The sequence below is a fragment of the Micromonospora sp. NPDC051196 genome (genome assembly GCF_040682415.1).
In the GTDB taxonomy this organism is placed as follows: Bacteria; Actinomycetota; Actinomycetes; order Mycobacteriales; family Micromonosporaceae; genus Micromonospora.
In genome coordinates, this window is the sequence record NZ_JBFBAY010000001.1 from 514,116 (window position 1) to 571,786 (window position 57,671).

At 68.5% G+C, this 57,671-nt stretch carries 48 protein-coding genes (2 of these 48 cut by a window edge); 31 read left to right on the forward strand and 17 right to left on the reverse strand.

Features of this window, described 5'->3' with window-relative positions:
* The 7 genes from AB0M35_RS02355 to AB0M35_RS02385 all read left to right on the forward strand — a co-directional run.
* Nucleotides 1-4,608, forward strand: partial view of an amino acid adenylation domain-containing protein gene (locus AB0M35_RS02355; RefSeq protein WP_363741848.1) — the 3' portion only. 1,146 nt of this gene lie to the left of the window's left edge; only the last 4,608 of its 5,754 coding nucleotides appear in the window; its start codon lies beyond the left edge, outside the window; its stop codon occupies nt 4,606-4,608.
* Nucleotides 4,609-4,716: 108 nt separating this feature from the next.
* Nucleotides 4,717-7,032 carry a non-ribosomal peptide synthetase gene (locus AB0M35_RS02360; protein WP_363740495.1) on the forward strand — a complete coding sequence of 772 codons (2,316 nt, stop codon included), beginning with the start codon at nt 4,717-4,719 and terminating at the stop codon, nt 7,030-7,032.
* Complete coding sequence (locus AB0M35_RS02365) at nt 7,032-8,291, forward strand: condensation domain-containing protein (protein ID WP_363740497.1); 1,260 nt, start codon at nt 7,032-7,034, stop codon at nt 8,289-8,291. The genes AB0M35_RS02360 and AB0M35_RS02365 overlap by 1 nt, the downstream gene beginning before the upstream one ends.
* Before the next feature lie 113 nt (nt 8,292-8,404).
* On the forward strand, nt 8,405-9,463 hold the full coding sequence (locus tag AB0M35_RS02370; RefSeq protein WP_363740499.1) for an aminotransferase class I/II-fold pyridoxal phosphate-dependent enzyme: 1,059 nt from the start codon (nt 8,405-8,407) through the stop codon (nt 9,461-9,463).
* A 278-nt stretch (nt 9,464-9,741) separates the two neighbouring features.
* Nucleotides 9,742-10,149 (forward strand): type IV toxin-antitoxin system AbiEi family antitoxin domain-containing protein, encoded by a 408-nt coding sequence (locus AB0M35_RS02375; protein WP_363740501.1) that lies wholly within the window; start codon nt 9,742-9,744, stop codon nt 10,147-10,149.
* A gap of 90 nt (nt 10,150-10,239) precedes the next feature.
* Nucleotides 10,240-11,097, forward strand: coding sequence for a Wadjet anti-phage system protein JetD domain-containing protein (locus tag AB0M35_RS02380; protein WP_363741851.1), 858 nt, complete (start codon nt 10,240-10,242; stop codon nt 11,095-11,097).
* 469 nt (nt 11,098-11,566) lie between these two features.
* Entirely contained in the window at nt 11,567-12,535 is a 969-nt protein-coding gene (locus tag AB0M35_RS02385; protein ID WP_363740503.1) for an aldo/keto reductase, read from the forward strand.
* Between the two features lie 120 nt (nt 12,536-12,655).
* Here AB0M35_RS02385 and AB0M35_RS02390 read toward each other — a convergent pair whose 3' ends face one another.
* Entirely contained in the window at nt 12,656-13,111 is a 456-nt protein-coding gene (locus AB0M35_RS02390; protein WP_363740505.1) for a GNAT family N-acetyltransferase, read from the reverse strand.
* Between the two features lie 87 nt (nt 13,112-13,198).
* Between AB0M35_RS02390 and AB0M35_RS02395 the strand changes: the two genes are divergently transcribed.
* The 4 genes from AB0M35_RS02395 (at nt 13,199) to AB0M35_RS02410 (ending at nt 17,335) form a co-directional block, all read left to right on the forward strand.
* The gene (locus AB0M35_RS02395) at nt 13,199-13,789 is read left to right on the forward strand and encodes a TetR family transcriptional regulator C-terminal domain-containing protein (RefSeq protein WP_363740506.1); all 591 of its coding nucleotides are present in this window, start codon (nt 13,199-13,201) and stop codon (nt 13,787-13,789) included.
* Between the two features lie 315 nt (nt 13,790-14,104).
* Nucleotides 14,105-14,275 carry an FxSxx-COOH cyclophane-containing RiPP peptide gene (fxsA, locus tag AB0M35_RS02400; RefSeq protein ID WP_363740508.1) on the forward strand — a complete coding sequence of 57 codons (171 nt, stop codon included), beginning with the start codon at nt 14,105-14,107 and terminating at the stop codon, nt 14,273-14,275.
* A 31-nt stretch (nt 14,276-14,306) separates the two neighbouring features.
* Entirely contained in the window at nt 14,307-15,455 is a 1,149-nt protein-coding gene (locus AB0M35_RS02405; protein ID WP_363740510.1) for an FxsB family cyclophane-forming radical SAM/SPASM peptide maturase, read from the forward strand.
* The gene (locus AB0M35_RS02410; protein WP_363740512.1) at nt 15,452-17,335 is read left to right on the forward strand and encodes an HEXXH motif domain-containing protein; all 1,884 of its coding nucleotides are present in this window, start codon (nt 15,452-15,454) and stop codon (nt 17,333-17,335) included. Before AB0M35_RS02405 ends, AB0M35_RS02410 begins: the two co-directional genes overlap by 4 nt.
* Here AB0M35_RS02410 and fxsT read toward each other — a convergent pair.
* Nucleotides 17,304-21,344 (reverse strand): FxSxx-COOH system tetratricopeptide repeat protein, encoded by a 4,041-nt coding sequence (gene fxsT / locus AB0M35_RS02415; RefSeq protein ID WP_363740514.1) that lies wholly within the window; start codon nt 21,342-21,344, stop codon nt 17,304-17,306. The genes AB0M35_RS02410 and fxsT overlap by 32 nt on opposite strands.
* Complete coding sequence (locus AB0M35_RS02420; protein WP_363740517.1) at nt 21,341-22,615, reverse strand: TIR-like protein FxsC; 1,275 nt, start codon at nt 22,613-22,615, stop codon at nt 21,341-21,343. Before AB0M35_RS02420 ends, fxsT begins: the two co-directional genes overlap by 4 nt.
* Nucleotides 22,616-22,922: 307 nt before the next feature.
* On the opposite strand from AB0M35_RS02420, the gene AB0M35_RS02425 reads away from it, so the two are divergent.
* Together AB0M35_RS02425 and AB0M35_RS02430 are read left to right on the forward strand one after the other, a co-directional pair.
* Entirely contained in the window at nt 22,923-24,428 is a 1,506-nt protein-coding gene (locus AB0M35_RS02425) for a sigma 54-interacting transcriptional regulator (RefSeq protein ID WP_363740519.1), read from the forward strand.
* Nucleotides 24,429-24,430: 2 nt separating this feature from the next.
* Nucleotides 24,431-26,383 (forward strand): VWA domain-containing protein, encoded by a 1,953-nt coding sequence (locus AB0M35_RS02430; RefSeq protein WP_363740522.1) that lies wholly within the window; start codon nt 24,431-24,433, stop codon nt 26,381-26,383.
* Between the two features lie 52 nt (nt 26,384-26,435).
* Here AB0M35_RS02430 and AB0M35_RS02435 read toward each other — a convergent pair whose 3' ends face one another.
* Nucleotides 26,436-27,410: a DJ-1/PfpI family protein gene (locus AB0M35_RS02435; protein ID WP_363740524.1), complete on the reverse strand. Its 975-nt coding sequence runs from the start codon at nt 27,408-27,410 to the stop codon at nt 26,436-26,438.
* A 70-nt stretch (nt 27,411-27,480) separates the two neighbouring features.
* Here AB0M35_RS02435 and AB0M35_RS02440 point away from each other — a divergent pair, with 70 nt between their 5' ends.
* The gene (locus tag AB0M35_RS02440) at nt 27,481-28,782 is read left to right on the forward strand and encodes an MFS transporter (protein WP_363740526.1); all 1,302 of its coding nucleotides are present in this window, start codon (nt 27,481-27,483) and stop codon (nt 28,780-28,782) included.
* Nucleotides 28,783-28,794: 12 nt separating this feature from the next.
* On the opposite strand, the gene AB0M35_RS02445 is transcribed toward AB0M35_RS02440, so the two are convergent.
* Both AB0M35_RS02445 and AB0M35_RS02450 read right to left on the reverse strand, forming a co-directional pair.
* Entirely contained in the window at nt 28,795-29,496 is a 702-nt protein-coding gene (locus AB0M35_RS02445; RefSeq protein ID WP_363740528.1) for an RICIN domain-containing protein, read from the reverse strand.
* A 57-nt stretch (nt 29,497-29,553) separates the two neighbouring features.
* Nucleotides 29,554-29,838, reverse strand: coding sequence for a DUF427 domain-containing protein (locus AB0M35_RS02450; protein WP_363740530.1), 285 nt, complete (start codon nt 29,836-29,838; stop codon nt 29,554-29,556).
* Between the two features lie 108 nt (nt 29,839-29,946).
* On the opposite strand from AB0M35_RS02450, the gene AB0M35_RS02455 reads away from it, so the two are divergent.
* The 9 genes from AB0M35_RS02455 (at nt 29,947) to AB0M35_RS02495 (ending at nt 41,018) form a co-directional block, all read left to right on the forward strand.
* Entirely contained in the window at nt 29,947-31,329 is a 1,383-nt protein-coding gene (locus AB0M35_RS02455; protein WP_363740533.1) for an FAD-binding oxidoreductase, read from the forward strand.
* Nucleotides 31,330-31,485: 156 nt separating this feature from the next.
* Nucleotides 31,486-32,829, forward strand: a complete 1,344-nt coding sequence (locus AB0M35_RS02460; RefSeq protein ID WP_363740535.1) for a class I SAM-dependent methyltransferase — start codon at nt 31,486-31,488, stop codon at nt 32,827-32,829.
* A gap of 111 nt (nt 32,830-32,940) precedes the next feature.
* Entirely contained in the window at nt 32,941-33,498 is a 558-nt protein-coding gene (locus AB0M35_RS02465) for a helix-turn-helix domain-containing protein (RefSeq protein WP_363740537.1), read from the forward strand.
* Entirely contained in the window at nt 33,491-34,333 is an 843-nt protein-coding gene (locus AB0M35_RS02470) for an SRPBCC domain-containing protein (protein ID WP_363740539.1), read from the forward strand. The genes AB0M35_RS02465 and AB0M35_RS02470 overlap by 8 nt, the downstream gene beginning before the upstream one ends.
* A gap of 121 nt (nt 34,334-34,454) precedes the next feature.
* Nucleotides 34,455-35,756, forward strand: a complete 1,302-nt coding sequence (locus AB0M35_RS02475; protein ID WP_363740541.1) for a hypothetical protein — start codon at nt 34,455-34,457, stop codon at nt 35,754-35,756.
* Complete coding sequence (locus tag AB0M35_RS02480) at nt 35,753-37,294, forward strand: hypothetical protein (protein ID WP_363740543.1); 1,542 nt, start codon at nt 35,753-35,755, stop codon at nt 37,292-37,294. Before AB0M35_RS02475 ends, AB0M35_RS02480 begins: the two co-directional genes overlap by 4 nt.
* A 225-nt stretch (nt 37,295-37,519) precedes the next feature.
* Complete coding sequence (locus tag AB0M35_RS02485) at nt 37,520-39,844, forward strand: EAL domain-containing protein (RefSeq protein ID WP_363740544.1); 2,325 nt, start codon at nt 37,520-37,522, stop codon at nt 39,842-39,844.
* Between the two features lie 38 nt (nt 39,845-39,882).
* Nucleotides 39,883-40,641, forward strand: a complete 759-nt coding sequence (locus AB0M35_RS02490) for a MerR family transcriptional regulator (protein WP_363740546.1) — start codon at nt 39,883-39,885, stop codon at nt 40,639-40,641.
* A 92-nt stretch (nt 40,642-40,733) separates the two neighbouring features.
* On the forward strand, nt 40,734-41,018 hold the full coding sequence (locus AB0M35_RS02495) for an antibiotic biosynthesis monooxygenase family protein (RefSeq protein ID WP_363740547.1): 285 nt from the start codon (nt 40,734-40,736) through the stop codon (nt 41,016-41,018).
* 80 nt (nt 41,019-41,098) lie between these two features.
* Here the strand turns inward: AB0M35_RS02495 and AB0M35_RS02500 are convergent, their stop codons facing one another.
* Nucleotides 41,099-41,296, reverse strand: coding sequence for a hypothetical protein (locus tag AB0M35_RS02500; protein WP_363740549.1), 198 nt, complete (start codon nt 41,294-41,296; stop codon nt 41,099-41,101).
* A gap of 299 nt (nt 41,297-41,595) precedes the next feature.
* Between AB0M35_RS02500 and AB0M35_RS02505 the strand changes: the two genes are divergently transcribed.
* Nucleotides 41,596-42,708 carry a hypothetical protein gene (locus AB0M35_RS02505; protein WP_363740551.1) on the forward strand — a complete coding sequence of 371 codons (1,113 nt, stop codon included), beginning with the start codon at nt 41,596-41,598 and terminating at the stop codon, nt 42,706-42,708.
* Nucleotides 42,709-42,750: 42 nt separating this feature from the next.
* Here the strand turns inward: AB0M35_RS02505 and AB0M35_RS02510 are convergent, their stop codons facing one another.
* On the reverse strand, nt 42,751-43,119 hold the full coding sequence (locus AB0M35_RS02510; protein ID WP_363740553.1) for a VOC family protein: 369 nt from the start codon (nt 43,117-43,119) through the stop codon (nt 42,751-42,753).
* Nucleotides 43,120-43,254: 135 nt separating this feature from the next.
* Between AB0M35_RS02510 and AB0M35_RS02515 the strand changes: the two genes are divergently transcribed.
* From AB0M35_RS02515 to AB0M35_RS02525, 3 genes are read left to right on the forward strand one after another with little or no spacing between them, the layout of a single operon-like run.
* Nucleotides 43,255-44,529: an RNA polymerase sigma factor gene (locus AB0M35_RS02515; protein ID WP_363740555.1), complete on the forward strand. Its 1,275-nt coding sequence runs from the start codon at nt 43,255-43,257 to the stop codon at nt 44,527-44,529.
* Between the two features lie 31 nt (nt 44,530-44,560).
* The gene (locus AB0M35_RS02520) at nt 44,561-45,334 is read left to right on the forward strand and encodes a DUF998 domain-containing protein (protein WP_363740556.1); all 774 of its coding nucleotides are present in this window, start codon (nt 44,561-44,563) and stop codon (nt 45,332-45,334) included.
* Between the two features lie 27 nt (nt 45,335-45,361).
* Complete coding sequence (locus AB0M35_RS02525) at nt 45,362-45,742, forward strand: YciI family protein (protein ID WP_363740558.1); 381 nt, start codon at nt 45,362-45,364, stop codon at nt 45,740-45,742.
* A 121-nt stretch (nt 45,743-45,863) separates the two neighbouring features.
* On the opposite strand, the gene AB0M35_RS02530 is transcribed toward AB0M35_RS02525, so the two are convergent.
* Nucleotides 45,864-46,307: a MarR family transcriptional regulator gene (locus tag AB0M35_RS02530; RefSeq protein ID WP_363740560.1), complete on the reverse strand. Its 444-nt coding sequence runs from the start codon at nt 46,305-46,307 to the stop codon at nt 45,864-45,866.
* Nucleotides 46,308-46,361: 54 nt separating this feature from the next.
* On the opposite strand from AB0M35_RS02530, the gene AB0M35_RS02535 reads away from it, so the two are divergent.
* Nucleotides 46,362-47,585, forward strand: a complete 1,224-nt coding sequence (locus AB0M35_RS02535) for a multidrug effflux MFS transporter (RefSeq protein ID WP_363740563.1) — start codon at nt 46,362-46,364, stop codon at nt 47,583-47,585.
* Nucleotides 47,586-47,700: 115 nt separating this feature from the next.
* On the opposite strand, the gene AB0M35_RS02540 is transcribed toward AB0M35_RS02535, so the two are convergent.
* From AB0M35_RS02540 to AB0M35_RS02550, 3 genes are all read right to left on the reverse strand, one after another.
* Nucleotides 47,701-48,054, reverse strand: a complete 354-nt coding sequence (locus tag AB0M35_RS02540; RefSeq protein WP_363740566.1) for a nitroreductase/quinone reductase family protein — start codon at nt 48,052-48,054, stop codon at nt 47,701-47,703.
* A gap of 285 nt (nt 48,055-48,339) precedes the next feature.
* Nucleotides 48,340-49,020 (reverse strand): lytic polysaccharide monooxygenase, encoded by a 681-nt coding sequence (locus AB0M35_RS02545; protein ID WP_363740568.1) that lies wholly within the window; start codon nt 49,018-49,020, stop codon nt 48,340-48,342.
* Nucleotides 49,021-49,240: 220 nt separating this feature from the next.
* Nucleotides 49,241-52,309 (reverse strand): DUF3427 domain-containing protein, encoded by a 3,069-nt coding sequence (locus tag AB0M35_RS02550; protein WP_363740571.1) that lies wholly within the window; start codon nt 52,307-52,309, stop codon nt 49,241-49,243.
* Between the two features lie 148 nt (nt 52,310-52,457).
* On the opposite strand from AB0M35_RS02550, the gene AB0M35_RS02555 reads away from it, so the two are divergent.
* Both AB0M35_RS02555 and AB0M35_RS02560 read left to right on the forward strand, forming a co-directional pair.
* Nucleotides 52,458-52,766: a type II toxin-antitoxin system RelE/ParE family toxin gene (locus AB0M35_RS02555; protein ID WP_363741854.1), complete on the forward strand. Its 309-nt coding sequence runs from the start codon at nt 52,458-52,460 to the stop codon at nt 52,764-52,766.
* A 38-nt stretch (nt 52,767-52,804) separates the two neighbouring features.
* A complete protein-coding gene (locus AB0M35_RS02560) occupies nt 52,805-53,062 on the forward strand; it encodes a helix-turn-helix transcriptional regulator (protein ID WP_363741857.1) in 258 nt (85 codons plus the stop codon).
* Between the two features lie 179 nt (nt 53,063-53,241).
* Here AB0M35_RS02560 and AB0M35_RS02565 read toward each other — a convergent pair whose 3' ends face one another.
* The 5 genes from AB0M35_RS02565 to AB0M35_RS02585 all read right to left on the reverse strand — a co-directional run bounded on the left by AB0M35_RS02565 (nt 53,242) and on the right by AB0M35_RS02585 (nt 57,247).
* Nucleotides 53,242-53,481 (reverse strand): winged helix-turn-helix domain-containing protein, encoded by a 240-nt coding sequence (locus AB0M35_RS02565; protein WP_363740574.1) that lies wholly within the window; start codon nt 53,479-53,481, stop codon nt 53,242-53,244.
* Between the two features lie 66 nt (nt 53,482-53,547).
* Entirely contained in the window at nt 53,548-53,973 is a 426-nt protein-coding gene (locus tag AB0M35_RS02570; RefSeq protein ID WP_363740577.1) for a hypothetical protein, read from the reverse strand.
* A gap of 9 nt (nt 53,974-53,982) precedes the next feature.
* Nucleotides 53,983-54,906 carry an AAA family ATPase gene (locus AB0M35_RS02575; protein ID WP_363740579.1) on the reverse strand — a complete coding sequence of 308 codons (924 nt, stop codon included), beginning with the start codon at nt 54,904-54,906 and terminating at the stop codon, nt 53,983-53,985.
* Nucleotides 54,907-55,577: 671 nt separating this feature from the next.
* Nucleotides 55,578-56,438: an inositol monophosphatase family protein gene (locus AB0M35_RS02580; protein WP_363740581.1), complete on the reverse strand. Its 861-nt coding sequence runs from the start codon at nt 56,436-56,438 to the stop codon at nt 55,578-55,580.
* Complete coding sequence (locus tag AB0M35_RS02585) at nt 56,435-57,247, reverse strand: DUF5919 domain-containing protein (protein WP_363740583.1); 813 nt, start codon at nt 57,245-57,247, stop codon at nt 56,435-56,437. The genes AB0M35_RS02580 and AB0M35_RS02585 overlap by 4 nt, the downstream gene beginning before the upstream one ends.
* A gap of 221 nt (nt 57,248-57,468) precedes the next feature.
* On the opposite strand from AB0M35_RS02585, the gene AB0M35_RS02590 reads away from it, so the two are divergent.
* Nucleotides 57,469-57,671, forward strand: partial view of a hypothetical protein gene (locus AB0M35_RS02590; protein ID WP_363740584.1) — the 5' portion only. 52 nt of this gene lie beyond the right edge of the window; only the first 203 of its 255 coding nucleotides appear in the window; the start codon lies at nt 57,469-57,471; the stop codon falls past the right edge of the window.

Consider the following 57,671-nt stretch of genomic DNA (forward strand, 5'->3'; position numbering starts at 1 on the left):
CGGTTGTATCGCAGCGGTGATGTGGCGCGTTGGCGGGCCGATGGCGAGTTGGAGTTTTTGGGGCGTCTTGATGACCAGGTCAAGATACGGGGCTTTCGTATCGAGCCGGGTGAGATTGAGGCGATGTTGCGTCAGCTTCCTGGTATCGGGGAAGCAGTGGTGGTGGCGCGGCAGGACCGGCCTGGTGACAAGCGTCTGGTGGCGTACCTGACCGCGGATGGTCCGAGGCCGAGTGTGACGGCAGTGCGTGGATGGTTGCGGCAGCGGTTGTCCGAGTACATGATCCCTGCGGCGTTTGTGTTCCTGGATGCGTTGCCGTTGAACCACAATGGCAAGGTTGATCGGGGCGCCCTGCCGGTGCCGGAGTCTGGTCGTCCTGATCTGGAGGCGGGTTACGTCCCGCCGGAGACACCGACCGAGTGGGCCATCGCGGCTATCTGGGTCGAGGTGCTGGGTGTGGACCCGATCGGCCGCCACGACAACTTCTTCGAACTCGGGGGCCATTCCCTTCTGGCCATTCAAGCTGTGTCCCGGCTGAGTCAGGATCGCGGGAAAGACATCTCCGTCCGGCTCATGTTCACCGCACCCACTGTCGAGCGGCTGGCTCGGGACCTCGATGCCATGCGGGCCCCGGCAACCCCGCCCGTCGTGCTGGCACGGCGAGCTGGCGACCGGGCTCCCTTGTCCTTCGCGCAGCAACGGATGTGGTTCCTGGATCAACTCCAGCCAGGAGGCATCGAGTACCTCGTCCCCATGCTGCTGTGCCTGCGCGGTGTCCTGGACGTGCCCGCCCTGAGGAATGCCTGGGCCGCACTCTGCACCCGACACGAGGTACTACGTACGGTCATCGAGCACGTCGGCGGCAAACCGGTCCAGGTGGTCCGGCCCGCGTCGATCGTCGACCTGCGGATACTGGACGCTGCGGAGCATTCTGGCGAGTCCGCGCTCGATATGGCGAAGCGCGAGGCCATCCGACCGATCGACCTGACCCTTGCACCCGTCCGGGCCGTGCTGATAAGGGCAAACGACCAGGACGAACACCTCCTGGTGCTCACCGTGCATCACATCGCCTTCGATGGCTGGTCGGCGGAGGTTTTGACGCGGGACCTGAGCGAGTTCTATGCCGCTGCAGTAGAGGAGCGTCCGGCCAGCCTGCCTGAATTGCGTATACAGTACGCAGATTTCGCCGAGTTTCAGCGCGACCGGATTCGGGGCGATCTGCTGGACCGGCAGCTCGACTACTGGAGGCAAGCGCTCGATGGCCTGTCGGCTCTGAAACTGCCAGTGGATCGGATGCGATCCGCGGTGCGTTCAGCTGAGGGGCGCATCCACCGGATCACGGCGCCGCCGGATGTGACGGCGGCGCTTCGGCAAACCGCGCGACGCCACGACGTGACGTCGTTCGTGGTGTTGCTGGCCGTGTTCCAGACGATGCTCTGTCGGCTCAGCGGGCAGACGGATGTAGCCGTAGGCACACCGATCACGGGTCGGGACCGACCGGAGACCGAGGATCTGCTCGGGCTCTTCGTTAATACCCTGGTGATGCGGGCCGACCTGTCGGGGGACCCGACGTTCGAGCAGGTGCTGGCTCAGGTGCGCCAGTCCACGCTGGATGCGTTTGAACATCGGGATGTCCCGTTCGAGCGGCTGGTCGAGGTTCTGGCTCCGGTACGGGACCTCGCTCGAACGCCACTGGTTCAGACGATGTTCGTACTGCAGAGCGGGCGTGGTGAGGCGTGGAAGCCACCAGGTGTGGAAGTCGAGGTGGTGGCGCTCGACTACGCACCCGCAAAGTTCGATCTCACGATGACGGTGAGTGAAGCGGACACATGCCTCAACATCGAGCTGTGCTTCGCGGTGGACCTGTTCGAAGACGCGACCGTCCAGCGCATCGCGGAACACTTCCTCACGCTGCTGGCCGCCGTCACGGAAGATCCGACGGTGCACGTCAAGCGGGTGTCGCTGCTCAGTGACGATGAACGGCATCACATCGCGGCGCGGAACGACACTGTCACGGACTACCCGCAAGACGTGGGCGTGCATCAGCTGGTCGAGCACTGGGCTGCTGTACGGCCGGAGTCGGTCGCGGTGGTCTACGGCACTGAGACCCTGACCTACGGACAGCTGAACCAGCGCGCCAACAAGCTCGCCCACCACCTACGTGAGTTGGGCGTCGGCCCCGGAGTACACGTAGGGGTGAACTCAAGACCCAGCTCGGACATGATCGTTGCGCTACTCGGTGTGCTGAAGGCCGGTGGTACGTATGTCCCGCTCGACCCCGATTACCCCGACGACCGTCTCGCTATGATCATCGCTGACACTGGTCTCCGTGTAGTGGTCACCGAAGGTGCGCCAGCAGCGGCACTGCCCGCTGGCCTCGGTGTGCGGCAGGTGCGCCTGGACCCATCCGAGTCCGCGTCCCGGCCCGCCACCAACCCTGTACCGCTGGGATCGGGTGACCAACTCGCCTATGTCATCTATACGTCGGGCTCGACCGGGGCGCCGAAGGGTGTACAGATCACCCATCAGAATCTAGTCAATCTCATCTGGACGAGCCGGCAGGAGTTCCAGTTCGACGCCGACGACGCCTGGGTCCTCTTCCACTCCTTCGCGTTCGACTTCTCCGTCTGGGAGATCTGGGGCAGTCTGTGTCACGGCGGCCGACTGATCGTCCTCGACCGCGCTACGACCCGGGACCCGCTCGCCCTGCTCGATGCGCTGATCGAGCAGAAAGTCACAGTATTCAACCAGACGCCGTCGGCATTCGAGACGTTTCAGCGAGTCGCTGTCCGCTCCCCGGCGGCCGGTGCGCTCAGCCTCCGGCTTGTCATCTTCGGCGGGGAGGCCCTCGACCCGTCAGCACTGGCCGAGTGGCGCGGCGCGGCCCACCTTCCGCAGCCGCGTCTGGTGAACATGTACGGCATCACCGAAACCACCGTTCATGTCACCGCGCGCGACCTGACCATCGACGACATCACTGCAGGCGGCGGCAAGTCTCCCATCGGTCGTCCGATTGCGAATATGGAAGTGTTCGTGGTGGATGAGGTTGGTGGGTTGGTTCCGGTTGGCGTGCCGGGTGAGGTGTTGATTGGTGGTGCGGGGGTTGCTCGTGGTTATGGGAATCGGCCGGGGTTGACGGCTCTGCGTTTTGTTCCGCACCCGTTCTCAGATGTTCCCGGGGCACGGTTGTATCGCAGCGGTGATGTGGCGCGTTGGCGGGCCGATGGCGAGTTGGAGTTTTTGGGGCGTCTTGATGACCAGGTCAAGATACGGGGCTTTCGTATCGAGCCGGGTGAGATTGAGGCGATGTTGCGTCAGCTTCCTGGTATCGGGGAAGCAGTGGTGGTGGCGCGGCAGGACCGGCCTGGTGACAAGCGTCTGGTGGCGTACCTGACCGCGGATGGTCCGAGGCCGAGTGTGACGGCAGTGCGTGGATGGTTGCGGCAGCGGTTGTCCGAGTACATGATCCCTGCGGCGTTTGTGTTCCTGGATGCGTTGCCGTTGAACCACAATGGCAAGGTTGATCGGGGCGCCCTGCCGGTGCCGGAGTCTGGTCGTCCTGATCTGGAGGCGGGTTACGTCCCGCCGGAGACACCGACCGAGTGGGCCATCGCGGCTATCTGGGTCGAGGTGCTGGGTGTGGACCCGATCGGCCGCCACGACAACTTCTTCGAACTCGGCGGGGACTCGCTGCTGAGCCTTCAAGTGATTGCCAAAGCCAGAGAAGCCGGTATTCAGCTGACTCCACGGATGCTGTTCCAGCACCAGACCCTCGCTACTGTGGCAGAGGGACAGCACTCGAAAGAGAGACAGCCGTGTGACAGTGGGCCAGGACTGGTGGAGCTCAATCGCAGCGGTGCCTCCCGAACGATGTTCTGGCACCACGAAATCGGTGGCGCTGTCACCGGCTACCTCACCCTGGCCCGAGCACTCAGCAACGACACACGAATGGTCGGCGTGGAATCGGCGGCGCTGCCAACGGCGGGCAGCGACCTGACCGCGATGGCATACGAATATGCCGATGCCATGCGTTGTCTCGACCCGCAGGGACCCTATCTCCTCGGCGGCTGGTCGATCGGGGGCGTGATCGCGTTCGAGGTAGCACGGGCACTGCAAGAAATGGGAGCACGAGTAGCAGCGCTCTTTTTGCTCGATTCTGCGCTCCCGATCGGTGAGCCAGCCCAGAAGTACCTTGCCAACGAGTCGATGCTGTCGACACTCATTGCGAGGATCACCTCCGGCGACTGGGAGACGACTTCCCGATCACCGGAATTCATCCGTGCCATGGCAGAGCTCGCCCTCCCGGACGAACTCCGACTGCTTGGTGCCGCCGAGATGCACCGCAGGCTGGAAGTCATGCGAGCCCACTGCCGCGCGGTCGTCAACTACAGGCCCAGCCGGATCGATTGTGAGGCCGTGTTGTACAGGGCTCGCGAGTCGGCCTGGCAAGGTGCGGCGGAGGACACGTGGGTGCCCTTTGTCGAACGACTCACTGTCCGTACGGTGCCCGGTGATCATCACAGCATCCTGCGTCATCCCGATGTCGAAACTCTCGCGGGTCTCATCATGGCGGACGTGGCCCGATTGCTGCCGAACGCCGAGGTGTGACCGCGACTGATGGAGAAGACGCCCAACCTTGGGAGAGACATGGCAGCAGGTACGAGCTCTCTACTGACGACCTTCTTGGTTCACCCGACCTCCGACGACGGTGGCCGCGTGGCCGCACGGCAGTCCTTCGACGGACTGATGGAAAAGCTTCAGGTGAGCCGGCTGCAGGATCGCGCCGCGCAACTCCACACCGACCTGGACCGTGTCCTGCGTGTGGGCCTGGCTACCCTCCTGCACCGATATACAGGGCAAGAGGTCGTTCACATCGCCGCGGGTGGGAGCAGCCTCGATTCATCCCTCACCTACCGGCCCGACAGCACGCTTAGAACACTCCTCGAGTCGATGTGCGAATCGGACCGCCCATCGCCGATCCTTTTCGGTGTGAATATGAGCGCTCATACCCTGAAGGACCGACCGGAGCATGCCCTCATGGTTGGCCTGACAGAAGAGGAGGACCGCCTCAAATGGCACCTCCGCTTCGACCCGGCCCACCTGGACGCCGAGCTACTTCAGCGAGCCATGACCCACTATGCGGTCCTTCTCGACTCACTCACCACCGCACCTGACGCGGCAGTAGGCCACCTTGGCCTCCTTTCGGAGGCTGAACGGGAGACGATGCTGACGCGTTGGAACGACACCACCGTGCCGGTGGAGGAGCGGTGCATACACGAGCACTTCCAACTGACGGCAGCGGCTGCGCCCGACGCGCCCGCACTCATTCAGGATGACCTGCTCCACACCTTTGGCATGGTCAACGCGGAAGCTAACAGACTCGCCCACTTCCTTGCCGGCTATGGTGTCGCTTCGGGGATACAGGTCGGAATCTGCCTGGAGCGAAGCCCGGAGCTTCTCGTCGCCATGCTTGGTGTCATGAAGGCGGGTGCGGCTTACGTGCCGATCGATCCCGAGCAGCCCACCCAGCGCATGAGAGAGATGGTCACAGCGGCCGACTGCCTGTTGACGCTCACCCGGGGCCACCTCATGAGCCCGGCGGACTTCGCTGAAACGCAGGTACTCGTCTGGGACGAAGTGCGTGACCAGATCGCCACGCAGCCCACTCGCAATCCGACCGCTCCCGTTTCGCCCACCGACCTGTGTTACGTGATCTTCACGTCGGGTTCGTCCGGTAACCCGAAACCCATCGCGATCCGCCACCGAGGCGTATACAACAACCTGCTCGATCTCAACGATCTGCTGGCTATCGGCGAGCATGATCGCATCGTCAATGTCTCCTCGCAAGGCTTCGACATGTCGGTCTACGAGCTGCTCGGCCTCTGCCTCAACGGCGGGGCGGTCGTGCTGCCTTCCGTTGGCCGGCAACGCGACCTGGCGCACCTGGTGGACCTCCTGCGTCGACATGCGGTGACTGTCTGGAGTTCCACACCGTCGCTGCTGGGGGCGATCCTCAATGACCTGGACTACCGTGGCGACGACGGCACGTTGCCGATACGCTTCTTCATGATCGCGGGCGACTGGATACCGACAGACCTGCCAGACCGGGCCCGACGCCGAGCACCCGGTGCAGCCTTCGTCGCGCTCGGCGGTGCCACTGAGGCGTCGGTCTACTCAACCTACTTCCAGGTCGGCGCCGTCGATCCCGCCTGGACCAGCATTCCCTACGGCGTACCGATGAGAAATCAGCGCGCGTACATTCTGGACAAAAACGACCAGCCTGTGCCGTGTGGTGTCGCCGGCGAGCTCCACCTTGCCGGCATGGGCCTCGCCCAGGGCTACTTCCGCAGGCCCGACCTCACCGCCGAACGGTTCATTGACTGGTCATTCGGATCGACAGCCGAGCGGCTGTACCGTACCGGAGATCTCGCCCGATACCGTTCGGACGGGGGCATCGAACTCCTCGGAAGGCTTGACTTCCAGGTCAAGATCAACGGCATCCGTGTCGAGCTTGGCGAGGTGGAGAAGGCACTGCGTGGGCTCACCGGAGTCAGGGAGGCGGTGGTTGTCGTCCGGCAGGCTGGCGCCACAGCTCGGCTGGTGGGTTACGTCGTGCCGGAAGCGGACGCAGTAGTGGATCCGGACGTTCTGCGTGCCGACCTGATGCGAGTTCTGCCGCGCTACATGGTGCCGGGGGCGATCGCCATCCTGCCTGAATTGCCGCTCAACATGCACGGCAAGCTCGATCGAAATCTCCTTCCCGTGCCTGAAGCTGAGCGGTCCGAGTTCGCGGCGTCGATGGATGAGACTGAGCAGCGAATCGCGGCGGTCTTCGAGGAGCTCCTCGACGTTGAGTCCCTTGCCCGGAACGCCAGCCTGATCGAGCTTGGCGCTGATTCGATGATCATGCTGCAGGCCATGTCGCGAATTGACTCGCATCTGGACTGGCAGGACATGCTTGAGTCGCCCACGATCGCCGAACTCGCTGAGCGACTGCGTACCGGACCGGCGAGCCGAGGGGTATCGCGTTGATGCGGTTGGCCTCCGCCGTTGAACAGCAGTTCTGGTTCGCCGAGCAGATCACACCTGGCACCCTCGCCAATGTCACCATGCAATCGATACGTTTGGAGGGACCCCTCGACTATGCTGTGCTAGCCGAGGCGTTTCGGGTAGTCGTACGGCGACACGAAGCACTCCGTACCGGCTTCATGTATCACGGCGGACGTCTTCTGGTGCGCACGGAAGCCCGAAACACGGCACCGCCTTCCCCCGTCCTGTTGCCGTCCGGGGCGCCGAACGATGTCGCGGTCAGTCAGTTGCTGACGCGAGAGTTCGACCTGCAGACCGGTGATCTCATCCGTCTCGGTGTGGTGCCTACCGACTACGGTGCGTTGCTGCATGTCGCGGCACATCACATCGCCTACGACGGACTCTCTCATGAGATCTTCACCCGTGACCTGGCGCTGGCCTACGGCGCGGGGCTGAACAAGGACGTCGCCGAGTTGCCGCTGCGACCGCGCATGCCGGCCATGCTCATCGATGAAGAGCGACGAGCTGCGCAGTTGGCCTACTGGCGGGCGACACTCAGCAGCCACGCGGACCTTCCCGTGCTGGGAGCCGCGCCGTCGCAGTGGGAACTGGCCGAAGCCAGATTGGTGAAGCACCAGGTGACGTGCGATGCAGCGCTGGTGCGTAGGTTGCGACTGGCGGCTGGCCGGCGGAAGGTCATGCCGTTTACCCTGCTGTTGACAGCATACGGACAGGCCATCGCCGACATCGCGGGTGGCGCGGACTTCTGCGTGGCGGTCGCGGTGGCACTGCGTGGCGGTGAACGCATACACGAGGTGGGCTGCGAGATCAACACCGTGCCCGTTCGGGTGCGTGAGCCGCTCGCTGAGGGAGCGGCTGAGCGCGTCTGGGAAGCCCAGTCCGGCGCTTTCTCCCACTCGGACGTGCCGTTCGCCGACATTGTCACGGCCACCCGGACGGCCGGCCGTAGCCGACTCGCGCTCGCCCAGACCTCCCTCATCTACCAGGGCTGGAAGCGGGCGGCTTACCCGGCAGGTCCGGCCACCATGCGTACGGTGATGTCGGATCCACTCGGTGCGCAGTTCGAGGTCCAAATGCTCCTCTGCCTGACGGAGGACGGACAACTGGCACTCCTTGCTCAGGCGCCGTTGCCCAGTGGCTGGACGGATCACCTCGTTGATCTCACCCGCGCCATGATGCTGCGCCTGCGCGACTTGACCGAATCGGCAACGACTCAACCATCGACTGGACGGATCCCGTGACACCGCATGCACCTTCGCCCTTCGGGATCCTGACCGAGGAGCAGCTACGGCAGCGGCGCAGCCTCAAGTGGCGCGGCCTAAAGCCAGACATCCTGCCACTCTGGGTGGCGGAGATGGACGCCCCGCTCGCGGCACCGGTGGAGCGAGCCCTGATCGAGGCTGTTTTGCGCGGGGACACCGGCTACGCCGATGCCGGCGGCCTGCCGGAGGCGTTCGCGGGCTTCGCGGAGCGCCGCTTCGGCTGGACCGTCGATGCCGGTTCCCTAATGTTGATCGCAGACATCATCACGGGTGTTGAGGTCGCTCTGCAGACGGTGACGGTGCCGGGTGACTCGGTCGTGATTTCCACTCCCGTTTACGGCCCCTATTTCCATCACATCGAGTTGCTCGGCCGGAAGGTCATCTCGAGCCCGCTCAGTTACGACTCCGGCGCCTACCGTCTCGACCTCGACCGACTGGCGCAGGACTTCGCCCGAGGTGCCAGGGCCTATGTGCTGTGCAACCCGCACAACCCGACCGGTCTGGTGTTCTCACGTGACCAACTTCAACAGATCGGCAGGCTGGCCGACGAGTTCGGGGTCGCCGTTATCGCCGACGAGGTTTTCGCACCACTGACCGCCCCCGGGGTCGTTCACGTTCCCTTCGCGACCATCGACGCGGAGGCGGCGGCACGCGGCTTCAGTGTGCAGGGCGCCTCGAAGGCATGGAACCTTGCCGGGCTGAAGGCAGCACTGTTGTGCCCTGGGCCGCAGGCGGACCGGTCGCGAATGCGCCAGGAACTGACTGTCGGTGCCAGCATGCTCGGAGTGCTGGCAAGCGAGGCCGCCTTCAACGACGGCGAGGAATGGCTTGATCAGGTACGAGCGGGCATCGCCGAACGAAGTGATCTTCTCTCCTGCTTGCTCGCCAGGTCACTGCCCACCGTGCGGTATCAGCCTCCGGCAGGGACCTATCTGGCATGGCTGAATCTGCGGGCCTGTGGCGTGGGCGACGACCCGGCCGCCGTGCTGCAGGAGCGCGGAAGGGTCGCCCTCTACAGCGGGCTCTACTTCGGTGCCGAGGGTCGGGGATTCGCCCGTCTGAACCTGGCCACCTCCCGTGCAATCCTGACGGAGGCTGTGGCGCGCATGTCCCGCGTGCTCGTCGTCCAGGGGTCTTCAAGCCAGTGGTGACCACCCCCGGTTGAACTCGGCCGGAGCCGCGCTGGGCTGATGCCCGGGACTGTTGCCAAGGGCTGGGAGCGGCGCAGGTCATCGCCGTGCCGGTCTCAGGTAAGGCCGTCTCGGGCTGCACCGACGTTGTGACGGGAGCGGATCTGGCGGAAGCGAGCAGTAGACGATCTGCGCCGCCCGCGCACCCGATGCGGTCTTTACAATGCGCACGTAGGTAGATACCAGCCCACCCTACGACCGGAATTTGTGCGCAGTGTCGTTGCGGTGCGCTAATGCGCATGACTCGCTCGCTGCTGGAAGAGCTCGTCGACGTGGCTGTCGATCAGCATGGTTACGTGCGCACGCGAGACGCCACCGCGCGGGGCATCGATGGCGCCAACCTGCGCAAGATGGCCGCCCGGGGGCGCTTGGAGAAAGTTGGCCGAGGGTTGTACCGCGTCCCGTTCCTTCCTCGGGACGAGCATGACGAGTACGCCGAAGCGGTCTTGTGGGCCGAGGGGCGCGGGATCATTTCGCATGGCTCCGCGCTGGCTCTGCATCAGCTGTGTGATATCAACCCCTCGCGGCTGCACCTCACTGTTCCCTCGACGTACACGCCCCGGCGAACCGGTGGCGAGTTGTACCGAGTGTGGCGACGTAAGCTCGATCCGGGCGAGGTGACCGCGGTTGAGCCATTCCCGTCGTGACTGCCGAGCGGGCTGTTCGTGATGGCATTGCCTCCAGGATCGATCCTCAGATGGGTTGCTTCCACAGGAGTGGTGTACGATTTGCCCGTGATGGGCGTGTTGCATAGATGGGAGGCGGCCATCGCGTCGATCCTTCAAGACGACCAAGTCAGAGAAGGAAGAGAGGTGCTCGAGCAGGCGGAGCGCTGGACCAGGCTGGTCGATACAGTGCTCTGGATCTACCGCCACGGGCAGCCGGAGACGTATCTGCGCCACATCGATGTGCCGGGCGTCGGCACCAAGTTCATCGAGCAGCACCGTGGAGTGCTCGCCGGACTGCTCGACTGTCAGCTTGAGCCGAGCCGGATCGACCAGGCACACACGCCGAGCCGGTTCGCGCAGCGATACGTCTTCCGAACGAAGCCGATGTATGTCCGGCTGCGGGCGCTGGGAAGAAGGCCGCCGACGCCCGGGCCGTACCGGGAGGTGACGGGACGGTTGGAGGAACTGGCGGCGACTCCGGCCGAGGCGTCGCGGGTCATCGTGGTGGAAAACGAAATCACCTATCTGGCGCTGCCGCAGGTGGATGATGCCGTCGCGGTCCTTGGCGGCGGGTACGCGCTGTCCGGGCTGGCGCCACTGAACTGGCTAAAATCCCGTGAGCTGATCTACTGGGGCGACATGGACACGCACGGCTTCGCCATCCTGGACCGGCTTCGCCAGAGCTTTCCGCACGCCCGGTCGATCCTGATGGACCGGGCGACGCTGCTCGCCCATCGCGACCGCTGGGGCCGGGAGCCGAGCCCGATCCGGGCTGAGCTGCCCCATCTGCACCCGGGCGAGGCCGACCTTTACGCCGACCTTCTCGCTGATCGGTACGCCCCGGCGCTACGTCTGGAGCAGGAACGCATCCGGTTCGGCATGGTCGAGCGGGCACTCCGTCGGGGAGATTGCCAGGTCGATAGTTGATCTTAGTTCTGCGGCGGTCACGCCGGTCGTGCTGAGCCAGCTGGTCGGATCGCCGTAACTGGCGAGCGCGGTGAACTGCTCGCTGTCGTTGGCAATCGCGAAGCCGGTCTATTGCCAACGGCCGTTCGGCACGGCCTGGATGGGGCGGCACGGAGCCTCCCACACTGATCGTGGTCACATCGGTGGTCACCGTCCAAGATCAAATAACCATCATCACGCGATATCCGGCGGCAGGAGATGTCATTTGCCTGGAGGGGTATTTCCTGCTCAAAGCGCATGTCGGCACCCTGCGGCATGGTGTGACAGTATCGTTACGATACTGGCAGTGTGGGGGTCAGGGGTTCGAGTCCCCTCGGCTCCACCCAAGCGAAACGCCCTGGTGAGAGAGAAGATCTCTCGCCAGGGCGTTAGTCATTTGCCCCGATTGTGGTCGGTCACATCAGGGCCCTGCTAGGGGTACGGTCGGCCCATGCGCTACGTGCGGCTCGACACGCCGAAACCCCTGTCCAAGATCGGCCTCGGCACCTGGCAGTTCGGGTCACGGGAGTGGGGCTACGGCCCGGACTACGAGCGGTTGGCGGCGGACATCGTCCGGCGCGCCGTCGAACTGGGTGTCACCGTCTTCGACACCGCCGAGTTGTACGGCTTCGGCCGCAGCGAGCGGATTCTCGGCGCGGCGCTGGCCGGCGACCGGGACAAGGTCACCATCGCGACCAAGATCTTCCCGGTGTTGCCGGTGGCGTCGGTGGTGCAGCAGCGGGCGGTCGCCTCGGCGGCCCGGCTCGGGGTCACCAGCATCGACCTCTATCAGGTGCACCAGCCCAATCCGGTGGTCAGCGACCAGAGCACCATGCGGGGCATGCGGGCTCTGCAGGATGTCGACCTGATCGGTGAGGTGGGGGTGAGCAACTACAGCCTGCGCCGCTGGCAGGTCGCCGAGGCCGCGCTGGGTCGTCGGGTGCTCAGCAACCAGGTGCGCTACAGCATGCTCGACCGCAAGCCCGAGGAAGATCTCCTGCCGTACGCGGAGCAGGCCGGTCGGCTGGTCATCGCGTACAGCCCGCTGGCGCAGGGGTTCCTCTCCGGGCGGTACGACGCGCATCATCCCCCGGTCGGCGCGGTGCGCCGGGCCAACCCGTACTTCCTGCCGGAGAACCTGGCGCGCGGCACCGCGCTGATCGAGACGCTGCGCCAGGTGGCCGCTGCGCACGACGCCACCCCGAGCCAGATCGCCCTGGCGTACGTGTTGCGGCACCCGAACGTGGTGGCGATTCCGGGTGCGTCCAGCGTGGAGCAGATGGAACGCAACGCCGCCGCCGCGGAGATCGACCTGACCGAGGACGAGTACGCCGCTCTGGTCAACGCGGCGCGGGCGTTCCGCCCGGTCACCGGGCTGGCCGCCGTACCGGGAATGCTCCGGGCCCGCACCGGACGCTGACCCCGGAGAGCAAAGGGGCGGTGCCGACGCGGGTCACGGAGGGTGACAATTCGCCGGTCAACGCGGCGATGGTCTCCGAACGCAGCAGGCGCCGCCTCCCGGGTGCGGTGGGCGGGTCGTTCAGGGCAGGTCGCGGGCGTAGCAGATGGAGAGGGGCGCGCCACGGTACGGGCCAAAGTTGTCGATGCGGTGGTAGCCCTCGCGCTCGTAGAAGCGCATCGCGTCGGGCTGGGCGGTGCCGGTTTCCAGCAGCAGGGTGCGTACGCCCGCGTCGTGGGCCTGCTGCTCCAGGGCGCGCAGGATGGCGACGGCGACGCCGGTGCCGCGGGCCGACGGGGTGACGTACATCCGTTTGATCTCGGCGGTTCCGGGGGCGAGTAGGCGCAGACCGCCGCAGCCCACGGCGGTGCCGTCGGCGTCGCGGGCGACGAGGAAGACGGTGACGCTCTCGGCGCTGGGTGGTTCCCCGGGTTCGTGGTTGTCGTTGCCGTAGCGGGCGTCGAGTTCGGCGCGCTGCGCGTCGCGCAGCCGGGTCGCGTCGGTGGATCCCCACGGCTCGTGGTCGATGGAGATCATGGCGACGTTCCTTCCGCGCAGCTTCCGTAACAAGCGTTACCGTAACGTACGCTACGGTCTGGATCCACAGCTGGGGAAGAGGTACGGATGGCCAGACGACGTGACCTGGCCGACCAGCAGCAACGCCTGTCGGCGGCCACCTGGTCGGTGCTGGCCGCCCGGGGCCTGCCCGGCCTGACCCTGCGCGCGGTCGCCGAGCGGGCCGGTTGCACCACCGGCATGGTGCTGCACACCTTCGCCGACAAACAGGCCCTGCTGGTGCACGCCCGGGAACTCCTGCACTGGCGTACCGGCCAGCGGGCCGACGTCGCCCAGGCCGCTGCGGGCACCCCCCGGGCGGCGCTGCGGGCCGTTCTGTTGCAGGCCGCGTCACCGACCGAGGAGAAACGGGAGGAGGCGCGGGTATGGGTGGGCTTCCTTGCCGCCGCGTTGGCCGACCCGGTCCTGGCCGACCTGCACCGCTCCTACAACCGCCGGTTCGTCGACCGGATCGCCGCCCTGGTCGCCGCCGCGTGTCCCGACTGGCCGTCGGCCGACTGCGCGGCCGCCGCGACCAGCCTGGTGGCGTTGGTCGAAGGGCTCAACGTGCTCGCGGCCGTCGACCCGGCCACCTATTCCGACGAGGCGCAGCACAGCGCGATCGACACCGCCCTCGCCCGCCTCGACGCCCCCTTGTGACGCCGCGGCAGGCCGCGTCGACGGATCGACGGTTCGATGCAGGCGGCGGCGCGGCTCGGTCGATCGTCCTGTCCGCAGGGACGGTTGATCCCGGCCGGTCGCTGGATTTTCGGTGTCCAGGCGGCCGAGCACAATGTCCGCGACAGTGCTGGGGCGTTGAACCAAGTGACCCGTCCGAATACCGCGTTACGTTGGCCGCTACGATGACCCGGTTCGTCGGCGGGTTCGCGGTGGGGCCGGGCTCTGGTCCGACAACTCCCGCACAAGTCATCGCTCATTCGGGCGCGAGTTTCTTTCGCGGGTGGACGGATCAATATGGATACGACCGAAGATGGCTCCCCCGGGGTTCTTCTGGACCTCAGCGACGTGAGCCTGGCTGATCTGCCGGAACTGGACGGGTCGGCATTTGCCTTTTCGCTACGCCGGATCTTGGAGGAGATCGACCGCCCCCAGGATGCGGTCGCCGGGTGGAACTCGGCGATGTAACGTGTCGGGCGACGGGCGCGGCCTGACAGTGGTGGACCGCCCGGCAGCGGCGCGGCCGGTTCCCTTCTCGGAGTTCATCCTGAAGGTGCACAGCAGGTGCAACCTGGCCTGCGACTACTGCTACATGTACGAACTGGCGGACCGCCGGGCCCGCACCGACCCGCCCTTGATGTCCGCCGACATATTCGACCGTAGCTGTGCCCGGATCGCCGAGCATGCCCAGGCTCACGCACTCAGCGCCGTTCGGGTGGTGCTGCACGGTGGCGAGCCGTTGCTGGTCGGCGCGGCGACCCTGGCGCGGATGGCCGAGCAGTTGCGGTTGGCGGTCAGTCCCGCAGTGGCCCGGATCAGCGTGCAGACCAACGGAACGCTTCTCGACGAACGGGCGTTGTCCGTGCTGGCTGACGCGGATGTGCTGATCGGGGTGAGCCTCGATGGCGACCGTGTCGCAAACGACCGGCATCGGCGGTACGCCTCCGGTCTCGGCAGTTTCGACGCCGTCGACCGAGCACTGCGGGTACTCGTCGAACGTCCCGAGGCATATGCGGGAATCCTCTGCGTGATCGACCTCGCCGCCGACCCTCGTGGCACGTACGAGGCGTTGTTGAGGTACGAGCCGCCAATGATCGACTTCCTGCTGCCGCACGCCAACTGGGACGTGCCGCCACCACGGGCGGGGCAGGGCGACGATGCGTACGGTAGGTGGCTCTCCGACGCCTTCGACGCCTGGTATGACGCGCCGCGGCGCCGCACCCGCGTCCGCATCTTCGAGGAACTGCTCAACCTGTTGCTCGGTGGTCAGAGCCGTACCGAGTCCCTGGGGCTGAGCCCGGTCGCCGCGGTGGTGGTCAACACCGACGGGGGATACGAGCAGGTCGACACGCTGCGGTCCAGCTATCCGGGCGCGGTGGACACCCACCTGAGCGTTTTCGCCGATTCCTTCGACCAGGTGCTCCGCCACCCTGCCGTGGCGATTCGGCAGGCAGGTGTGTCCGGGCTGGCCGACGAGTGCCGGGCCTGCCCGATCCATCAGGTCTGCGGCGGCGGCAACTATCCGCACCGGTACCGAGCGGGTAGCTTCCGGAACCGCTCCGTCTACTGCCAGGATCTGCGGCTGTTTATCGAGCACGTTTCGGGCCGGCTTCGCGCCGACCTGGCCGGCTTGCGGCGCGGCCGGTGAGCGGCTACCACCGCCTAAGGCCGACCGACCTCGACCGGCTGGCCGTGGGCGGGACCGATGCGGGGATCGTCCGCACCCTGCGGGCGGCCCAGGTGAGCAAGAGAATGCTGCAACTGCGTGCCGTACTGGATCTGGCGGACTCCACCGAGGCCCGCCGACACTTCGCGTTGCTCGCCGCGGCGGCGCGGCGGGATCCGGCGGTGGGGCCCGCCATGTTGATGCTGCCGCACACCGGCGCCTGGCTCGCCGTGACCCTACGCCGACTGCGTCGGCAGGCGGGTCGGAGCGAACGCACCCCGCTGCCCGCCGGTCGCACCAGCGCAGCCGGGTTGCCGGAGATTGCTGATCGGGGCGAGCCGGATCTGGGATATCTCGGCATGCTCGCCGCTGCGGCGGCGATCCGGGCCGGCCTGGAGTTCGAGGTGACCGTGGCATCGCAGGACGGCACGACCCTGCTGCCTTCGTTCGGCCGGGCCCAGACCGGTGTGGCCGGTCCGCTGACCGTATCGCGTACCGGCGTCAGGGTGCGGGTGGGGCCGGTCGAGGTACCGCCGATCGTGGATCACGCTTGCGGGCCGGGCGCCGAGGGCGACGGATGGTGCGGCCTGCACCGGCTGAGCAGTACGACCGACGGACTCACCCTGCGGATCACGCTCGACGATCTGGACCCCTACCGCGAATGCTACGGGCTTCCGGCCGCTGATCGACTGGATCGAGCCAGCGTGCAGAAGTGGCAGCGGTTACTCGACGCGGCCTGGCCGATCCTGGTCACCCATCATCGCGGACACGCGGAGGCGATTGCGGCCGGACTGCGAACTCTGGTGCCGTTGCAGGCCGAGTCGGCGAGCGCTGGGGTGAACGTGACCAGCATGGATGCCTTCGGCGCGGTGTCGACAACTGCTCCGACGGACGGTCCTGCGCTGGCCCTCGCACTGCTGCACGAGTTTCAGCACGCGAAGCTCGGGGCTGCCATCGACGTCGAGCCCTTCTACGATCCGGACGACCATCGCTACTACTACGTGCCCTGGCGCGACGATCCCCGGCCGCTCGGCGCCGCCTTGCAGGGCGCGTACGCCTTCGTCGCGGTGACCAGCTTCTGGCGAACCCGGCGGAACACGGTCACCGCCGGCCGGGCGCGGCTGGCCGAGGTGGAGTTTGCCCGCTGGCGGGATCGGGTCGGGCGTACCTGCGAGGAGATCTGGCAGGCACGGCTGACCTCGGCGGGGCGGCGGTTCGTCGCGGGGCTGCGTGCGGTGATCGACGGCTGGCGAGAGGACCCGGTGCATCCGCAGGCTGCCGCGCTCGCCAGCGAGGCTGCGGACGACCACTGGACGGTGTGGCGGCTGCGTAATCGACGGCCGGACCCGCAGCAGGTGGCGCGGCTCGTCGACGCCTGGCGGGCCGGAGCCGCCTGCCCCGCGCTCACCGTGCCGGTGCGGGTGAGCCCGGCCGACGGCGGTTGGTTGAGCCGTAGTTGTCGGCTCGACCTGGTGCGGCTGCGGTTGGCTGACCCTGAGCGCTTCGACCGACTGCGCCGCGGTGCGGAACGTCTCGCCGACGTGCTGCCGGACGCGTCTGACGGTGACCTGGCACTGGCTGCTGGCGACAACCTGACCGCCCGCGACTGGTACGAGCAGCAGTTACGGCAGACGCCGGACCACCTGGGCGCCTGGGTCGGCCTGACCTTGGCCGACCAGCGGTTACCCGCCGAGGAATCGGCGGTCCGGGCTGCCCCGGAGTTGTGTCGTGCCGTGCTGACCGGGTTGGCCGGCCTCAACCTTCGAGTGGATCCTGTCGAACTGTGCCGGTGGCTCGGTCCGGTGTCCTGCGTGCCGGACGTGGCGTCGATCAGGCCGGGGGCGGCTCCAGGTCACAGTTGAGCCGGTTCGCCTCGACCAGGGCGATGGTGTTCGGATGCTCCTCACCGAGCACCCGCCGAAACAACGGCATCACTTCCTCACGCAGTTCACGGGCACGCCGGTGATGTCCGTTGACGCTGAGGCTGGTGGCAAGGTTGTTCGCCACCGCCAGGGTGTCGGGATGGGCGGCACCGAGAACCCGTTTGCTGCGTTCGTAGCCGTCCTGGTCGGCCCTCAGCGTCTCCCGGAACTCCTCCCGCGCGAACCAGCAGTTGGCCAGGTTGATGTTGGCCGCCAGGGTGTACGGGTGATCCGCACCGATCCGGTGCGTGAACCGGGCGACCACCTCTTCGGTGAGTTCGAATGCGGCCTGCGTGTTGCCGGCCTTGCGCAGGAAGATCGCCAGATTGTTGGCGTAGGCGAGGGTGAACAGGTGGTCCTCGCCCATGTTGTCGCGGTACCACTGGTGCACCGGGCGGGCTCGGCGTAGCGCGCCTGCCTCGTCGCCTCTGGCGGACTCGTCACAGGCGAGGTTCATCGCGTTGGCCTGCACGTCGGGGTGGTCCGGGCCGTGCCGCTGGCGACTGCGTACCAGCACATCCGCGCTGAGGGCGTACGCCTCGTCCATCTCGCCGAGTTTGCGTAGGGTGACGGCGTAGTTCTTCAGCACCCGAAGAGTCTCGTTGTCGTCCTCGCCGAGCACCTGCCGGTGCGCGTCCACGGCTGCTTCGAGAACCCGGCGTGACTCCAGGAGATCACCGGTGTCGCGTAGGTCGCGACCGTACTGCCCGGCTGAGAAGAGTGTGTACGGATGCATCGCGCCCAAGGTCTCCCGACGCCGGGCGAAGGTACGTTCGTTGCGTTGCAGCGCACCGCGTAGATCGCCGACCAGCCGAAGCGAGATGGCCAGGTTGTGTGCCGCGATCAGAGCGCGTGGATGATCTTCGCCGAAGACGTCCCGGGCCAGTTCCTCGGTATGGGTGTCCAGGTCACGGGCGTGTTCGAACGAACCGAGCGCACGCAGGTCGGCGGCGAGGCTGCCGGCGACGATCACGCTGTACTCGTGCCGCTCGCCAAGGGTCCGGCACAACCGGTCGTACACGTCCTGGTCGATGTCGTACGCGGCCTGGTAACGACCCCCCAGGCGCAGGGCGTTGGCGAGGTGGAAGCGCATCATCTGGGTCTGCGGGTCGTCCGGACCGTATTTCTCCTCCCACAGCGCGATGGCCGGCTCGGCCAACTCGGCGCAGGTTTCGTAGTCCACCCGGCTCCACATGTACCGGGCCACGTCGAGCAGCAACTGGCGCACCTCCGGCTGGTCGGAGGTGATGGTCTTGGACGGCAGGACGTGCGGCCACAACTCCGCGTAGATCGGCCAGTACGCCGGCTGATCCGCGTCCTTGGGGTTGGCTGCTGCCAGGATGGCGTGTACGTGTCGGCGATTCTCGTTCTTCTGCTCCTCGGAGAGCGACTCCCGGATCAGTTCCTGCACCAGCGGATGCATCCGCAGGCTGGCTTGTCCGGCATCGACGTGATCCTGTCCGCGTCCGCCGCCACGGAAGCTGTCGATGCGGGCCAGCCCGTACCGACCGATGTCGCGCAGCGCCCGTCCCATGAGCAACGGGTCACGCAGCGACGGATCGTATTCCAGCAGGACGGTGATGAACCGGTCCTCGTTGATCAGTGACATCGGGATCGGTTCACTGGCGAAGAACGCGCAGACCTCCAGCAACTTCGCTGCCGCCGGATTGCGTTCGCGAAGGCTGTCCAGCGAGACGAGCCACGGCTCGGCACCGGTCTGCTCGTAGTCGGCCGGCAACTCGCCGGCGAGCATGTCCGGCAGGTACCGGCGGACCCGGACGAGATACTGCGTGGCGGACTCGCCCGTGGTGGCCAGCCAACTGGCGGCCTGCTCGATCGCCAGCGGCAGGTTGCCCAGCCGGTCGGCGATCAGTTCGGCGTCGTCGATGGCCAGGTGTTGGGCACGCCGCAGCAACAGGGCGACGCTGTCGGCGCGTTCGAACGCCCGTACCTCCAAGGAGTGCCCGTGTCGGGACCAACCGTGGTTACGGGTGGTGACCAGCACGTGGCCGGAACCTTGCGGCAGCAGGTCCTGCAGGTCCGCAGGATCGTCGACGTTGTCCAGGATGAGCAACCAGCGCCGGTACGGCTCACCGCGACGTAATGCGTCGAGAACCCACTGCACCCGCTCCCCGACGCTGCTGCCCGGCAGGGGCAGGTTGAGTTCGGCGGCCAGCCGCACGGCCAGCTCGCCCAGGGCGAGCCGCAGTACGCTCGGCTGCTGGGCCGAGACCCACCAGATCACGTCGTACTCGGCGCGGAACCGGTAGGCGTACTCCAGCGCGATCTGACTCTTGCCCACCCCGCCGAGGCCGTGCAGGGCCAGCGATGCGTGACCGGTGTCGGCCGTCAGGAGCCAGTCGCGCATCTCCTCCAGAAGGTGACTGCGGCCGACGAACTGCACGTTACGTGACAGCGGTACCCGCCAGACGGGTGGCTCGTTGCCCGGAAAGCGTCGGCGCTGCACGTCCGCCGGCTGGCCTTCGGCCTGGTGGGGATGGTCCAGCGCGCCCAGCAGCCGGGCCACCGCCTCCTGCTCGGTGGCTCCGACCAGGTCGACCGGGATGCGCTCCACGAACAGCGCGGGAGCGCGGGAGTTGTCCAGCCGGACCGGCACCAGGTAGTTGTTGCCGAGCACCGGGTCGTGGCTCGTGGCCTGGGACCACAACTCGGCCGCGTTCGGCTCCTGCATGTACTCCTGGGACAGCAGTACGACGAGCCGCGTGGCGTCCTTGAAACCGACGTTGGCGGCGTCGCGGTCGGTCGGGTCGGCCGGAAAGTTGACCTCACGCATGACCACCTGCAGGCCGTTGGCCCGCAGTGCGTCGCAGATCCACTCGGCCCAGGAGCGGTCCCGCGCCGCATAGCTGACGAAGACGTCGGGAGCAGTGCTGGCGAGCCGCTGACGCTCAAAGCGGGCCAGCCACTGGCGGCGGAGCCGCTCGTCAACCGGCGGAAGGCTGTCGATCATGCCCTCGGTGACCGTACGGGTCAGTCGCTCGTACGCGGCCAGCAACGTGTTCTCGTGATGGGCTCGGTCACCGAAGGTGGCAAGAATCTCTTCGTAGGCGTAGTACGGCTGGTAGGGGACCTCGATCTCGCCCCAGTAGCGGTCGCTCTCCTCCGGCGAAAGCCGGGGCAGCACCGGGCCGAATCGTCGGCGGGCCTGGTCCCGCCCGGCCTCCAGCTTCAACTGCTCGGCGTTGTCGACCCGCATCGGTACCGGCACGATCCGTACCGGCCGGTCGCCGCGCTGTCGCATGATCGACCGAGCTACCGCGGCGGCCCCCTCGATGCTCTGATCGTTGAGCGTGAAGGAGGTGACCACCACGTCGGGCAGCCGGATCGTGCAGATGCCGGCGCTGTCGCCGACTCCGGTCCGGCTGTCGATCAGGATGTAGTCGTAGTTGCTCCGCATACTGGCGGCCAGCGCCGTCAGGAAGGCGTTGCCGCCGAGCTTCTCGAAGAACGCCTGCCAGTCGAAGGTGCTGACCGCCTTGGTGTACGACGAGTCCTGCCGACCAGCGGGCAGCAGATCGAGATATCCGGGCCGGACGGGGGACGTGCCACCGGTCGTGTCCCGGCCCGGCAGCGGGAAGCGCCATTCCAGCGACACCGCGTGCCGCAGCACGTCCGCCGCCGTGTCGATCCAGTCCGGGTCCTCGGTCTCGTGCCAGGGGCGTACGACGGCGTCGGCGTAGTCCCGTGCCATGTCGATCACGCCACGCGAGGCGCGCAGGTCCTTGTCGAGTAGGAACGGGTGGAAGTACTTGTGCAGGCCGGGTGATTCCAGATCCCAGTCCACGGCGAGTACCCGCTGGCCGTTGGCCGCGAGGATCCAGGCCATGTTCGCCAACGCCATGGTCCGTCCGGTGCCGCCCTTGTACGAGTAGAAGGTGATGATCCGGCCCTCGCCGCCGCCGGTCGCCTCGATCGGGTCGGTGCTCACGCCGCCTCCGTTCCGGGCTCGTCGCCGCCCCAGGGGCCGTCGAGGCGTGGTGGCGTGGTGTCCGTGAGCCGGTCCGGTGGCCGGTGCACCGACCCCAGGCGGAACACCCGGTTTCGCGCAACCTCCAACACCTCCGGCAGCATCTCCTCGAAGGCCCGATGGGTGATGATGTTCGATCGGTACAGCTCGTCGTCGGAGGTCAGGTCATCGAAGATCTCCCGGCACGCGCGGGACAACGCGTGCCAGTGCTCCCGGGTCTCCGGGTCCTCCCGACTGCTGGGGATGAGCACCGCAGTGGTGGTACGCGAGTTGTTCAGCGCCGAGGCATGCTCGATCAGGGCCTGCCGCCGCTCCGGTAGGCGGGTCAGCCAGGCGTCCACGATCAGCACCAGGATCTGGTTGTAGCGGGCGGCCAGATCGGCGCTGTGGGACAGCCGGTCCACCTGGACGACGGTGGAGTGGTAGCTGTGGTCGGCGGCGATTTCCCGGGCGTAGTCGATCAGCGGCTGGGGCATGGGTGGTCGGTACGGAGCCCACTGCAACGGGTCGTCGCCGTACACGGTCAGGTCGTCTCGAACGCCGCGCATCTCGTCGCGATCGGAGGCCGCGATGATGAAATGCACCAGCATCGCGCTCGTCGGGTCGGTGCCGGTGGCGATGGCGATGCTGCCGTCCGGGCCGGTGACCCGGTTCGAATGGAAGGCACTTTCGATTGCCTGCAGGTCGATCGGGCGCCGCTGCTCCGGCAACGGGTTCGCCTCCACACTCGACACGATCTGGGTGGCCAGCTCGAACAGAAAGGTGTGGTAGTCGTCGCGGTGCCGATGCAGACGCATCAACTGGCGTACGCCCAGCCGTTGATAGAGGTCACCGAGACTGTCCGAGGTGTACTGCAACGGCTGGGCCACCGGGTGGATCCGACCCGGCTGGGCGGGAATCCACATCAAGGGCTTGAGCAGTGAGGTGTCCACCCGTCGGTGGTTCTCGAACCGGGCGGTGCGGTCGGCGAACAGCTGCCACTCCTGACCGCACGTCCTGCTCTGGAAGTAGCGTGGCGTCATCAGGGCCAGAAAGGAGCGACAGGTGCTCAGTGCTTCGACCAGGCGCTGCGGCCATCGCTCGCCGACCAGGATGGTGCGGTCGACGAATCCCACCCGTACGTCCCGGGACAGGCCGGCGATGAGGCGCACCTCGGCACTGAGGTCTTCGTAGAAGCGTTGGACGAGCGTGTCTTCGTCGCCCCTTGCGTAGCTGAGGAAGAAGTACAGCACCGCACCTCCGCGCCTGGGACATCGGCCACAGGTGACCGGTGTCATGGCCGTCGCCGGGCGGGCCAGATTCCAGCGGCCGTGGCGGCGGGAGCTTAACAGCGAGTATAGGGCCGGAAGCAGCGGGCGACAGCCCGCCGATCTGTCGTATCCGAACACCCGCTCGGGTCTGTCGACACGTACCACTGTCTCTCGCTTCGCCCGGATCGGTGAGGCGGCGGACGCGTCCGACCACCGGACGGCTCGCAGCTCGGTGAGCAATCCGTGCGGGGCGGCGCGAGTCGACCGGAGGCGCGCTAGCGTTGGGTGGGTGACCGCACCGAATCCGGTACCTCCCATTCCCCCGACCGATCTGCCCGGCACGCTCGGTGCGTTGCGTGCGGCCGGGTGCCGGTATCGCACCGTCAAGCAGGAGCTGCGGGACAACCTGCTGGCCCGGATGCGCGACGGCGGGCCACGGTTCGCCGGCATCGTCGGGTACGACGACACGGTGCTGCCCGAGGTGGAGCGGGCGCTGCTCGCCGGGCACGACATGGTGCTGCTCGGCGAGCGCGGCCAGGGCAAGACCCGACTGATCCGATCCCTGGCGACGTTGCTGGACGAGTGGACCCCGGTGATCGTCGGGTCGGTGCTCAACGAGCATCCCCTGCACCCGATCACCCCGGCGTCGCGGGCGCTGGTCGCCGAGGCCGGCGACGACCTGCCGGTGGGCTGGCTGCACCGGTCGATGCGTTACGGCGAGAAGTTGGCCACCCCGGACACCAGCGTCGGCGACCTGATCGGCGACGTCGACCCGATCCGGCTGGCGCAGGGGCGTACGCTCGGCGACCCGGAGACGATCCACTTCGGTCTGGTACCGCGTACCAACCGGGGCATCTTCGCCGTGAACGAACTGCCCGACCTGGCCGAGCGGATCCAGGTGGCGTTGCTCAACGTGCTGGAGGAGCGGGACATCCAGGTACGCGGCTACCAGTTGCGGCTGCCGCTGGATCTGCTCCTGGTGGCCAGCGCCAACCCGGAGGACTACACCAACCGGGGCCGGATCATCACCCCGCTCAAGGACCGGTTCGGCGCCGAGATCCGTACCCACTATCCGGCCGATCTGGAGTTGGAGCTGGCGCTGATCCGGCAGGAGGCCGAGCTGGTCGCCGAGGTGCCGGAACACGTACTGGAGATGCTTGCCCGCTTCGCCCGCGCGGTGCGCGAGTCGCCGTCGGTGGATCCTCGCTCGGGGGTCTCCGCCCGGTTCGCCATCGCCGCCGCGGAGACGGTCGCCGCCGCCGCGCTGCGTCGCGCCAGCCTGCTCGCCGCCGTGTCGCCCGACGATGCCGAGGTGTTGACAGGGGGCCCTTCCTCTACCGGAGACGTTAACGAGGGGCCCTTCCTTGCACCCGAGGCGGTGGCGCGGGTGGGTGACGCGGTGTCGGTGACGTCGACGCTGCGCGGCAAGGTGGAGTTCGAGAGCGGCGAGGAGGGCCGGGAGATCGAGATCCTCGGCCATCTGCTGCGTACCGCCACCGCCGAGACGTTCCGGGCCCGGCTGGCCGGGCTGGACCTGACCGGATTCACCGTGCTGGTCGAGGACGGGAAGGCGATCGAGACCGGTGAACTGGTGCCCGCGACCGACCTGCTGGGCCAGGTGGGCACGGTACCCGGGTTGGCCAAGGTGCTCGACCGGCTCGGTGTCGGTGACGCACCGAGCCCCGGGCAGGCCGCCGCCGCAGTCGAGTTCGTGCTGGAAGGGTTGCACCTGAGCCGCCGGCTCGGCAAGGATGTGACCGACTCGGGGCGTACCCGCTACGGCGGCCGGGACTGAGCATGACCGGCAACCGGTTCCGGTACGGGCAGTGGCGCGGCGGTCCCGACCCGCTGGCCCCGCCGTACGACGTGCAGGCCGCGGTGGACCAGGTCGGCCAGGAGGTGCTGGCCGGCGGCAGCCTGCGTCAGGCACTGCGCGACCTGCTGCACCGAGGTCCTCAGGGACGCGGCGGGCTCGACGAGTTGATCGCCCGCGCCCGCCGACTGCGGCGGGAGGTGCTGCGCCGGGGCGAGTTGGACGGCGCGGTGACCCGGGCCCGTGCCCTGCTCGACCAGGCCCTCGCGGCCGAGCGCGACGAGTTGGCCGACCGGCAGGACGAGGCGGCCCGGTTCGCCGAGACGATGCTGAGCAACCTGCCCCGCTCCACCGCGCAGGCGGTGCGGGAACTCTCCGGCTACCAGTGGGCCAGCGACGAGGCCCGGCAGATCTACCAGCGGATCCTCGACGGGCTGCGTGACGACGTGCTCGGCCAGCGGTTCGCGGGACTGCGCGAGTCGGCGCAGTTGACCGCCGACCCGGCCGTGCAGGAGCGGTTGGCCGAGATGATGCAGGACTTGAACGCCCTGCTGGCCCGGCATGCCCGTGCCGAGGACACCACCGACGCGTTCGCCGAGTTCATGCGCCGGCACGGCGAGTTCTTCCCGGAACGACCGGCCGACGTCGACGAGTTGATCGAGCTGCTGGCCCGCCGGGCGGCGGCCGGGCAGCGGTTGATGAACTCGTTGTCCGAGCGGCAGCGTGCGGAGCTTGCCGAGCTGATGCGGCAGTCGCTCGGTGACCGGCTCGCCGGGGAGCTGGCCGCGCTGGAGCAGAACCTGCGGTCTTTGCGGCCCGACCTGCGCTGGGGGCGCGGCGAGCGGACGCAGGGCGGCCAGCCCCTGGGATACGGCGAGGCGACCGGTGCGCTCGACGAGGTGGCCGAGCTGGATGACCTGCTCGACCAACTGGGTCAGGCGCATCCCGGGGCCACGCTCGACGACATCGACTCCGACGCGGTGGCTCGGACGCTGGGCCGCGAGGCCGCCGACGGCGTACGCCAGTTGCGGGAGCTGGAGCGTGAGCTGCGCCGACAGGGTTGGGTGACCCGCGACGCCGAGGGGTTGACGCTCAGCCCGAAGGCGCTGCGCCGGCTCGGCGGTACCGCGCTGCGCCAGGTCTTCGCCGAGCTGACCGCCGGCCCGCGCGGGCAGCACGACCTGCGCTCGGCGGGGGCGGCCGGCGAGGTCAGTGGAGCCTCCCGCCCCTGGGAGTACGGCGACGAACAGCCGCTGGACGTGGTGCGTACGCTCACCCGGGCGATCAGCCGGGCCGGTCCGGGCGTGCCGGTGCAGCTCGCGGTGGCGGACTTCGAGGTGGTCGAGACCGAGCGGCGGGCCTCGGCGGCGGTGGCGCTCTGCGTCGACCTGTCGTACTCGATGATCTCGCAGGGCCGGTGGGGGCCGATGAAACAGACCGCGCTCGCCCTGGCCCACCTGATGGCGACCCGGTTCCCGCAGGACGCGTTGCAGATCATCGGGTTCGGTCGGGAGGCGGCGACGCTGAGCCAGCAGGAGTTGGCGGCGGTGGAGCCGGACCTGGCCCAGGGCACCAATCTCCAACATGCGCTGCGGCTGGCCGGGCGGCACCTGCGTCGTCATCCGGACGCGGAGCCGGTGGTGCTGGTGGTCACCGACGGTGAGCCCACCGCCCACCTGGATCCCGAGGACGGGGAGGCGGTGTTCTGCTGGCCGCCGTTGCCGGAGACGATCGAGGCGACGATCCGTGAGGTGGACCGCCTCGGCCGGTACGGGGCGACGCTGAACCTGTTCATGCTCGGCGACGATCCCGGGCTGCGCCGGTTCGTCGACGCGGTGGCCCGACGCAGCGGCGGCCGGGTGTTCACCCCGGACACCGAGGACCTTGGCGAGTACGTGGTTAGCGACTACCTGCGGGCCCGTCGCGGTCGGCGCTAGCGTCTTGCGGGTACGAGTTTGTTAATAGGGGGCCCTTCCTCTACCGGAGGCGTTAACAAGGGGCCCTTCCTTTGAAGGTGCGGCGGTAGGCCGAGGGTGCGACGCCGACGCGCTGGTGCAGTTGCTGGCGCAGGGCGGCGGTGGTGCCGAAGCCGCTGCGGCGGGCGACCTGGTCGATGCTCAGGTCGGTGCTCTCCAACAGCAGCCGGGCATGGTCGGTGCGTTCGCGCAGCAGCCACTGGGCCGGACTGAGCCCGGTCTCGGCGCGGAACCGTCGGGTGAACGTGCGGACGCTCATCCGCGCCTGCTCGGCCAGGTCACGCAGGCTGACCGGCTCGTGCAGCCGTTGCCGGGCCCACTGGCGGGCCACGTCGGTACTGGTGTCCGGTGCCTGCGGCACCGGACGCTCGATGTACTGGGCCTGTCCACCGTCGCGCCACGGCGGCATCACGCACCGGCGGGCGGCCTGGTTGGCGACCTGACTGCCGTGGTCGGTACGAACCACGTGCAGGCACAGGTCGATCCCGGCGGCGACTCCGGCGGAAGTGAGCATCCGGCCGTCGGCGACGAAGAGCACATCGGGGTCGAGGTCGACCCTCGGATACAGCTCACGGAAACGGTCGGTGTACGCCCAGTGGGTGGTGGCGCGGCGCTCGTCGAGCAGCCCGGCGGCGGCCAGCACGAACGCCCCGGTGCAGATGGACATGATCCGAGCCCCCCGGTCGTACGCGGCCCGTAGCGCCTCGACCGCCTCGGGCTCGACCGCGTCCCGTCGCCGGGTCGCGTCGCCGTTCACCCCGGGCACGATCACCGTGTCGGCGCCCTCCAACAGTTCCAGCCCGTGGTCGGGCAACACTTGGAAGCCGGCCGTACTGCGTACCGGTCGACCGCCCGGGGTGCAGGTGTCAACGGTGTAGAAGTGCTGGTCGTCGGCGTCCCGGGCGGTGCGGAAGACCTGGGACGGGGTGCCCAGGTCCAGCCCGACCACCTGGTCGACGGCGAGGACGGCGATGCGGTGCGGGGCCATGGCCCGATTATTGCGGACGATGGCCTTTCGGCCACTCGTCGTTCCGGCCCGATGACCGCAGACTTTCCTGGTGAGTCGACCTGTCCGCCTGCACCCGGCCTGGCTGGTCGCCGCCGTCGCGTTCGTCGCGTTGGTCGGCGCCGCCGGCTTCCGGGCCACCCCGTCGGTGCTGCTGCACCCGCTGCACGCCGAGTTCCGATGGCCGCTGGCCACCATCTCCGCGGCCGTCTCGGTGAACCTGCTGCTCTACGGGCTTACCGCACCCTTCGCCGCGGCGCTGATGGACCGCTTCGGCATCCGCCGGGTGGTGGCCGCCGCGCTGACCATGGTCGCCGCCGGCAGCGGACTGACCGTGTTCATGACCGCGAGTTGGCAGCTCATCGCAGTTTGGGGAGTGCTGGTCGGGCTGGGCACCGGGTCGATGGCACTAGCCTTCGTGGCCACGGTGACCGGGCGCTGGTTCGTCCACCGTCGGGGTCTGGTCACCGGTGTGCTCACCGCCGGCGGAGCGGCCGGTCAACTGGTCTTCCTGCCGCTGCTGGCGATGCTGGTCGACGCGTACGGCTGGCGGTCGGCGGCACTGGTCGTCGCCGGGGCGGCGCTGCTGGTCGTACCGCTGGTGTTGTGCCTGCTGCGGGAGCACCCGGCGGATCTCGGCCTGCCCCCGTACGGCGCGAGCGAGATCGTCGAGCCGGTCAGGCCGGCCGGGGGTGCCGCCGCGCGGGCGCTCGGCGCGTTGGCCCAGGCGGCCCGGACCCGCCCGTTCTGGCTGCTGGCCGCCGGCTTCGCGATCTGCGGTGCGACCACCAACGGCCTGGTCGGTACGCACTTCATTCCGGCCGCGCACGACCACGGCATGCCGCAGACCACGGCGGCCGGGCTGCTGGCGCTGGTCGGTCTCTTCGACATCGTCGGCACGATCGCCTCCGGCTGGCTCACCGACCGGTACGACCCCCGGCTGCTGCTGGGCGCCTACTACGCGCTGCGCGGCGGGTCGCTGCTGGTGCTGCCCGGCCTGTTCGCCGCCACCACCGAGCCGAGCATGCTGGTCTTCGTCATCTTCTACGGCCTGGACTGGGTGGCCACCGTCCCGCCGACCGTGGCGTTGTGCCGGGAGTACTTCGGCACCTCCGGCGCAGTGGTGTTCGGCTGGGTCTTCGCCTCGCACCAGCTCGGCGCCGCCGTGGCGGCCACCGGTGCCGGGCTGGTTCGCGACCAACTCGGCACGTACACCCTCGCCTGGTACGTGGCGGGAGCGTTGTCGGTCGGCGCGGCGGTGCTGTCGCTGATGCTGCTGCGCCGACGCGGTGCCGCCGTCACCGAGCCGGTCCCGGTCGCCGCGACCCCGAAGGCCTGGAGCTACCGGGACTGACCTCGCCCGCCCTTACCGCAGTGTCCAGCGCTGGGCCGGGTTGCCGTCGCACGGGGCCTGGGTGACGTCGTCACCGGCCGCGGTGCCGCCGCCGTGGACCTGCGCGCACTTGCCACTGTGCACGGCCACCAGCAGGGTCGTGCCGTCGTCGACCGGCTGGAGCCGCCACTGCTGGTTGACCTCGCCGTGGCAGCCGAACTGCAACAACCGGGCGCCGTCGTCGCCGCTGCCGCCCTCGACGTCGAGGCACTGGTTGTACGCGGCGTTGGTCAGCGTCACCGTGTCCGGGCCGAATCGGTTGACCACCCACTGTTGCTCCGGCCCGCCGGTGCACCCGGCCAACTCGGCGATGGCAAGCTCGCCGGCAACGTCGAGCCCGAGGCACAGGCCCGAGGCGACACCGCGGACCACCTTCGGGCCGGTGACCGGGTCCGGATCGGCGGTGGGGGTGGCCGAGGGCGTGGCCTCGGGCTCCTCGGTGGTGGGCGGCGGCAGTTCCGCTTCGGTCGGGCTCGGCGCGGCCGGGGGCGGGCTGCTCATCGCCGTGGTTGAGGGTGGCGGAGAGTCACCGCCACCGAGCACCCCGGTGGCGAACAGCACCCCGGCCAGGATGCCGACCAGCCCGACCGCCAGCGCCGCGAACAGCAGCGGGTCGCGAGGCAGGCCGGTGCGGCGGGTGCCGTAGACGGTGCCCGGTCCATCGGTTTCCGACATGCCGGCATCCTGGTCCACGCTGGTCGGCCGGGGCCAGCCGACCCCGGCTGTGGTGACTCAGTCGACGACCTGGACGTCCTTCCAGAAGGCGACCCGGTCGCGGACCATCTCCGCCTCCGGCAAAGGTTCCGGGTAGTACCAGACCGCGTCGGCGCTGGTTCGGCCGTCGTGTTCGAGGGTGTAGTAGGAGGCGGTGCCCTTCCAGGGGCAGAAGGTGTGGGTGTCGGAGGCGCGGACCAGGTCCTCGCGCAGGGCGGCCCGGGGGAAGTAGTGGTTGCCCTCCACCACCACGGTGTCCTCGCTCTCGGCGATGACCAGGTCGTTCCAGACGGCTTTCGGCATGGCTCCCACGCTATGCCGCTCGGGCCGAAGACCGGTATTGCAATCAAGGAGTATCCGAAATGCTCCTCATGGACATCCCGGTACGACGGTGGCGCGTAAAGTGATCCCATGCACGCTGTGCGTGATCATGATCTGGCGGTGGCCCAGCTGCGACGGTCGTACGAGGCGGTGCCTGTGGGCCAACCGGTTCGGCTGGCCAAGCGCACCTCCAACCTGTTCCGTCCGCGCAACGCTCCCCGCACGACCGGGCTGGACGTCAGCGGGCTCGACGGGGTGCTGGGCGTCGACCCGGTCGCCCGCACCGCCGATGTGCAGGGCATGTGCACCTACGAACGGCTGGTCGACGCGACGCTCGCGCACGGGTTGATGCCGCTGGTGGTGCCGCAGCTGCGCACCATCACCCTCGGTGGGGCGGTGACCGGGCTGGGCATCGAGTCGACCTCGTTCCGCAACGGGCTGCCGCACGAGTCCGTCATCGAGCTGGACGTGCTGACCGGCGCCGGGGAGGTGATCAGCGCCCGGCCCGAGGGCGAACACGCCGACCTGTTCGCCGCGTTCCCCAACTCGCTGGGCAGTCTCGGCTACGCCACCCGACTGCGCATCGAGCTGCAACCGATCCGCCGGTACGTCGCCCTACGCAACGTGCGGTTCACCGACCTGACCGAGCTGACCGTCGCGATCGGCCGGATCGCCGCCAGCCGCAGCTGGGACGGCGAGCCGGTGGACGCGTTGGACGGGGTGATGTTCAGCCCTGACGAGGCGTACCTCGTGCTCGGCACCTTCACCGACGACGTGCCGGCGGTCTCCGACTACACCGGGCAGGACATCTACTACCGCTCGTTGCGTCGACGCGGGCGTGACGCCCTGACCACCCACGACTACCTGTGGCGCTGGGACACCGACTGGTTCTGGTGCTCGGCCGCGTTCGGCGTGCAGCATCCGATGGTGCGGCGGCTGTGGCCGGCACGGTGGCGGCGCAGCGACGTCTACCACCGCATCGTGCGCCTGGAGCACCGGCACCAGGTGGCCGCCCGGATCGACCGCTGGCGTGGCCAGCCGGCCCGGGAGCGGGTCGTGCAGGACGTGGAGATCCCGCTGGAGCGTACGGCGGAATTCCTGCACTGGTTCGCCCGGCGGGTGCAGATGACGCCGGTGTGGCTGTGCCCGCTGCGGCTGCGTGAGCCGACGGGCGCCGGATCGGCCCGATCCTGGCCGCTGTACCCGCTACGGCCGGCACAGGACTACGTCAACATCGGGTTCTGGGGAACTGTGCCGATCGCCGAGGGCGCCGCCGACGGCGACGTCAACCGGGAGATCGAGCGCGCGGTGTCGGAGGCGGGCGGGCACAAGTCCCTCTACTCCGACGCGTACTACGACCGGGATTCGTTCGACCGGCTCTACGGCGGCGACACGTGGCGTGCCGTACGGGACCGGTACGACCCGGAGCATCGGCTCACCGGACTGTACGAAAAGGCGGTAGCACGAGCATGAGTGAGCGGAGCGAGCGAATCATCAGGCTCAGCGTGAATGTGCCTCGTGGCGGCACGAAGCGGAGCGGAGTGCCGGCATGAGTGAGCGGAGCGAGCGAATCATCAGGCTCAGCGTGAATGTGCCTCGTGGCGGCACGAAGCGGAGCGGAGTGCCGGCATGAGCCTGATCGACCGAGACCAGGGAGCGGCCGGCGCTCCCGCCACGCCACCCCCCGGGTCCCGGCGACGTGGACCGACCGTGGCGGACGTCGTCCGAGCGGTGACCGCAGGCCCGCTGCCGGTGCGCGTCACCGGCTACGACGGCAGCGCCATCGGCCCGGCCGACTCCGGCATCACCCTGGTGATCCGCACCGAGCGAGGGCTGTCGTACCTGCTCACCGCCCCGGGCGATCTGGGCATGGCGCGCGCGTACGTCAGCGGGGATCTGGCCATGGAAGGTGTGCACCCGGGCGACCCGTACGAGGCGTTGCGGGTGTTCAAGGACGAGTTGCGGCTGCGTCCACCGGCGTTGGCCGAAGGGCTGGCGCTGGCACGCGGGCTGGGCTGGGAGCGGCTGCTGCCCCCGCCCGCCCCGCCGCAGGAGGCGTTGCCCCGCTGGAAGCGGGTGATGGGCGGGTTGCGGCATTCCCGGACCCGCGACAGCACCGCCATCTCGCACCACTACGACGTGTCGAACGCCTTCTACGAGAAGGTGCTCGGGCCGTCGATGACCTACACCTGCGCGGTGTACCGCAGCCCGGACGACACTCTGGAGCAGGCCCAGGCCAGCAAGTACGACCTGGTTGCCGGCAAGCTCGCGCTGCGTCCGGGGATGCGGCTGCTCGACGTGGGCTGTGGCTGGGGCGGCATGGTCCGGCACGCGGCCCGCGAGTACGGCGTCAAGGCGCTCGGGGTGACCCTGTCCCGGGCGCAGGCGCAGTGGGCGCAGGAGGCGATCGAGCGTGAAGGGTTGGCCGGGCTGGCCGAGGTGCGGCACCTGGATTACCGGGACGCCCCGCATGAGCGGTTCGACGCGGTCTCCTCGATCGGCTTGACCGAGCACATCGGGGTGCGCAACTACCCGGCGTACTTCGGTTTCCTCGCGGATCGGCTGCGGCCGGAGGGGCGCCTGCTGAATCACTGCATCACCCGCGCGGACAACCGGGCGCCGCACCGCTCCGGGGCCTTCATCGACCGGTACGTCTTCCCCGATGGCGAGCTGGCCGGGCCGGGTCGGTTGATCAGCGAGATCCACGACGTCGGGTTGGAGGTGCACCACGAGGAGAACCTGCGCCAGCACTACGCGCTGACGTTGGCGGCCTGGTGCCACAACCTGGTGGAGCACTGGGACTTCTGCGTCGGCGAGGTGGGCACCGGCACGGCCCGGGTGTGGGGGCTCTACATGGCCGGTTCGCGGTTGGCATTCGAACGCAACGGCATCCAGTTGCACCAAGTGGTGGCGACCCGCAACGGCCCGGACGGGGTGAACGGCTATCCGCTGCGCCCGGACTGGCTGGCCTGACCCACTGAACCTACTGACCTTCTGATCGACGAAGGCCGCGCCGGATCGCCCGGCGCGGCCTTCGTCGTATCGATTGACAAACAAATTTTGTACGTACAAACTGATTTTGCCATGAGAGATGTCCTGTACCTGGAGCAGATTGAGCAGGCCGAGGTCCTGCTCAAGCCGCAGCGCGTCGAGGTGCTGCGGCAGTTGGCCGAGCCGCGCACCTGCACCGAGGTGGCCGCCCGGCTGGAGCAGACGCCGCAGCGCGTCTACTACCACGTCAAACAGCTGGTCGCGGCCGGGCTGGTCGAGCAGGTCGACCAGCGCAAGGTCCGCGGCATCACCGAGGGCATCTACCAGGCCGCCGCCCGGTCGTACTGGCTGTCGCCCCGGCTGGTCGGGCGGATCGGGCTGCGTCGCGCCCGCGACGAGCTGAGCCTGGGCTACCTGCTGGACCTGATGGAGGAGGTCCAGGCCGACGTCGCCGCACTCGACCGCAGCGCACCCGAACTGCCCTCGATCGGTGTCTCCGGCGAGATCCGCGTGCCTGCGGAGCGCCGGCAGGAATTCCTGCACGACCTCCAGTCCGCGCTACAGGAGCTGTTCACCCGCTACGGCGGCACCGAAGGCGATGCCTTCAAGCTCGCCGTGGCCTGCTATCCGAAGGAGACCGACCATGACTGAACCGATGACCCTCGCCGCCCGCCTCGCCGCACCGATCGCGCGGGTGCGTCAAGCCCTGACCGATCCGGCCGAGCTGCGGATCTGGCTGGCCGAGCATGCCGAGGTCGACCTGCCCAGGCGGTACGAGTTCTGGGGCCGCTACACCCCCGAGGGCGACGCCCCGCACCAGCGGCTGCTGTACGTCGACGACGACCGGCTGCGCTTCGCCTGGTTACTCGACGGGGTGGAGACCATTACCGAGATCACCCTGCGCCCGGACGGGCCGGACGCCACCGTGCTGCACCTGTCGCAGACCCATTTCGACTTCAACGACGTCGTCAACGGCACCAGCATCCGGGGCGTGCTCCAGACCTACTGGTACCTGACGACCGGCAATCTTGAAGCCCATCTGGCAGGTAAGCCGCTGCTGCCGAAGGTGGACTTCACCAGCGCCGACCTGCGAGGGGAGCTGGAGATCGCCGCCCCGGCCGACAAGGTCTGGGAGTCGCTGACCGACTCGGAGCAGGTCAGCGCCTGGTTCGGCTACCCGATCGGCATCGAGCCCTGGCTCGGCGGCCGGTACGCCATGGGCGGCCTCGAGCACGGCGACGCTGCCAAGATCGTCGACCTGGAGCCCGGTCGGCGGATGTCCGTCGACTGGGGAGCGCCCGGCGTAATGACCTGGGAACTGGCCGAGTCCGAGGGCAGGACCAAACTCACCTTCGTGCAGAGCGGCTTCGACGAGCAGGACCCCCCGTACGCCGCCTGGGCCGGCTCCGTCGCCGGCCTCGCCGAACTCCGCCGCTACCACGAGATCCCCACCTGGCAACCCATTTGGCTCCCCACCACCCCCTAACCCCACTCCTAATTTCCCCGCGATCTTGCACTATTGGTCGGTGCATAAGTAGTGAAAGGTGCATATTGGCGACCGAAAGTGCAAGATCGCGGGGGCGAGGGCGGGGCTATGGTGGCGTGTCGTGACGAGTGAGCAGCGACTGGCGGCGATACGGGGTGGTTTGCCGCCGCGACGGCACAACGCACGGACGATCGCGGCGTTGACCGGTAACCCGGGTTGTACGCGCCGAGCCATTCTGGACGGGGCGGGGGTGGACAAGCCGTCGTTGGCCGAGCGGATCGGTTTCCCTGCCCGGTTCGGGCAGTCCCGGTTCGCCATCACCCGAGGCAACGCGTTCGAGGCGCAGGTGAAGGCGGACGGCGGCGCCGAACTGCTGCGCCTGGTGGCCGAGCGACTCGGGGTCCCGGTGCCGGCGGTGGCGAGCTGGACGGATCTCGGTGCCGGCGACGAGTTGGCCGGCCGGGCGCAACGCTCCGCCGCGCTGCTCACCGCTGCGATCGAGCCGCACGCCGACGAGCCGGCGAACCCCGACCACGCGGTGGGCCAGGACCAGGCGCCAGGCCAGGGGCCAAACCCCGACCACGCGGTGAAGCCGGGCCAGGGGCCAAACCACGCGGCAAACTCCGACCAGGCGGCAAAGCCCGACCACGCGGCAAACTCCGACCACGCGGCAAACCCCGACCACGCGGCAAACTCCGACCGGGCGGTGGAGCCGGATCACGTCGCGGCGTTGTTCGACCATCCGTTGCTCGGGTTGGACGTCGCCGGACGGCGGGTGCATCTGGAGCCGGACCTGGTGGCGGCCCGCCTGGGCGGACGGTTCCACGTGGTCGAGATCAAGTCGTTTCCGGTGGTGGACGGGCAGGCCGATTCGGCCAAGCTGGCCGCTGCGGCGGTCCAGTCGGCGGTGTACGTGCTGGCTCTGCGGGATCTGCTCGCCAGGCGGGGACACGATCCGAACCTGGTGTCGCACGAGGTGGTGCTGATCTGTCCGCGCGACTTCACCAACCAGCCGGTGGCCCACCTGCTGGACGTCCGCAAGCAACTGCTGGTGGTACGCCGGCAACTGGACCGGATGGACCAGCTCGACGAGCTGCTGGCGGGCGTACCGGCGGATTTCACCGCCGACCCGGCTGCCGCCACGGCGACGTTGGTCGCGGCGTTGTCCCAGGTGCCGGCCCGCTACGCCCCGGACTGCCTGGCCACCTGCGAGCTGGCGTACTTCTGTCGGGACGAGGCGCGCGGGCGGACCGCCGCGCTGGGCCGACCGGTCCGCGAGGCCCTCGGCGGCATCGACAGCGTGGACGAGGTCCTGGCGCTCGCCGCCGGAGAACCGGTCGCCGATCCGCAACAGGCGGAGGCCGCCGCGCTGCTGCGCACCGCCGCCCGGCTACGCGCCGACGCCCTCGGCGGGGCGGCATGAGTACGCTGCGGGCGCTGGCGGCGGCGCAGGCCGTGGCCGCCGGGGTGGCCCAACCGGTGGCCACCGTCCGGCACCTGCACCTGTCGCGGCGGCCGTTGGTGCTGGTGCCGCTGGCCATGGCGGGTGAGGCGAACGCGCCGTTGGCGGCGATGGTCGGCGCGGCACCGGGCGAGGCGCGGCTGCTGATCGTGCCGCAGCCGCGTAACCGGGACCAGCGGTTCGCGTTCGTCGCCGAACTGGCCGCCACCGTGCTGCCCTATGTTGACGCGCATCGTGGCGCCAACGAGGCGGTCCCGGTCGACCGGGGGCGGGACGTGCGGTACCGCTACCTCGACGCACCGCAGGTGCTGGTGCCGAATCCGGCCGGGGTGACGTTCCTGCGGCTGCTGGGCCGGGCCACCCGGTTCCGGCGGATCGACGGCGACTACCCGGTGCCGGCACAGGTGCCGTTGCTGGGCCGTTGGCTGACCTTCTTCGCCGAGCGGGCCGAGCATCCCGGTTCGTCGGCGCTGGTGGCGATGACGCAGGCGTTGAGTCTGCACTGGGCGACCGGGCAGAGCGCGGTGGAGGATCTGCATCTGCCGGCCCTGCTCGGTTGGATCGCCCCACCGGCCGGGCTCAGCGGCGCCGAGGCGGCGGCCCGGGCCGAGGATCCGGTGCGATGCCCGCCCGCCGGTCCGGTCACCGACCCGGGCTTCGACAACGAGCGGCTCGCCCCGGCGATCGAGGCGTACGCCGCCGCCGGGTCGGACGAGGTGGCGCGGACCGAGGCGTACGCGGAGTTGGAGAAGTTGCTGCGCGACCAGCTGACGCCCACCTGGGAGCTGATGTGGCGCGGGGTGGGGTTGCTGCGGGCGCTGCCGGCCGGTGCCCGGGTGGCCGCCCGATGGGACGGTGACCGGGACGCCTTCACCGCTCATGCCGAGCACCTCGACGCGGACGGTGCGCCCCAGCCGCGCCGCGACGGTGCGGTGGCGGCTGCCGCCCGGCTGCATCGGCTGGAGCGGGCCGCCGCCCTGTACGCGGTGCAGCGCGCCTACGACGATCCGCTGGTGATGGCCGAGTACCGGTTGACCGGTGAGGCGTTCGTCGGCGAGGTGCTGCTCGCTGATCCGGCTCGGATCGACGACAGCGGGCGGCGGCCGGTGCTGCGTCCCCGGATTCAGTTGGTGACCACCGACCCGGTGGCGGTGCCGGTCGGTGCGAGTGTGTCCAGTCCGGCCCGGCCGGCGCAGAAGGCACGGGTGGTCTTCGTGGCTCCGGCGGCCGACGGAAAGACCGAGGTGGTGTTGGAACTCTCCGGTGGGATGGGCCGAGGGCTGACCGCCGCACCGGGCAGCGTGCCCGAGGTGGGGGAGCGGCTGTGCTATACCACGCTCAGTGAGGCGTACGTGCCGGGCGGGAGCTTTCCGGCGGTGGAGGACACCCCGTGGACCCACGGCGGTCCGCCCAGCGTTGGCCCACCCGTCGAGGCGGGGCCGGTTGCCGAAGGGACGCCGTCCGCGCAAGTGCCGAGGTCCGACGAGGATTGGGTGTAGACGCCGGGTCACGGAACTGTTGCGCAGTGTGCGGATCCGTTCCTGGTGTCGCCGCCCAGACTGCTGCTGATGACGGTGAATGGATGAACCGGGCCGTCGGCTTGTGGACTTCGACCGGCTGGATCTGGCGGTGCGGTCGTCAGCGTGGCTAGGCTTTCCGGGTTTGCCAGGACCGGTCCTCGCCGTCCAGGGGTGCGCGAACGAGAGAAGGCCGGAGCGATCGCTGTGTCGCGAAAGGACATCGAGCAGGCAACTGTGCGGTCGGCCGGACAGTCCCGGGTCGGCCGGGCGGGCGTGCTCGCCGCCGGCACGGTCGTGGCCGTCGAGACCGTCTGGCTGGCGCTCGAACTGCCGGCGAAGGCCCTGGTCAGCGACATCGGTGCGATCGCCGTGGCGGGATGGGCGGTGCTGGCCTGTGTGGGTGCCGCCCGCCGGCACCACCGGCCACTGCGGCGGTTCTGGCTTTTGCTCGCCGCCACCATGCTGCTCTCCCTCGCCGGGCGGGCACTGTGGACCTCGCAGCGGCTGGTCGGGCACGAACTGCCGCACACGCTGCCGATCGGGCTGATCTTCACGGCGAGTCTGGTCACCGGAACGGGTGCGTTACTGTGCGCGCTGACCGCGCCGAGCACCTCGCTGGGGCGCGCCCGGACCCTGCTCGACGGGGTGATCGTCGGGCTGGCGTTGATCCCGATCGGCTGGCTGCTGCTGTTCCGCAACGTCGCCCTGGCGGATCTGCACGAGCCGCTGCGCTACGCCGGTCTGCTCTACCCGCTGTTCGACCTGATGCAGTTGGCCGTCCTGGTCGTGGTGATCGGGCCGGGTCGGCCGGTGTGGCGTCCGCTGACGCTGCTCGGCGCGAGTCTGACCATACGTGCGGTGGCCGACGCGATGTACGTGTCGTTGGTGGCCGCCGGCACCTACCAGGCCGGCACCCTGATCGACGTGCTCTGGCCGCTGAGCTACCTGCTGATCGGCGCGGCGACGCGGTTTCCCCCGCCGCAGCACTGTCACGGCGGCGACGAGGTGGGCGAGATGCCGTTGCCGCCGTGGTGGCGGGTGACACTGCCGTACCTGCCGGTGGGTGGGGTGATCGCGGCGGCGCTGTTGGCCCGGGAGCCCTCCGGGCACAGCCCGCTGCCGGTCTTCCTGGCGTTGCTGGCCTTGTTGGCGGCGCTGGCTGTGCGGCAGATCCTGGCGGCCAACGAGAACCTACGACTGGTCGGACGGTTGCGGCAGCTCGCCTACGTCGACCAGCTCACCGGGCTGCCCAACCGGTTGGCGTTCATCCGCCGGCTGCGGACCGCCCTGGGTGGAGCGCAGCCGGTCGCCGTCCTGCTGCTCGACCTGGACGGCTTCAAACAGGTCAACGACCGGTTCGGGCACAGCACCGGCGACACCCTGCTGACCGGCCTGTCCCGCCGGATGCGGCGCGCGGTCGCCGACGACGGCATGATCGCCCGGATCGGTGGCGACGAGTTTGCCGTGCTGGTCACCGGGCGCGCCGCCGCACCGGAACGGCTGGCGGAACGGTTGCTGGCGTCGCTGCACCCGTCGGCCGGCGAGGAGGTCGTCGGGGTTCACCCGTCGGCGAGCATCGGCATCGCCGAGTACGGGCCACAGCACGTCACGTACACGGATCTGCTGCGCGACGCCGACATCGCGATGTACGCGGCCAAGGCGGCCGGCAAGTCGGCGTACCGGCGGTGCACGCCGGCCCTGCGGGAGTCGGCCGTCAGCCGGGCGGAGCTGATCGCCGACCTTCGGCGGGCGGTCGACGAGCAGCAGTTGCACCTGGAGTTCCAGCCGATCGTCGACCTGGCCACCGGCACGGTACGCAGCGCCGAGGCGCTGGTGCGGTGGCGGCATCCCCGGCTGGGCATGCTCAGCCCGGCACGATTCCTGCCGCTGGCCGAGGAGACCGGGCTGATCCTGCCGATCGACCGGTGGGTGATCCATGAGGCGTGTCGGGCGGCGGCCACCTGGCAGGACCGGGTTCCGGCGGCCACGGTCGCGGTGAACATCGCGGCGGCACACCTGCGTCGGCCGGATCTGATCGCCACGGTCACCGAGGCCACCGCGGGCGCCGGGTTGGCGCCGCGAGCGCTGACGCTGGAGTTGACCGAGTCGGCGTTGATCGAGGGCAGCGACGCGGTGCTGGACCGGCTGAGCCAACTGCGCGAGCTGGGCATCCGGATCGCCATCGACGACTTCGGCACCGGCTACTCGTCCCTGAGCTACCTGCACCGGATCCCGGCCACCGAACTGAAGATCGACCGGTCGTTCGTGGCCCGGCTCTCCGAGGACACCCGGGCGTACGCGACGGTGGAGATGGTGACCCGGCTGGCCGGCGCGTACGGCCTGGGTGTGGTGGCCGAGGGGGTGGAGACCGAGCGGCAGCACGATGCGGTCGCCGCGATCGGCTGCGTGCAGGGGCAGGGCTACCGGTACGGGCGGCCCGCCGCACTGGACGAGTTGCGTACCGTGCTGGCCCGCTCCGGGCCCACGAACGTGTCCGGTGTCGCACAATCGGACTTGACCCTCACGTAACGGCAGGCGGGACCGTGGTTGCCGGAAGGGAGGGAACCATGGCGTACACCGTGGGCCAGGTGGCCAAGCTCGCCGGGGTGACCGTGCGGGCGCTGCACCACTACGACCAGATCGGGTTGCTGTCGCCGAGCGGGCGCACCGGCGCCGGCTACCGCCGCTACAGCGACGCGGACCTGGAGCGGCTGCAACTGGTCCGGTACTACCGCGAGCTGGGGTTCCCGCTGGAACAGATCGCCGAGGTCCTCGACGACCCGGCCGGTGACCCGGATGCGCACCTGCGCCGCCAGCACGAACTGCTGACGGTACGGATCAAGCGGTTGCAGGAGATGGTCGCGGCGATCGAGTTTGCGATGGAGGCGAGCAAGTTGGACATCCAACTCACCCCGCAGGAGCGCTTCGAGGTGTTCGGTGACTTCGAGCCCGAGGCACACGCCGAGGAGGCGGAGCAGCGCTGGGGCGGCACCGAGGCGTTCCGGGAGTCGAACCGGCGAGCGTCCAGCTACGCCAAGGAGGATTGGCTACGGATCAAGGGCGAGACCGAGGACTGGGGGCGGCGGATCGTCGCGCTGATGACCGCCGGTGCCCCGGCGGACGGGCCGGAGGCGATGGCGCTGGCCGAGGAGCACCGGCAGCACATCAGCCGGTGGTTCTACGAGTGCTCGTACGAGATCCACACCGGGCTGGCCGACATGTACCTCGCCGACGAGCGGTTCCTGGCACATTACGAGGCGATGGCGCCAGGGCTGGGCGAGTATCTGCACGAGGCGATCCACGCCAACGCGATCACCCGGGCGTGACGGGCGGCTGATCGCTGGTTCGACGGCCGGGAAATGTCGGCGCGGGGGAGTATGACTGGCGTGGTCGATGTCCCGATCTGCGGAGGTCTCTGGTGTTGATAGTCGCCGGCACGCTCTACGTCGATCCCGCCGAGCGGGACGACTACCTGGCCACCTGTGCCGAGATCGTCCGGCAGGCCAGGTCGGCGCCCGGCTGTGTCGATTTCGCCATCAGCGCCGACCTGGTGGAGCCGGGACGGATCAACGTCTACGAGCGGTGGGAGTCCGAGGAGCAACTGTTGGACTTCCGCGGCTCCGGTCCGGAACCGGAGCAGCAGGTGGCCATCGTCGGCGCCGAGGTGCACAAGTTCCGGATCAGCGCGGTCGAGTCGCCCTGACACCGCGTCCGGTGTCGGCGACGGCCGGCCGCGCCCAGCTCGCATGCGGCCCGACGCCAGCCGTACGGCGTCGGGCCGCGTCACGGCGGGCGCCGTACCAGGCGGGCCAGGAACGCGGCCACCGCCGCGGGTTCCCCGGCCAGTTCGTGCGGGCGGGCGGGCCCGCACAGCGCACGCAGCATGGCGGCGAGCCGTCCGGCCCGGTTGAGGGCGACCGGATCGCCGTCGAGGAGCAGGTCGGCGGTGTCCCGGTCGATCCGGCGGGTCGGGATGGTCATCTCGTGACGCCGTTCGTCATTCACCCGTCGGTCTTTGCGACGGGTCCCGTCAACTCGTTCGATTGATTGGCGTCCCCGCCGCTGGATGCGTCACACCTGGAACGGCTGCACCGGTGGGACCGTGGCATGTCGGTACGCGGAACGGGCGCAGCGAAACCGCCAACTCGTCCTTATTGGTCCACCGATCGGGTAATTCGCCCGGGGTTGGCCGTGTCCATCGTGGTGGCCTGTGTCGTTAATCACTGTGACACCCCCTCTGATGGCCTGCGGTTGGTGGCATGCGCGGCGAAGGAGTCGGCGTGGCGAGGACTGATTCGACGGGTTCGACCTGGCGGTACCGGTGGGCGCGCCGGCAGAACGAGCGCCGGCTGCGGCTGTTCCGCAGCGCGGAGGGGACCTGGCGGCGACGCGACGACGAACTGCGCCGGCTGCGTACGCTCGCCGAGCAGTGCCATGGTTCAGTCGCAGCCGGCGACGGTCTCCTGCTTGAACTGGGCCCCGACGAGATCGTGCTCCGAGTGGTGCCGGCGGCCCAGCTGGTGGAGGTACGGCACACCGCCGTGCTGCCCGCCCCCGACCTGACCGTCGGCGACCAGCAGGGCCGGCTGCGTCGTCGCCTGCCCGACGGAGTGCGGGCCACCGACGCCGGCATGGCGGTGATCACCAACCGGCGGCTGGTGCTGCTCGGGGGGCGCGGTCGACGAGACTGGGCGTACGGTCGGATCACCGGCCTGGCCCACGACCCGCAGGCTCCGGTCACCCTGATCCAGGTGCTGGACCGGCGGCGTACCTCCGGGGTGCTGCTGCCCGCTGACGCGGCGGCCGAATTCCGGTTCCTGCTCACCCTGGCCTTCGCCGATGCCATCGAGCAGCGTGACGCGGTCATCGCCCAACTCGACGAACTGATCGCCGAGCACACCAAGGCCCGTCCGTTCCGGCCGCGTATCGCCACACCGGCACAGGCCCGGCTGTTGGCACTGCTGCCCGGCGGTCGCCGGACCGCGGTGGTCGCGGCCGCCCTGGCCGTGCTGGTGCCGCTGGCCCTGGCGAACTCCGGCCCATCGGATCCGACCGGCCGGGAGACCGCGGTCGCCGCCACCCCGGCACCGGCCACCGCCACCGCCGCGCCGAAGGCACCCCGGGCCACCGGCTCACCGGCCGCCCGTCGACCCACCCCCACACCCCAGCGGCGCTGCGGCGCCCCGGTCAACCCGATGGGATACGACTTCTGCACCGGTGAGCGGATTCGTGAGCCGGATCCCGAGGTGTGCGAGCACTTCGACTGCGTGCCGGGGTTCTGGGAGGGGCGGGGTCACCTGGTGCAGTGCGCGAACGGCAAGATCAGCCTGGCCGGTGGCAGCCCGAAGGCCTGCGGCCTGCACGGCGGCGTCCGCCGTACCGTCTTCAACTGACCGCGCCGGGCACCGGACCACGGCCCTCCCGTGGAGCTTGTCTCACTCGGGGGCGTGGCAGACCGCCTCGACGTTGTTGCCGTCGGGGTCGCGGACGAACGCACCGTAGTAGGCCGGGTGGTATTCCGGCCAGACCCGGGGGGAGTGCAGCACCTGGGCGCCCGCCGCCACCGCCGCATCGTGAAAGGCCCGTACCGATGCCCGGTCGTCGGCGGTGAAGGCGATGTGGCTTTCATGCCCGGTGCCCTCGCCGCTGGCCGGGCTGAGCCAGAAGTCCGGCCTGTCAGTGCCATAGCCGACGGCCTGTGGATACTCCAGCATCCGGCGGACGCCGAGGGTGGCCAGGACCGCGTCGTAGAACGCGACGTTGGCGTCGAGGTCGCGGACCTGGATGCCGAGGTGGTCGAGCATCTGCTGCCTCCGGCGGAGCGTGAGTACGAGATCAGATGTCGCCGAGGCTAGGGCCAGAGTGTGACAGATCCGGCGGGACACACCTCATTGCGGCAGGTGGTTGCCCGGGGCGAACCGGTTTGGTCTGATGCGCCAATGGAAGTTGCCGAGGTCAACCGCACCGTCGACGCGGTGTGGCGGATCGAGTCCGGGCGGGTGATCGCCGCACTGGCCGGGTTGGTACGTGACGTCTCCTGGGCCGAGGAGTTGGCCCAGGATGCGCTGGTCGCCGCGCTGGAGCAGTGGCCGCGCGACGGCGTACCGGCCAATCCGGGTGCCTGGCTGACCGCGGTAGGCAAGCGGCGGGCCATCGACGGTCTACGCCACCGGCAGGTGCGTGACCGCAAGGTCGCCGAACTCGGCCGTGACCTCGCCGAGGAGACGTTCACGCCGGACTTCGACGCGGCCTTCGAGGACACCATCGACGACGACCTGCTCCGGTTGATCTTCACCGCCTGCCATCCGGTGCTGACTCCGCAGGCTCGCGCCGCCCTGACCCTGCGGATGGTCGGTGGCCTCAAGACCGAGGAGATCGCCCGGGCGTTCCTGGTGCCCGAGCCCACCATGGCGCAGCGGATCACCCGAGCCAAGAAGACCCTCGCCGAGGCCGGGGTGCCGTTCGAGGTGCCCGGCGTGGCCGAACGCCCGCAGCGGCTGGCCAGCGTCCTGGAGGTCACCTACCTCATCTTCAACGAGGGGTACGCGGCGACCGCCGGGCAGGACTGGATGCGCCCGGCGCTCTGCGAGGACGCGCTGCGCCTGGCCCGGATGCTCCAGGCACTGATGCCGGACGAATCCGAGGTGCACGGGCTGGCCGCGCTGCTGGAGATCCAGGCGTCCCGGACCGCGGCGCGCACCGACGCCGCCGGGGAACCGGTACTGCTGTTGGAACAGGACCGGCGGCGCTGGGACCGGTTGCTCATCCGCCGGGGCCTGGCGGCGCTGGACCGGGCCCGCAGTGCCGGTGCACCCCTCGGCCCGTACACCCTTCAGGCGGAGATAGCGGCCTGCCACGCGCGGGCGGGTACCCCCGAGGAGACGGACTGGGCGCGGATCGCGGCGAGTTACACGGAGCTGGCGCGGGTCGCGCCGTCGCCGGTGGTCGAGCTGAACCGGGCGGTGGCGGTCTCCTTCGCCGAGGGGCCGGCTGCCGGCCTGACGGTGGCCCGCGCTCTGGTCGACGAGCCGGCGCTGGCCCGGTACCACCTGCTACCCGCGGTGCTCGGGGACCTGCTGGCCAAGCTCGGCCGCTACGACGAGGCCGCCGCCGAGTTCACCCGCGCGGCCGAGTTGACCGGCAACGCCCGGGAACAGGCGCTGCTGCGCGACCGGGCCGCCGACTGTGCCGCCGGGATGCCGCCGAGGCGCTGAGAAAAACTTCCCGGAAAAAAATCCCGCCGCGATGTCGAATCCCGGTCGGGTCGCCCGACGCGTCAGTGACAGCCGGTCTGACAAACCGGCCCGGCACACCGGCGACCGCCGGCAGGACGAGGAGGCGAAGATGGCGACCGCGGCGATCGTACGGCCCGAGAGGGCGGACGACGGCAAGCAGCGTACGACGGGGGTGTTGCTCGCCGGCGGTATCGCCGCGGGGCCGGTCTTCGCCGTGTCGGTCACCGCGCAGGTGCTGACCCGCGACGGGTTCGACCTGAGCCGGCAGCCGCTGAGCCTGCTCGCGCTCGGCGAGCACGGGTGGATCCAGATCGCCACGTTCGTGGTGAGCGGGCTGCTCGCGCTCGTCGGCGCGGCCGGGATGCGCCGGGTGCTGCCGCCCGGCCAGCCCGCCGGAACCTGGGGACCTCGGCTGGTGGCCGTCTTCGGCATCGGGTTGACCATCGGCGGAGTGCTGGTGGCCGACCCGAGCATGGGTTGGCCGGCGGGTGCGCCACAGGGGCCGGCGGAGACGATGAGCTGGCATGCCGTCGGCCACGGCGTCGGTGCGATGTTGGCGTTCTGGTCGCTCACCGTGGCCTGCCTGGTCTTCGCCCGCCGGGATGCCCGGGCGGGTCGGCGCGGCGCCGCCGGGTTCTCGCTGGCCGCCGCCGTCGCGGTGGTGGTCGTGATGGCCTGGCCGGACCAGGACAGCATCAGCGTGCGGATGGCGCTGGGCTCCGGTGTCGTCTTCGGCTGGCTCTCGGTCGTCTGTGCCCGTCTGCTGGCTGTCACGTCCCGCTGATCGAAAAACCAGGAGAGGAAAAGATCGATGCGTTTCATGGTCATGCACAAGCTGGACGAGAACACGCCCGAGCTGTGGAGCCCCGACGAGGCGTTCATCGCCCGGATGGGTGCCTTCATGGGGGAGGCGAACCAGGCGGGCGTCCTGCTCGCCGGTGAGGGGCTGCGGCCGAGCAGTGTGGACGCCGGCCGGATCACCGTCACCGGGGGCAAGACGACGGTGACCGACGGGCCGTTCGCCGAGACCAAGGAGCTGATCGCCGGGTTCGCGCTGCTCCAGGTCCGGGACAAGGCCGAGGCGATGCAGTGGGCTCAGCGGTTCACCGACATCTTCATCGCCGCCGGCGCCGACGTCGAGGTGGATGTCCGCCGGGTCACCGAGTGGGAGGACCTGGCCCCGCCGGCCTGACCGCCGTGGGACGGAACCGGCTCGGTCGCGCGTCGGCCGGGCCGGTTCCGCTCGTCGCCCGCCGGGCAGTCCTTGTTGAGCCGCCGGGCAGTCCTTGCTGAGTCGCCGGGCCGGCGAACGGTCAGCGTTGGTGGGCGACCTGGTCGGCCAGCCGGGACAGCGCCGGTGCGGCGGCGAGCAGCCGCTCGCGGTCCCCGGCGTCCAACTGCGCCAGGGCGGCGGCGAGCAGGCAGAGGCGATGCTGGCTGTAGGCGGCCGTCCGTTTCCGCGCCGCGTCGGTCAACCCCAATCGGACGGTACGCCGGTCGTCCGGGTCCCGCTCCCGACTCAGCAGGCCCGCCGAGGTCAGCTCACCGACCAGGGTGCTCACCGTGTTCGGCGCGATGCCGAGGCGCTCGGCGGCCTCCCGGACGCTGATCCCGGGTTGTCGCTGGACCACACGCAGCACCTCCACCTGCGCGTCGGGCAGGGCGACCCGACCCGTCCGTTGGCTGGCCGTACGCCGCAGCACCCGGTGCAGGTCACCCAGGGCCACGCCCAGCTCGGCGAGGGTTTCCTCCGTCACAGTGCGCCCCCGCTCCGGTCGAATACCTCTGTAGGCAGAGCTATCGTAGCCGCCATGCCGCAGACCGCCACACCCTCCACCGCGCCGGACCGAGTCGCCGCTCCGACCGGCCGGGCCGCCATCGGGCTGCTGGTGCTGCTCGGCAGCCTCACCGCGATCGGGCCGCTGTCCCTGGACACTTACCTGCCCGCGCTGCCCGACATGACCCGCGACCTGTCCGCCAGCCAGGCGCGCATCCAGCTCTCCCTGACCACCTGCCTGGTCGGTACGGCCGTCGGTCAACTCGTCACCGGCCCTCTCAGCGACCGCTGGGGACGGCGACGACCGGTGCTGGTCGGCGTGGCCGCGTACACCCTGTTGTCGCTGTTGTGCACGCTGGCGCCGTCGGCGGAGACCTTCGCCGCGGCCCGCTTCTTCCAGGGTTTCGCCGGCGGCATGGGCACGGTCGTCGCCCGCGCCATCGTGCGTGACCTATACGCCGGGCGCGCCGCGGCGAAGTACTTCTCCCGGCTCACCCTGATCTTCGGCCTCGCCCCGATGATCGCCCCCGCGTTCGGCAGTCTGCTGCTCAACTTCGGCGACTGGCGTGGCATCTTCGTCGCCCTCACCGTCATCGGTGCCCTGCTCGCGACCGTCGTCGCATGGCGGCTGCCCGAGACGTTGCCGGTCGCGCGGCGTAACACCGGCGGCCTGGTCTCGATCGCCCGCGTCGCCCGCGTGCTGATCACCGACCGCATCTACCTCGGATACACGCTGACCCAGGGCCTCGCCTTCGCCGGACTGCTCGGCTACCTCTCCGGCTCCTCGTTCGTCCTGCAGGACGTCTTCGGCCTCTCCGTCGGGGCGTTCAGCCTCATCTTCGGCGTCAACTCCCTGGCCTTCGTCATCGTCGGCCAACTCAACGCCCGACTGCTCGACCGGCACGGCCCCCGCCCGCTGTTGATCACCGCCCTCGGCCTCGGGCTGCTCGCCGCGTTCGCCCTGATCGCCGGGGCGCTGCTGGACGCCCTGCCCCTGGTCATCGTCGCGATGTTCGTCTTCCTCGGCTCGCTCGGCATGGTGATGCCCAACGGCACCGCCCTGGCCCTGGACCGGCACGGTGCGCACGCTGGCACGGCCGCCGCACTGCTCGGCGGCATCCAGGCCGTGGTCGCCGCCGGCGCCGCGCCGCTGGTCGGAATCGGCGGCGAGGGCAGCGCCCTGCCGATGGCCCTGGTGATCGCCGGTGCGGCCGCCGGATCACTGCTGGTGGTGCTCAGCCTGGCCCGCCGCCGCTGACTCCGCCGGCCAGGCTCAGCTCATCCCTCAGCACCAGCGCAGCTCGCTTCTGTCGCAGGTCCATCGCAGCCCCCGATCACCGGCCACGACCGGCCACCAGTATCCCGCCGCAGCCTCAGCCGAGGGGGACCTGCACCGCCACGTCGTGCTTGGGGTAGTAGGACTCGACCTGGTCGGGGCCGTACTTGTCGCGGAACATGGCCACGATGTTCTCCACCTGCCGCGCGTCGGTGATCGGGGTGGCGCTGGAGGACAGCGTGGTGCCGTCGACGGCCAACTCGACCATCGGGGTCTGCTGGACGTTCTTGTACCACTGGGTGTCCGAGCCGGTCACCGGCACCAGGAAGACGTTGTCGTCGTTCTGCACGAACCACACCGGGCGGGCGATCTGCCGTCCGGTCTTGCGGCCGGTCACGGTCAGCTCGACTTCGCGTACGCCCGAAAGTGCGTCACCGATCCCGTTGCTCATGGTGTCCTCCGGCAGCTTGCCCCCGACGATGCCCCTCGCCCGTCAGGGTAGGGAGCGTGCCGGTTGCGCGCCGCCGTTCCGGCACCAGTTCCCCGAAACGGAAACGCCGGGTGCCGCTGGTCGCGGCACCGGGAGTCCTGTTCACCGGGTGGATCAGCTCAGCGGCGCGCTGCCGGTAAGGGGTACGCGTCCGGGCCAGCCGGCTCCGACTTCGAAAAAACGCCGCCGGCCCAGGAAGCCAAGGTCCTGGGCCGGCGGCGTGCCGAACGTATCGGTCTTTGTTGATTAGACGAAGTTCACGTCACTGCACCACATGTAGGCCTGGTCGAGGTGCGATGCCTGCCAGATGACGAAGAGAATGTGGTGTCCGGTGTAGCCGGAGGTCGAGACGTTGAACGAGATGTTCTGCGCCGGTGCGTAGCGCCCGGTCTGCGTGATGAAGTCGAGGTTTCCCCACCCGAGTTGCTGGGTAGCGGGGTTGAACCCCTGCTTGCTCACATAGACCCGGAAGTAGTCAGCACCATGGCTCGCCTGGTCGTGCAGTTGGACGGTGAAGTTGCGGCTGATGTTGGTGGTCTTCCACGCCCCGGGCCGGTTCAGGCTGTTGTTGCGGGACAGGGCGTTGCTGCACAACTGGCCGTCGGGAGTGCGAGCCTGGAACTGCCCGCCGAGGCCGTCCCGCAATGCGCTCATCCAGTTCCACATGGTGTCAGGGTTGGCCTGGAAGGCCTGCCAGCACATCGGGTCCTGCTGCTGCATCTGCGGGCTCATGTGGTTGTTGCCCCAGGTCTTCCAACACTGGTACGCACGAGAGGCCGGGTTGACGATGGTGCCGTGGGCCTGGGCCGTACCGGCCCAGGGCAGCATCCCCACCACCAGGGCGAGCAGCAGGACGAGCGCTCGTGCGGGCCGACGGGCAGCGGACCGAGATCGCCGGCCGGACTGTTCGGATTCGAGTGATCGCACTTGCATCCTCCGTTCTAGGCATCCATGACTGTCGATGGGAGCGCTTCCATCGGAGTATTGCACTCATCGCCCGATATGGCAACGATCGTCTATTGATGTTGGGATGGCGAGGATTTGATCTGGCTCGTTCGCCACGGTGTGCTTCTGTCCTCGTCTGCGCCGGAAGGTGTGCGTCCGGCGTTGCCACGGGCCGCCCGCCGCTGTCCGGCGGCGACCGTCGTCAGGCGGCGATGGCGCGGGCGGCGGCGTACATGTCGGCGGGGAGCGGATGATGTAGGCGCCAGATGATGCGCATCGGGCGGTCGCCGGTGTGTTGCTGGTAGGTCATCGGTCCGGCGTACAGGTAGGCCGGAGCACCCAGGTCACGGTCGGCGACCTTGGTTTCGCGGACGAAGAGATGCACCGTCGAGCCACGCCCGGCGTGGTGGATGTACCGCTGCCCGGTCGCCGACGCCGATGACGTGGTGCTCTGTGACTCCCACTGGAACAGCGTCTCGGTGATCGCCCGGTCGGCGTACATGGTCGTGGGGGAGTAGTGGTGCTCGGACTTGACCAGGGTGACGAAGAAGATGTCGGCCTGGGCGTCGGGCAGCCACTTCACCCCTTCGCGCAGCGAGCCCGGGTTCGACATGCCGAAGGCGGCGCATGCCTCGTTGCGGCTGTAGCGGGCGTGCACCCGCAGCGGCAACCCGGCGACCGGCTCGGTGACCCGGTGAATGCGCTCGCGCAGCACCGAGATGACCTCCCGGATCTCCCGACAGCGGGCCGGCTCAGCCCACAGCCGTGCCAGCCGTGCCTTCGATTCGCTGATCGGTGCGTTCGGCCCCCAGAGGTCGAAGTGCAGCAGATCCCACAGCCGCCCGGCGGCGGGCGGCTCGCCGTTTGCCACCCGGGCCAGCAGGTCGAGCCGGTCCAGGTCGTCCAGGTGCAACATCCGTCCGATCGCCCGACCCAGCTCGCGATCGTCCGGGCCGGGCGGTGAGCTGTCCAGGCCGGCGAACCGCCGCAACCCGGCCCACCCGCCGACGCTCGCCGACCGGTAGACATCCTCGATCTCCACGCCCGCCTCATGCAGGAACTCGCCCAGACTCACATCCCCGATCAGCCGCAGTTCCCTCGCCAGGCCGGACTTCGAGGTCGGCACCGCAGACTTCAGGTTGGCCAGCACGACCTCCTTGGCTACCCGATCGAGCTGGATGTGGCAGCCGCTGGGCAGGACGGGAAAGTCGTCGCGTACAGCCTCGGTTATCGCGCGGCGGGTGACCCCGGTCAAAGCCCGCCAGCGCAGGTCGAAGCGGAAGTTGGCGTGCTGCCCACCGATGAAGTCGAGCACCGTGAGGCAGGGCTTGTCGTCGGCCAGGCGCAGCCCACGACCAAGCTGCTGAAGGAAGATCGTGGCGCTTTCGGTGGGCCGCAGCATCAGGATCGTGTCGACCATCGGCAGGTCGACACCCTCGTTGAACAGGTCGACGGTGAACAGCACCTTGAGCGTGCCATCCTTCAGCTTCTTGATCAGAGCTTGCCGGTCGGTGTGACCGGTCCGGGAGGTCACCGCCGCAGACGGCACGCCGTGTGTGCTGAACCAGTCCGCCATGAACTCGGCGTGGCCGATGCTCACGCAAAAGCCGAGCGCCCGCATCCGGTTGATGTCGACGGTGTCCCGTACCGCCCGCAGCACCATGCGCCCCCGCGCGTGGTTGCCGGTGTAGACGCCATCCAGTTCGGCCGGGTCGTAGCCCTGCCCGCGCTTCCAGCGCAGCTGCGACAGGTCAACATCGTCGTGCAGCCCGAAATACTGAAACGGCGCCAGCAGTTGCCGCTCCAGCGCATCCCACAGATGCAGCTCAACGGCGGCCCGGCCGTCGAACCACCCCCGCACGTCGCCGCCGTCACTGCGGTCGGGAGTTGCCGTCAATCCCAGCAGTACGCGGGGCTTCAGCCGGGTGAGCAGCCGAGCGTACGTCGGCGCCTCCGCATGGTGGAACTCGTCGACGATCACCATGTCGTACGCCTCGGGGTCGATCTCCCGCCGGTGCAGCGACTGGATCGAGGCGAAGACATGCCGCCAGTGCTGCGGCTCCCGGCCCCCGACGAGCGTTTCGCCGAAGCTGCCGTCCCCCATGACCTGCCGGAACGTCGCCAGGCTCTGCCGCAGGATCTGCTCCTGATGGGCGACGAACAGCAGCGAGTCGATGGTCTTCTCGCGATGCAGCCGGCGATAGTCCAGCGCCGCGACCACCGTCTTGCCCGTGCCGGTCGCCATCACGACGAGGTTGCGCCAGCGGCCGTGGACTTTGCGCTCGGCATCCAGGTCGGCCAGGATCTCGGCCTGGTACGGGTACGGCCGCACATCCAGATTGGCGATCTCGGTCGGCGCCTCGTCGCGGCGCTCCCCACGCAGCGCTGTGCGGAGTCGGTCGGCGTCCCTGGACGGGTCGTACTCCTCGAACGCCGGATCGTTCCAGTAGTCCTCGAAAGTCGCGGCGAACGTGTCGATGACGTACGGCTGCTCCAGGTTGGAGATCCGTACGTTCCACTCCACGCCATCGACCAGCGCGGTCTTGGACAGATTCGACGAGCCGACGTACGCGGTGGTGGTGCCGGTGCGGCGGCGGAACAGCCACGCTTTGGCGTGCAGGCGGGTGGTCCGGGTCTCGTAGGAAACCTTGACCTCGGCACCCAACTCGGCGAGCCGGTCGAGGGCGCGTTGGTCGGTTGCACCGAGGTACGTCGTGGTGATGACCCGCAGCCGCCCGCCACGGTCGCGCAGGTCGCGGATCGCGGGTTCGATGATGCGCAGGCCGTGCCACTTGATGAACGCGCAGAGCAGGTCCACCTGATCTGCGGAGGCCATCTCGTGGGTGACCTCGTGACCGATCCTGGGCTGGTTGCGACCGTTGACGAGCAGCGCCCCGCTGGAGAGCGGGGTGGTGGGGCGTACCGGGAAGTCGGGCGCGGCCGGCGGGGTCGGTGGGGCGGCGATGGCGTGCAGCAGAAGCTCGGCGTCGATGACCTGATCATCGACGCCGACCGCTCGGGGCTCCAGCGAGGCAATGTTCTCAGCGATCCGATTAACCAGGTCGACCTGGCGGGCGAGTTTGTCGTCGCCGCCACCGACCGCGAGCAACGCCCGACGGGCCAACGCAGCGATGTGCTTGGCGAGTACGTCGTGCGCGTCGGCGGGGTCGAGCCTGGCCTGCTGGACCAGGGCTGTGTCCAGGTGTTGAAGCCGCCTGGCGAGTTTCTGGGTGATTACGTGCTCATAGACGCCCGCGTCATGATCGGCCACGGTGGAAGGGTATCTATCCTGCACCGCCTTGCGCTCTTTCCTTTGGTCGCGACATGCGGCCAGGAGGGCAGCAGCGGGAGCCTGAAAGCTATAGCATCGATGCTATGGACTGGGTAGTGTCGAGCTGGAACCAGAAGTCCGAGAATGGCTGGAGGGACTACCGGCTGAGCACTTCGCGAGAGCCGCTTTCTATATCGATCTGCTTGCTGCTCATGGGGTGTTGCTCGGTGAGCCGTACACCAAGCAGCTCGATGGCAAGCTGCGCGAGCTGCGTTTCTACCTTGACCGCGACGCGGTGCGCCTGACCTACTGGATAGCCTCCGAACGGAGGATCATCCTGTTGACGGTGTTTCGAAAGACCCGGCTCCGGGAGGACCGAGAGGTCGAACGAGCCCGTCGGGCGTTCGAGCGTTGCGCGGCTGAACGGCACACCGCGATCGAGGGGGCAGAGGGATGAGTGATCGCATCGATTGGAATGACCTGCGAGCACGCCGGATGGCCGAGCCGGGCGCGGCTGAGGCGTACGAGGCGACGCGACTTGCCTTCGAGCTCGGTCGAGAGGTGCGAGAGCTGCGGGAGTGCAACGGTTGGAGCCAGAGCCAGCTTGCGCGGGCAGCAGGCATGACTCAGTCTGCGGTTGCCCGCTTCGAGGCTGGGGGTACCGTGCCAACTCTTGCAGTCCTCGAACGCCTAGCGCGAGCCCTTGACCGGAGGCTGGATGTGAAGTTCTCGCCAAGGGCGGACGCAGCCTGATCGCCCGGTGAGCCGGGGCACCGCCTCCCGCGTCTGCCGACATCGGCTACCCCCTTGCCAGCAGCACTGCTACTTAAAGCGCTCGTTCCTGGAGCAGCGCGTGGACTTTGACCATTCACATGGCCGGGTATCCGGGCCGGCGGGGAGAGACCGACCGTCCTCGGCTCATCTTGCGGTGCTCAGGTCTCCTGCTCAGTCACGAAGACGCCGAGTCCCTGGTGGCCGTAGAGTTCGCCGGTCTCGATGAGGATCGTGATGGCCTGGCGCACCGTCGTCGGGCTGTTGACCTCGTACATCTCGGCGAGCGCCTTTGTTGAGGGCAGCTTGTGGCCGGGTGGCCACTCGCCTGACGCGATGCGTCCTCTGATGTCGGCGATGATCCGCCGATAGTGCGGTTCGAACTTGCGTGGTGTGGGCATGCAAAGGACTCCCAGCTAGGCCCACACATCTGATCACGCTAGCTGGGAGAACTTCAAGGGCAAGCGCTACCCAAGCAGAGACTGCTGGTCCTTATGCAAGTGGCCTTGTACGGCATTTGAGCGTAGACGATATCCAACGGTTGCTTCAATTATTCTTTTTCGCAGGTCATCGACGGTGTCGCTCTTGCGATTTGGCAGATCGAGTGCTTGTGTTATTCGCTGAAGCGAAGACTTGTTCTTCGCGAGTCGGTTCAGAGCGGCTAGTCCTTCTTCTCGTGTGTGAATCTCAGAAAATGCCGCAATGATTTCTTCCCGGGTCATTGCTGGCGCATCTGCTCCGTCTGTGGGAACTCTCTTTGTGGTCGTGTCAACTATTGAAAGTTTGGACTGCCCTGCTAGGAGCCGGTCAACCTCGTCGGCAGATAGGGATCCGAGAAAGCGGGCGACTAGTCGGAGTAGGGTTAGCTGTGGCCCGATCAGCTCTTCAGACATAGGATTTCCTTAGAGTCCAACCTTCAGTGAGAATTCGTCGGCAAAGTCTTCGAGCTCCTTAACGACGTGCTGCATATTGTCATCACCCCGCAACACAACCGGCACGCCGTTCAGGGGTGCTTCGGTGAATAGGCTCTTATTCTCCCTGAGCATGGCGTCAAAGACTGGAACGCCGAGAGCGCGTGTCTGTGCGATGTATGGCCGAAGTGCTGAGATGGGCTGGCCGCCGTAGAACTGCAGCATCGTGAAGACGACGCCGATTATCTCCGGCTGAATCTCCTCGCTCGTCGATCCCTTTTCTAAAGTTGCATACTCGTTGTAGTCGGTTAGGAGTTCCGTTAGGTTCCGTATCAAGTAGTCGATTCCAAGAGTGGACAGGTAGTCTGCCTTCGCAGGGATCAGAATGCCGTCGCTGGCCACAATTGCGGTCTTTGTGACTATGTTGAAGTTAGGTGGACAGTCGATTAAGACAACGTCATAATCCGAGAACGCCGACTCGGAAAGTCCTTCAAGTAGGCGACGGTGTACTCGAAGGTACTTTAATTTCGACTGCCTGAGGCTCGATCCACCCAAGTCTGCCGCGAGTTCTAGATCTACGTTGATGAGGCCGAGGTGGGAAGCGATGAGGTCGAGGCGGCCCCCATTTGATCCTAATTGCTGATTGACCCTATCCGGACTTGTTGCTAAGTCTGACAGCTGCGTCGGGGTGGACTCGCTCTGGAACGAATCAAACCAGCATTTGATCGTTTTGGCAGAGGCTAGATGCTGCTCCCAATAGTCTGGCTGGTACAGGGAAAAGGTCAAGCTTGCCTGAGGGTCGAGATCTATGGCCAGCACGCTGTATCCACGCCAGGCAAGCTCTGCGCTGAGATTTGCCGTGACCGTGGTTTTTCCAACACCGCCTTTGTAATTTATGACCGATACGACGTGCATTTCTCTCCCTGCTAAGATTGCACTGCCGAAGCAACACAGAGGTGAACGAATGTCCATGTTAGACCTTCGGTCCTGGTCGCGGCTCTGTCACTCGGGCGATTGGCCACCGAACAAGGGCTAGTACGGCAGCCGCTGTTTGAGATCTTGCTGGTAAACCGGGGTGGAGGCGGGACGGCCACCGCGTGATCGTCTGTGCGTTGTGGACAAATTTTCAGATCTTGCGGTGGCCGTGTGCCACAGCGCAGCCGTTGGTCGGTGGAAGCGGGTGCTGGCCGAGGTGTTGGGGTGCTTTGCGGGCCGGTTCGGTCGGGTGGAGCCGCGCCGGGCGGCGGGGCTACTGGCACCGAGCGCCTCGTTGAGGAGGCCAAGCGTAGGGCTGTCGTTGATCCCCTGTGCCCATTTGTTGATTACGTTGAAGGTGGCCCGGTGCGACGACAACAGCCGTAGCCGGCGGATGTGGCTCCGGCTCGCCGGGCTTGCGCCATTCCACCCGCACGGGGTAGTCGGTCTGCGCCGCCAGCGACTCCCGGTCGATCCAGGTCGCGGCGGTCGGCGTAGCGGTCAAGCACACGGTCCAACCGTCGCCCTGCAGCAGGTCGATCAGTTCGCCGATGCGCAGCGCTGGAGGAGCGGCGCAGACGACCAGGGCGAGAACGCGTGACCGACTCATGTCAGCAGTCCGGCTTGCCCGGCCGCTGATACTGCGGGTCTGACCAGGAACGGGGTGAATCTGTGTCCTCGACTATGGTGAGCGCTTTTTGGTACGCGGCTAGGACAGCGTCGGTGAGTGCCGGTGTGACCGCGAGCGTAACTGCGGATCCGGCGTCGTGTTGCGAGCCGTCACCGTCGATCACCACGGCTCCCGCTTCCCGTGCGATGACCACCCCCGCCGCCATGTCCCATGGATGGTTGGACAGGGTGAGAGCTGCGTCGAGCTTGCCCTCGGCGAGCCACGCCAGGTCAAGTGCCGCGCTGCCGGTCATCCGTATCCGCTGTACCTCGGCTGCCAATTGGGCCGTGAGTGCCAGCCGTAGGCGGTTACGGTCCTCCGCAGCAGGGCCGACCGCGTAGTCCCCGACAGCCACCAGCGCCTGACTGACGCTGGCGGTGTCGCTCACGGTGATCCGCTTTCCGTTGGCGTGGGCGCCCGACCCTTGCGCAGCGGTGTAGCGAACGGAAAGGAATGGCAGCTCGATGGCGCCGGCAACGGACTCGTCTCCGTGGGCGAGCCCGAGCGACACCGCACACAGCGGTAGGCCGCGCACGTAGTTTGACGTCCCGTCGATCGGATCGAGAATCCAGTGCAAACTCGCCGAGCCGGTCCGCCCTTCCTCCTCGCCGAGGAAGCCGATGTCAGGTGTCTCGGTGCTCAGAAATGCTCGGACATCCCGCTCGATCGCGTAGTCCAACTCAGAGGCGACATCTCGGTCACCCTTGGAGGTGAGTGCACCAGGCGGCTGGTGCCGCATCGCGTTCGCCGCTCGTCGCACGGCCTCGACCGCGACCGCGAGATACTCCGCATAGTCGCTCACAGCGCCCGCCGACCCTGCCACTGCGATTCGAAGACCTGCTCGAACACCGGATAGAGTCCGGCGCCGGGTGTTCCGCGATGCATCACCAAGGCGGGGGAGTCGACGCCACGGCTTGCCGTCAGATAGGGCTGGGCGACGCACAGGTCGTCCACCAGCATGATGTTGAAGCGAAGTGTCTCGTCGTATGTCCCAAGTTCCAGATGTTCCCGCTGTGAGACGGGCAGCCGGTCGCGAATCCGTAGCAGGGTCTCGATGTTCAGTTTGGTCAGCGCCGACAGCTGACCAGAGGGAAATCCCTCCTCCCGCTCCCTGGCCTGGATCGATGCTCCATTGGGCTCCAGGAACAGGCAGCAGACCCGGGCATCTCGCCCCAGGAGTTCATGCCAGCGTCGATCGGCGTAATCCTGACAGAGCAGGTTGAGCGAGAGGCCGACCGCCCTGACGACTCGTGCACCATCGAGCAGTTGGTCAGCGGGCATGGCGGCGGTGAGATCACACCGACTTTGGTAGACCGCCGTCAGGCCACCAAGCGGATCGGCAGACGGCATCAGGACAGCCTTTGGCTGCCCATCGACCGCTGCGAGGGCGGAGTCGAAGCGGCTACGAGCATCGTCGGCGGACGTGCCGAGCACGGTGTCGAGCGCCGCCTGCATCTCTGGTCGTGGGCGTACCGTCTCCTGCCCGGCCTCCCACTTGGACACGGTTCGCTCGGCCACCCCCAAGTGCGCCGAGAAGTCTCGAATGCTCATTCGTAGCGCCTGGCGCAGTGCTCGCGTTTCTCGGCCGGTCCATCGGTGCACCGTGGTCATCGTGCCGCCTTTGATCGTGTCGGCATCGGTCCGGGTGCAGCCTATCGCCAGTGAGGTGCAGTGCGGTTACCGCCAAGGTGCAGTGCGTAGTCATGTCGTCGAATCGGCACTCTCGACAAATCTGGACGTGAGGCCCGGGGCGGGTGCTGGGCTCCGGCGGCGTCGACCCGAGCGGCGTACGTCGTCCCCGCTCGCCTCGGTGCCATTAGCCAGGGAGGAACATGGATTCGATCGACGAGGTGCTCGGCGAGTTGCCGATGCCGCCGTACGTGACCGCCGAGGACGTCGGCTTCGCCGTCAAGGCGCTGACCGTGCACGCCGCCGAGCAGTGGCCGGAGGGGCCGCGGTGCCGCAACGACCGGGCGCCGCATCCGTGTCGGCTGCACCGGTGGGGGCGGCGGGTGCTGGACCTGCGCGGCCTGAC

Coding starts and splice junctions, on each gene's coding strand:
- AB0M35_RS02365 (WP_363740497.1), top strand. CDS start 7,032: ATGCGGTTGGCCTCCGCCGTTGAACAGCAGTTCTGGTTCGCCGAGCAG.
- AB0M35_RS02370 (WP_363740499.1), top strand. CDS start 8,405: ATGGACGCCCCGCTCGCGGCACCGGTGGAGCGAGCCCTGATCGAGGCT.
- AB0M35_RS02375 (WP_363740501.1), top strand. CDS start 9,742: ATGACTCGCTCGCTGCTGGAAGAGCTCGTCGACGTGGCTGTCGATCAG.
- AB0M35_RS02380 (WP_363741851.1), top strand. CDS start 10,240: ATGGGCGTGTTGCATAGATGGGAGGCGGCCATCGCGTCGATCCTTCAA.
- AB0M35_RS02385 (WP_363740503.1), top strand. CDS start 11,567: ATGCGCTACGTGCGGCTCGACACGCCGAAACCCCTGTCCAAGATCGGC.
- AB0M35_RS02390 (WP_363740505.1), bottom strand. CDS start 13,111: ATGATCTCCATCGACCACGAGCCGTGGGGATCCACCGACGCGACCCGG.
- AB0M35_RS02395 (WP_363740506.1), top strand. CDS start 13,199: ATGGCCAGACGACGTGACCTGGCCGACCAGCAGCAACGCCTGTCGGCG.
- fxsA (WP_363740508.1), top strand. CDS start 14,105: ATGGATACGACCGAAGATGGCTCCCCCGGGGTTCTTCTGGACCTCAGC.
- AB0M35_RS02430 (WP_363740522.1), top strand. CDS start 24,431: ATGACCGGCAACCGGTTCCGGTACGGGCAGTGGCGCGGCGGTCCCGAC.
- AB0M35_RS02435 (WP_363740524.1), bottom strand. CDS start 27,410: ATGGCCCCGCACCGCATCGCCGTCCTCGCCGTCGACCAGGTGGTCGGG.
- AB0M35_RS02445 (WP_363740528.1), bottom strand. CDS start 29,496: ATGTCGGAAACCGATGGACCGGGCACCGTCTACGGCACCCGCCGCACC.
- AB0M35_RS02450 (WP_363740530.1), bottom strand. CDS start 29,838: ATGCCGAAAGCCGTCTGGAACGACCTGGTCATCGCCGAGAGCGAGGAC.
- AB0M35_RS02455 (WP_363740533.1), top strand. CDS start 29,947: ATGCACGCTGTGCGTGATCATGATCTGGCGGTGGCCCAGCTGCGACGG.
- AB0M35_RS02460 (WP_363740535.1), top strand. CDS start 31,486: ATGAGCCTGATCGACCGAGACCAGGGAGCGGCCGGCGCTCCCGCCACG.
- AB0M35_RS02465 (WP_363740537.1), top strand. CDS start 32,941: ATGAGAGATGTCCTGTACCTGGAGCAGATTGAGCAGGCCGAGGTCCTG.
- AB0M35_RS02470 (WP_363740539.1), top strand. CDS start 33,491: ATGACTGAACCGATGACCCTCGCCGCCCGCCTCGCCGCACCGATCGCG.
- AB0M35_RS02480 (WP_363740543.1), top strand. CDS start 35,753: ATGAGTACGCTGCGGGCGCTGGCGGCGGCGCAGGCCGTGGCCGCCGGG.
- AB0M35_RS02490 (WP_363740546.1), top strand. CDS start 39,883: ATGGCGTACACCGTGGGCCAGGTGGCCAAGCTCGCCGGGGTGACCGTG.
- AB0M35_RS02500 (WP_363740549.1), bottom strand. CDS start 41,296: ATGACCATCCCGACCCGCCGGATCGACCGGGACACCGCCGACCTGCTC.
- AB0M35_RS02510 (WP_363740553.1), bottom strand. CDS start 43,119: ATGCTCGACCACCTCGGCATCCAGGTCCGCGACCTCGACGCCAACGTC.
- AB0M35_RS02515 (WP_363740555.1), top strand. CDS start 43,255: ATGGAAGTTGCCGAGGTCAACCGCACCGTCGACGCGGTGTGGCGGATC.
- AB0M35_RS02520 (WP_363740556.1), top strand. CDS start 44,561: ATGTCGAATCCCGGTCGGGTCGCCCGACGCGTCAGTGACAGCCGGTCT.
- AB0M35_RS02525 (WP_363740558.1), top strand. CDS start 45,362: ATGCGTTTCATGGTCATGCACAAGCTGGACGAGAACACGCCCGAGCTG.
- AB0M35_RS02535 (WP_363740563.1), top strand. CDS start 46,362: ATGCCGCAGACCGCCACACCCTCCACCGCGCCGGACCGAGTCGCCGCT.
- AB0M35_RS02540 (WP_363740566.1), bottom strand. CDS start 48,054: ATGAGCAACGGGATCGGTGACGCACTTTCGGGCGTACGCGAAGTCGAG.
- AB0M35_RS02560 (WP_363741857.1), top strand. CDS start 52,805: ATGGCCGAGCCGGGCGCGGCTGAGGCGTACGAGGCGACGCGACTTGCC.
- AB0M35_RS02565 (WP_363740574.1), bottom strand. CDS start 53,481: ATGCCCACACCACGCAAGTTCGAACCGCACTATCGGCGGATCATCGCC.
- AB0M35_RS02570 (WP_363740577.1), bottom strand. CDS start 53,973: ATGTCTGAAGAGCTGATCGGGCCACAGCTAACCCTACTCCGACTAGTC.
- AB0M35_RS02575 (WP_363740579.1), bottom strand. CDS start 54,906: ATGCACGTCGTATCGGTCATAAATTACAAAGGCGGTGTTGGAAAAACC.
- AB0M35_RS02585 (WP_363740583.1), bottom strand. CDS start 57,247: ATGACCACGGTGCACCGATGGACCGGCCGAGAAACGCGAGCACTGCGC.